The following is a 57,433-nucleotide window of genomic DNA, read 5'->3' as shown; positions in this document are numbered from 1 at the left end:
CATCGACACGACGACGAGCGACGACAAGGTCAAGGGCGTTGTTATTACGTCTGGCAAGGAAACGTTCTCCGGTGGTGCGGACCTGACCATGCTGGAAGGCATGTTCAAAGAGTTTCAGAAGCAGAAGGCCAAGGATCATCAGGCCGCTGTTCAGTCGCTGTTTGATAATGTTGGCCGTATGGGTGGGTTGTTCCGCAAGCTGGAAACCTCTGGCAAGCCATGGGTTTCCGCAATTAACGGTACCTGCATGGGCGGCGCGTTTGAAATGTCGCTCGCTTGCCATGCGCGTGTTGCATCCGATGCGCCGGGCGTGAAAATGGGTTTGCCGGAAGTAAAAGTCGGTTTGTTTCCGGGGGCCGGTGGTACGCAGCGCGTTCCGCGCCTTGCCAACCAGCAGGACGCTTTGCAGATGATGACGACTGGCTCAAGCCTGACGGCGCAGCGCGCCAAGGCGATGGGTCTTGTTACCGAAGTAGCACCTGCCAAGAAGCTCGTTGAAACCGCCAAGAAGCTCATCAAGGGTGGCCTCAAGCCAGTTCAGCCATGGGATGAAAAAGGCTTTAAGCTGCCGGGTGGTGCGATTTATTCGGCCGCTGGTGCAAATCTCTGGCCTGCGGCAACCGCCATTCTGCGCCGCGAAACCTCCGGCAATTATCCGGCAGCACTCGCTATCCTGAAATCGGTTTATGAAGGCCTTCTGGTGCCTTTCGACACCGGTCTGAAGATCGAGCAGCGCTATTTCACCGAAATTCTCCAGACGACCGAAGCGGGCATGATGATCCGCTCGCTTTTCGTGTCGTTGCAGGAGTTGAACAAAGGCGCACGTCGCCCCGTCGATGAAAAGCCAACCAGGTTCAAGAAGATCGGCGTGATCGGCGCTGGCTTTATGGGCGCTGGCATTGCCTATGTGACGGCAAAAGCTGGCATTCCGGTTGTGCTGATCGACCGCGATCAGGAATCTGCCGACAAGGGCAAAGCCCATGCCGCAGATCTAATTACCAAGGAAATGCAGAAGGGCCGCGCTACGGAAGCCGACAAGGAAAAGCTTCTATCGCTCATCACAGCAACGCCTGACTATGCTTTGCTCGAAGGCGCTGATCTGGTGATCGAAGCCGTGTTCGAGGACCGTGAAGTCAAGCGGGTGGCAACTGAGAAGGCCGAGGAAGTTCTCAAGACCTCTGTGGTTTTCGCTTCCAACACCTCGACCTTGCCTATCACTGGCCTTGCCAAAGTCTCCAAGCGTCCGAAGAACTTCATCGGCATTCATTTCTTCTCGCCAGTTGATAAGATGATGCTGGTGGAAGTGATCCTCGGCAAGAAGACGTCCGAGAAAGCTCTAGCTGTAGCGCTCGATTATGTCCGCGCAATCAAGAAGACGCCGATTGTCGTCAACGACACACGCGGTTTCTACGTCAATCGTTGCGTGTTGCGTTATATGTCGGAAGCCTACAACATGCTTGTTGAGGGTGTGCCTGCTGCAATGATCGAAAATGCCGCCCGTATGGCCGGTATGCCGGTTGGTCCGCTTGCGCTCAACGATGAAACGGCAATCGATCTTTCGCAGAAGATCCTCAAGGCAACATTGGCTGATCTTGGCGAGAAGGCTGTCGATCCGCGCCATGTGGAACTGGTGGACAAACTCGTTAACGAGTTTGACCGTAAGGGCCGCAAGAATGGCAAGGGCTTTTATGAATATCCGGCGAAGCCTGCCAAGAAGCACCTCTGGGCCGGTCTGAAAGACCTCTATCCACAGCAGAATCCGGATAAAATTGACGTGAAGGAGCTGAAAGAGCGCTTCCTCGTGACGATTGCTCTGGAAGCTGCACGCGTGATGGAAGAAAGCATTGTCACCGATCCGCGTGAAGCGGACGTCGGTTCTATTCTGGCCTTCGGCTTTGCGCCTTATACCGGCGGTACGCTTTCCTATATCGATGGCATGGGCGCGAAGAAATTCGTCAAACTTGCCAAGGAGTTGCAGCGCAAATACGGCCAACAGTTCAAGGCACCCAAGCTGCTTGTTGACATGGCCGATAATGGCGAAAGCTTCTATCAACGTTTCAACCCATATAAGGGCCAAGCGAAGAAAGCAGCCTGATCGGGCATTGAGCTAAAATATTACAAAACGCGCGGCATCGTTATGTCGCGCGTTTTTTTGTTTGCGAATAAGAAAATTTTCCCCGTAATATCGCAGATCTTGCGTAAAATAGGGATTTCGGGTAGGTTGGGTACAATATATGATAGGTGTTTAGGTTTAAAATCCTCTTTGGCGGGTCATAGCAATGTTTTCTCATGATAGCGTCTGGGCTGCGATAGATGCATTGGCAGAACGCAGTTCGTTAAGTGCGTCCGGCCTCGCACGTCGCGCTGGGCTGGATCCAACGACCTTCAACAAGTCGAAGCGTTATGCCTCTGATGGACGCGCGCGCTGGCCATCGACTGAATCGCTTGCCAAGGTCATGGAAGCAACCGGCGCAACGTTTGACGAGTTTACCCGGTTGATCCGCGGTGAAATCGGAACCCCCAACTATGGCGATTATTTGCAGGAGCCGAGTGCTATTCCGTTGCTTGGTATGGCAGAAGCAGGGACGGGGGGCTTTTTCGATGATGCCGGGTTCCCTGCCGGACAGGGGTGGGATGTTGTGCAGTTTCCTGCGGCGCCAACTGATAATGTCTATGCGCTGGAAGTTTCAGGTGACTCCATGTTGCCACTCTATCGCGACGGCGATACGTTGGTCGTGGCACCCAATGCACCGGTTCGCCGAGGTGATCGTGTGGTCGTTCGTACCAAAGACGGAGAGGTTATGGCTAAAATCCTGCATCGCCAGACACCGCGCACAATTGAATTGCATTCCTTTAATCCTGAATTTCCAAATCGTTCCTTTGAGACAAAAGATGTCGAGTGGATTGCCCGTATTTTGTGGGCGAGCCAGTAATGGCTAAACCGCAGAGTAAGAGCCATGCCCGTATTGTTTTCGGTGGTTTTGCTGGGCTAACCGGGGCGATTCTTGTGGCGGCTTTTGTCGCGCCGTTCTATGGCGCGCTTGATCGTCCGGTAACGGTTGTCGAAAGCGGAGAGGGCAAGAATCAGCCTGAAACTGCAGCCGGCAATGGAATTGTGGTTGAGCAGTTCGATTACAATGAGCCGGGGACAGGTGCTGGAACAGATCAATCGCCATCGGAGGATGTTACGCACACGCCAGAGACAACACCGGACGGTGAAGGTCAGAACACGAATAGCCAGACAGACCAGAATCCGCATGAGCGTGAACCTGCCCGTCCGCCTTTGAGCGATCTTGGGCTTGCATCAACGCCGAAGCCCCCAGAACCTCCGGCACCGAGCGCGCCGGTCGATGAGGGCGAGCCGATGCAGTTGCTGCAGCGACCGGTTGCTTTGGCTGCAGGAAAACTCGAAAGTCAGGGTCGTATCGTTGACCTGCAAGGCATCGAGACTGTGCCGCTTGAGCAGACCTGTCAATCAACATCGGGTGAAACCTGGCCTTGTGGGATGCAGGCACGAACTGCCTTCCGCCAATGGCTGCGTTCGCGCGCAATTATGTGCCGTCTGCCACAAAACGACAGCGGAGCGGCTGTTGCAACACAATGCAGTGTCGGCAATGATGATGCAGCACTCTGGCTTGCGGCGAACGGTTGGGCGAAAGCTACGCCCGGTGGCGCCTATGTAGAGGCCGGACTGAAGGCAGAAGAGGCAAAGCTTGGCGTGTATGGTGATAAGCCAGATACATCACTGCCCAACCTTGGTTCCGATATCGGAGGTCCGCTGCAAAATCCTTCGCCTCTGGCTTCGGAAATTGAACCGCAGCCATCTTCACCATCGCCCCAACAAGGGGAGTTTCCGCCGGCCCCGACACCTATGGTGCCAGCACCCGCAAATTAAAGCATATCTCCCAAAAGTGGGAACCGGTTTTCGGAACAAGATGTGCGTAAAAACAAATAGATAGAGCATCTCCGACGTTTCATCTTAAACAGGAAATGCTCTAAGTGTGCTCCGCAGGTTAACGAGCGGCTTTATTCAGCCGTTCGTTCCTGATTCTGGCGTGATAAGCCGTCGCGCGGCAGCGTTATGACCACGAGACAGGAGATAATTAGTGCCACGCCCAGCCAACCCATCGGGGCGAGGCGTTCTCCTACAATGACAACGGCCAGCAGTGCGGCGACTACGGGTTCTATCAGGGTGATCGTCGTTGCCATGCTTGCTGAAATTCGCGCAAGGCCCATACCAAAGCAAAGATAACCGATGAACATCGGCACTATGGCCATGTAGAGACCGACGGCTGCATTATTCCATGAAGCTACAAAGGGTGCACCGGTCATAAGCAAAACCGGCATCAGCAACAGTCCGCCAATTCCAAATGTTGCCCCCATTGCGACGGAGGATTGTATTCCGCGTAACATAAGGCCGCGTGCGGTCCAGGAATAAAGAGCGTAGGTCAGGCCTCCAAGAAGGCCGAGGCAGATACCGATCAGAACCGAGCTGCCTGTCTGGGTGCCGTTATGCATGGAGCCTTCCGCGATGCATAGCAGGATCATTCCAATCAGGCCGATAAGTGCACCCCACAGCCATTGCTTTGATAAGCGCGCACCATCAAACAGATATTCGATGAGAGCCGAGAGCAGCGGCGCGGAACCGATGGTCACAACCGTTCCGATGGTAACACCTGCCATCCGCATGGAGGCGTAAAATGCAAGTGGATAGATAGCGACCGCCAGCCCACCCAGAACCAGATTGCGCCAGTGTTTTGAGAGATGCGGCAGGGTGCGCAGTATTCCACGCCCGGCAAGCGAGGCTTGCAACAATCCGCCGATCCCCATTGCGGCAGCGCCGATAGCAACAGCACTGACTTCGGGTGCAAAAGTCGCGGCTGTGCCAGTAGTTCCCCAGACAATGGCTGAAACGAGAACGGCCGCAACACCGATTGTAGATTCACGGGATGAATTGCTCACAGAAGCTCCATCAAGTCATACGCCATTGCGCGCGCGACCTGAACATACTCGCTATTGCCTTCAAGCCCCGCTCGCGACATCGCTCCCTCCAGTAGAAAAGCCATGTGCCTGGCGAGTGCCGTGGCACGAGCAGGGTCATGTGGCCAAAGTTCTGTCAGATGGGTAGCAAGCACCGCTTCGACTTCGCGCTTGTGATGCTTTACAGCCTGTCGCCCAATATCATCGGCAGAGAGTTCAGCGGCCGCATTCAACAAGCCGCAACCGCGAAAACCACGCTCATATTCATGCTCAGCGTGATCTTGATAAGCATCAAAGACCGCAAGAACCCTATCTGCAGGCGTGGGCGCATGTTGCAGCCGCACCTGATAGAGGTCCAACCACTCGGCATGACGTGCTTCGAGATATTGATTTACCAGATCAGCCTTTGAAGCGAAGTTGTTATAGAGGCTCTTCTTGGCGACGCCCGCTTTTTCAACAATGGCATCAATGCCCGTGCCACCAATTCCATTATTGTAAAACAGAACGGCAGCGGCTTTGAGCAGCTTGTCGCGCGCACTTTCTGCTGGCGGAGGTTTCCCGGTATCCATAGCTTTGCCTCAATAGTAGGTAGGACGTACTACCTACTATTGAGGTGTGAGTCAATCTGAAGGGCTTCGCTACCGGCAAATGCGGTAAGTGCGGCTTGCATTTCATTCGTGGAGAAAGGACCTCCATGCCCTTCGGTTTCTATGATGCGCAATTGACTGGCAGGCCATGCTTTATGCAGTCGCCAGCCAGTTATCGCGGGTCCGCTAAAATCTCTGCGCCCACAGATCAGAACTGCTGGAATATGCGAAATCCTCTCCATGCTGTTGAGGATTTCGCGGCCATCGCGCATAAAGCCGTCATTGGCCCAGTAGTGGGTGACAAGCGTTGCGAAAGCGAGCCCAACCATCTCGTCGAAACGGCTATCGATTGGTGTCCAGTTGGGGTCGAGCGAAATATGTGTCGATTCCCATTGGTTCCAATCTCGTGCAGCCTGTAGACGATCCCTCAGACTACCGCTTGCCAGGCGTCTGGCATAGGCTTCCACAACACGTTCGCCGTCATGTTTGAGGGAGGACATGTCAAAGCGCCCCCATGCCTCCGGAAACAATGAACCAATACCTTCAGTGATCCAGTTCACTTCCTCTCGGCAGGTGGTTGTTACCGCAACGAGCACCATTTCTGAGACATGTTCTGGATGTGCCTGCGCATAGGCGAGTGCGAGTGTTGCGCCCCACGATGAGCCTGCAACCAGCCACCGATCAATACCCAGATGTTTACGAACTGCTTCGATATCTTCAATCAGGGTTTTCGTATTATTGAGATGAAGCTGATCGAGATCGTCTATCGCCAGAGGGCGGCTGCGCCCGCAACCTCTCTGATCAATACCGATAACGCGGTATTTTTCTGGGGCGAAGCGCTGCCGATAGTTGCCAGATCGCAAGCCGCTTCCCGGACCGCCGTGCAAGTAAAGCGCCGGTTTTCCATCGGAATTGCCAGATGCTTCCCAGTAAATCTCATTGCTGTGCGATACGGCAAGAAGGCCGCTGTCGAAGGGGTGGTATTGGGGATAGGACATCGGCGCTCCGGCTATAAAACCGGGCATAAAAAACCTCACCCGGTGGGATTCCGGGTGAGGCTTCTCATAAAAATATCAATTGCTTATGACAGCGTCCCGGCAAGTGCCTTCTGGATCAGAGCGCGGGTTTCGTCGATGCCATAAAGAGCGACGAAAGAACCAAAGCGAGGGCCGCGTTCCTGGCCGATCAGCACTTCATAGAGCATCTGGAAGAAGGAAACCGATACGCCGGGACCACCTTCAGGGCTCTTCTTGGTGTGATCCTGATATCGTTCGATTGCGCGAGCCACGTCCAGAATAGCATTCTGAATGTCATTGCCATCGGTGCCAGCGGGAAGAGTTGAGAGTTTCTCATCCAGCGCTGCAAGTGCTGCTCGTTCCACATCGTCCGGTGCGCGGAACTGCTTGGTCGGCTTGACGAAATCGTTGAAGTAACGGATCGCATAGCCAACGAGCGCGTCGAGTTCCGGATTGTTTTCAGGTGTAACACCCGGTACATGACGCGAGATGAAGCCCCAGAGAACAGCCGGATTTTCGGCATTCGATGCGCTCACCAAGTTGAGCATCAGCGCGAATGTAATCGGCAGGTTCACCTTCGGCGGGTTGCCATAATGAATATGCCAGACCGGATTGTTCAGACGGTCTTTCCACTCCTGACGCTCATAAGCAGCGAGATAGGTGAAATACTCGTCCACGGCCTTCGGGATCACGTCGAAATAGAGCTTCTTCGCGGTCTTAGGCTTCTGGAAATTGTAGAGCGCAAGGCTTTCGGTCGGCGCATAGGCCAGCCATTCGTCGATGGCAATACCGTTGCCCTTCGACTTGGAAATCTTCTGGCCAATTTGGTCGAGGAACAGCTCATAGACGAAATGTTCTGGCGCACGACCGCCCAGAATTTCGCAAATGCGGTCGTAAATGCCCGCATTGGTCTGGTGATCCTTGCCGAACATTTCGAAGTCCACACCAAGAGCTGCCCAGCGCATGCCGAAGTCTGGCTTCCATTGCAGTTTCACATTGCCGCCAGTGACAGACAGGGTGGTTTCAACGCCATCTTCATCGTCAAAAGTAACGGTGCCGGCCTTGGCGTCCACGCTTTTCATCGGCACGTAAAGCACGCGACCAGACTTTGGCGAAATCGGCAGGAATGGGCTGTAAGTCGCCTGTCGCTCTTCACCAAGCGTTGGCAGCATGACTTTCATGATGTCGTCGTAACGTTCGACGGCCTTCAGCAGTACCGCATCGAACTTGCCTGACTTGTAATATTCGGTAGCACTTGCAAACTCGTAATCGAAACCGAAGGTATCGAGGAAGCGGCAGAGCATGGCATTGTTATGTTCTGCAAAGCTATTGTATTCACCACCAAATGGGTTTGGCACAGCGGAAAGCGGTAATTGCAGATAAGGCTCAAGTGCGGACTTGTCTGGCACATTGTCCGGGATCTTACGCATGCCGTCGAGATCGTCGGAGAAGCAGATAAGGCGCGTCTTGACCTTGTCTTCCGTCAAAATGCGAAATGCATGACGCACCATCGAAGTGCGGGCCACTTCGCCAAAGGTGCCAATATGCGGCAGACCCGATGGGCCGTAACCGGTCTCAAAGATCACCGTTTCCGGCATGCCGGTCTTTGCATAACGCTTCAGGATTTTTTTAGCCTCTTCAAAAGGCCATGCTTTCGCTTCCGCGGCCGCCGCGGTCAGTTCCGGGGTCAGCGTAATGTCGGGAAGGCGATGCGAAGTCATGGTTTTATCCTGATATCCTGTGAAGGGCTTTATTCGTTGAAAACGGTGTATGTGTACACGCTTATGCTCTATGGCGCGCCCCGGCGCGCGCGTCAATCTTTGCTAACCTTATTGCTACCGAATTTCCTTGCGCAAGTGTGATAGGCTTCCTACGTTTCCCGTCGATTGACCTTAAGTTTTGATTCCGATCGCCTGGTGCAGGAGCATTTGATGAACAAGATTTCACCGCAGGACGCTCTCGTCTACATCATGGTGACGACATCCGCAGCCGATACGGCGATGACTGACGCAGAGCTTGCTTCCATCGGCAATACGGTTTCGCGCTTGCCAGTATTCCAGGGGTTTGACTCCAAACACCTGCCGAAACTTGCAAGTGATTGCTACGCGCTTTTGGCCGATGAAGACGGCTTGGAAAAAATTCTCGATCTTGCGCATGAGGTACTGCCTGAAAGGCTTTATGAGACGGCTTATGCATTAGCCGTTGAGGTGGCCGCCGCCGATCTTCATGTGGAGCAGGAAGAACTGGAGTTTCTTCAGATGCTGCGTGATCGCTGGGATCTTGACGAATTGACGGTTGCGGCAATTGAACGTTCTGCGCGTGTGCGTTTCCGCAAACTCGATCCGGCAGTCTAACTCAGGCTCTATGCGCCGCCGATTTGTGTGGCGAAGCGCTTGCGATATTCAGCGGGCGTGACGCCGACATGGCGGACAAAGGCGCGGCGAAATGTGTCCGCGTCTGAAAATCCGCAATGGGCCGCAACCCGTTTTGGGGCTTCATGTCCCAGTTCCAGAAGCCTTCTTGCTGTGTTCACGCGAGCCTCTTCAACCCATGTTGTGGGTGTAACACCAACTTCGCTGCGAAACAGTCGCGAGAAATGGCGGGGGCTTAGGTCCATTCGCCCTGCAAGGCTGGCGACACTATGATCAAGCGCCGGATTGGCGGCGACCCAGCGCTGAAGCTCTTGCAACGCGCCGCGACCCGCCGGAACCGCTTCGCCTTTCCGGCTGAATTGCATCTGACCGCCAGGGCGCTTGAAAAACATCACCAACTGGCCTGCAACACGCATGGCAATCTCTCGACCAAGATCCTCTTCGACGAGCGCCAGTGCCAGATCAAGGCCTGCTGTCACGCCTGCCGCCGTGCGTACGGGGCCGTCACTTATCTGTATGGAATCTTCATCGACATGGACTTGCGGATACTGGCTTGCAAGCGTTTGTGCAACGGCCCAGTGCGTGGTGACGCGCCGTCCGTCGAGAAGGTCGGCCGCTGCCAGAAAGAAAGCGCCGCTGCAAACTGAACCATAGCGCCGAGTTTTCGGTGCGTTGAGGCGCAACCAGTCTAAAATGGACTTGTTTACCGGACGCTCAGTCATATTGGGGCAGCCGGCGACAAGAAGTGTATCTATGGGTTCGTTTGGCGCGTCATCGATTACCCAATCCGGTAATAGTTTTACCCCTGATGAACTGCGCAGTGGGCCGGGCGTACTTGCTGCGACCGCAAGTTTATAAACCTCTCGTCCTGCCTGCGTATTGGCTTCCGCAAAGACGTCGAGCGGACCGGATACATCGAGCAATTGGACACCAGGCAGTGCAATCATAACGATGCTTTTTTGTCTTAGCTGGCGCTGGCGTCCGCATTTATCTCTATTTGTCCGAATTTAAAGTGTAACGACGATTGCGGACAAAATAGACCAATTCTATCCTCCTGACCAGTAACAACCCTCAAGACAACAGGAGAAACCAATGTCCTCTATCGGTAAAGGCGCAGCGATCCCGGATAGTACGCTGGCGAGGGCGATCACAGATTACATCCGTGACACTGAAACAGACCTTCTGTTTAATCATTCCAGCCGTGTCTATCATTTTGGTGCACTGGCTGGCCTCCAGCGCGGACTGAAGTTCGACCGTGAATTGCTCTATGCCGGGGCGATGTTCCACGATATCGGCCTCATGCCGAGCCACAGCAGTGACCATGAGCGTTTTGAGGTTGATGGCGCTCATGCTGCGCGTGATTTCCTGCGTAGTCACGGCATTTCAGATGAAGATGCCTATACCGTCTGGACGGCCATCGCGCTTCACACGACACCGGGCGTGCCGCAGCATATGCACCCAGTCGTGGCGCTTGTAACCGCTGGCGTTGAGATGGATGTGTTGGGACTGACCTATGACCAATACACGGATGCCGAACGTGAGGCCGTGGTCACAGCGTTTCCGCGCTCGCCGAAGTTCAAGGAAGATATCATTCAAGCCTTCTATGACGGCATAAAGCACAAGCCGGATACGACTTTCGGCAACGTCAAGGCTGATGTCATCGCCGATAAAGAACCGCATTTCCATCGCGGAAATTTCTGTAGCGTTATCCGCTGCTCACACTGGCACGGTTAGCCTATCAGCCAATAAGCAAGAGCGCCCCCATTGGGAGGCGCTCTGTTTGTTTTAGAGTGCTGTGCACCCTCTTGGGCGCATAAAGGTCGCTCTAACACTTTATATTTACAGCATAATTTTAACTTAAACTGATTCAAGTTTAAGGAATTATGCTGTAGCCGAATTTTCAGCAAAGGACGGGAAGCCGTCGAGCTTTGCGCCATTCGATTGCCGTCCGCATCAGGTGGGCAGCATCCGCGAATGTTGCGTTTTCCTTCCAACGCTCCGTGTGGATAAGATTGGACGGAATGATGTCCTTCAATGCTTCAAGCGTATGACGAGGCACTGTGTCGGTACAGCTCCACAAACGTCGGAAAACGACACTTATACGCGTGACCTTACCGTTGATTGCTACGACTGGTTCTGCTGTTTCCAGGTTCCAGTGCTCATAAGCATCGACTGCGTCCTGAAATGCGTGATGCAAATAGATCGGTGCGTGACCGTCATGAAGTGGGGGCAGCAAACTAGACATTTCTGTTTCCTCTCTTCCAATGGTGGTTCAGCTTCAGGCATTTACGGAAACTTCGATACAGGACTCCGCAAATGCGGTTCAAGAAGAGCTGATATTGGCTCTTCATGCATGTGCCGTATCAGTATTCTCCTCACGAAATACGACAACACATAATTAACTATGATCTATGGAAGAGTGGGTGTTTGGCAAGGAGAAAATTTCTTTAGATGCGCTGAACGGGAAAAAACAGTTCAGCTGCAAGCGAGGTATTTCAGCTGCTTATACGCACAAACTTTAGTGATTTTTTGCGGCTTCCAAATTAGGTTCATTCTGAAAAAGAGGAACAGTTTTCGATATTTATTGCCACGGTGACAGAATTTGCCCTGCAATTAATTCAAGGCCAGTGTAGACAAGAAAAACGGGAATTGAATTTCAGAGGCAGTGGCATGGCTCGGTTTATTGCATCGCGCAGAGCATTTCTGGTTGGCTCAACTTCGCTGGTGGCTCTGCCGCTTTTACCGCGATGGGCGGCGGCGGAAGACAAGGCGCAAAAGGGTGGGCGGCTGGTTGTTGCTGCGGATTCTGAACCGCGTAATCTCAACCCGGCTATCGTCGCTTCGAACGGTGTCTTTTTCGTTGCAAGCAAAGTGATAGAGCCACTCGCCGAAGCTTCTTTCGATGGTGAGAATGGTCTTGAGCCACGCCTCGCAACCAGCTGGAAAGGTTCTGACGATGGGCTGACCGCCACCTTCCATTTACGCGAAGGTGTAAAGTGGCATGATGATACGCCTTTCACATCCGCAGACGTCGCTTTTTCTGCGATGGAAGTCTGGAAGCCGTTACAAAACCTCGGACGTGTTGTGTTCAAGACGCTCGAAAAAGTTGAAACACCGGACGAGCATACGGCTGTTTTCCATTTCAGTGAGCCAACCCCCTTCCAGCTTATCCGCAATGCGCTGCCTGCGCTGACTGCCGTTCTACCGAAACATGTTTTTGAGGGCACTGACATTGCTGCAAACCCGGCCAATGAAAAACTCATCGGCACTGGACCTTTCAAATATGCCGAACACAAGACCGGTGAATATTATCGGCTTGCGAAGAATGAGAATTATTGGGCTGAGGGTGAGCCTTATCTTGATGAAATCATCTATCGTGTGCTGCCGGACCGTGCAGCAGCAGCTGGAGCGCTGGAAGCGGAAGAGATCGACCTGGCAGCATTTTCTGCTGTCCCTCTCGCTGACCACGACCGTATCTCAAAAGTACCGGGGCTGACGGTTGTTTCCAAAGGTTATGAGGCGCTTACCTATCAGCTGGTGGTGGAGATCAATCATCGACGCAAAGAACTGGCAGACTTCAAGGTACGGCAGGCAATAGCCCATGCCATTGATCGCGATTTTGTGGTGAAGACCATTTTCCTTGGCTATGCCAAGTCTTCGACCGGACCCGTTCCGCAATACGACAGCCAGTTTTATACTGACGATGTCGCTGCTTATCCCTTCGATGTGGAAAAGGCGAACAAGCTTCTGGACGAGGCTGGCTACAAGCGCGGTAATGATGGCATGCGCTTTGAGCTGAAACTGCTGCCAGCACCTTATTTCAATGAAACCAAGCAGTTTGGCGATTATCTGCGGCAAGCGCTTGCGGTTATCGGAATTGATGCGCGTATCGTCAACAATGATTCCGCTGCACATCAGAAGGCGGTTTATACGGATCATGATTTTGATCTCGCAATCGCGCCAACTGTTTATCGCGGTGATCCTGCTATTTCGACCACCATTCTGGTTGAAAGTGGAATTCCTGCGGGCGTTCCGTTCTCCAATCAGGGTGGCTACGCCAATGCAGAACTGGACGCGGTGATTGCCAAAGCCGCGCATGAAATCGATGAAAAGAAGCGCACTGCGCTTTATCATCAATTCCAGCAATTGGTTGAAGGCGATCTCCCGCTCATCAACGTGGCCGAATGGGGCTTTATAACGGTCGCTAACGAGCGCGTGAAAAACGTCTCCAACAATCCACGCTGGGCAGTCTCTAACTGGGCGAATATCTGGATTGCACAGTGACGAACTGTAAGGTTGATAGTATCGTCGGCTCGTGACGCAGATTCTTGCTCTTTTCAGGAAACGATTGATCGGCAGCATAATCGTGCTGCTGATTGTTATCATTGGTTGTTTTCTGTTGCTGGAAACAGCTCCCGGCGACGCTGTGGATGCCTATGCCGTCAGTTTTGGCGGCGATGCTGCAGCTATTGCCGAAATGCGCGCCCGCTGGGGGCTGGATCAGTCAATCTGGCACCGGCTTGGCGCTTATCTTGCCTCCCTTTTTCAAGGCAATCTTGGGTGGTCCGTCAGTTTTAATCGCCCCATTCTCGATGTGATCTTTGAGCGTCTGCCCAACACATTGTTGCTTATGGGTACTGCGACTGCGCTGTCTTTTGCCGTCGGGTCAGCTTTGGGTATTGTGGCCGGTGCAAAGCCCGGCAGCTTCCGCGACCGTTTTCTGTCTGTCGCCTCGCTTGTGCTTTATGCCATTCCCGGTTTCTGGTTGGCGCTGGTCCTGGTGATCCTTTTTTCGATCCGGTTGCGCTGGCTGCCGTCGAGCGGGATCGAAACCATTGCCTCCGGTAAAGAAGGATGGGCTCGCGCCATCGATATAGCGCGCCATTTGGTGCTGCCGGTTGTGTCGCTGGCGCTGATCTATCTGGCGCTTTATCTCCGTGTCATGCGTGCTTCAATGGCCGATATCTGGCGCATGGATTTTGTCCGTGCATTGAAAGCGCGCGGTATCTCGCGCCCGCGCATTGTGTTGCGGCACGTGGCGCGCAATGCATTGCTTCCGCTTGTGACTATGCTGGGGCTGCAAGCAGCTTCCATGCTTGGCGGGAGCGTCGTGATCGAAAGCGTCTTTGCCGTGCCGGGTCTCGGACGACTGGCGCAGGAAGCAGTCGCAAGCCGTGACACACCGTTGTTGCTTGGTGTCATTCTGACGAGCGCAATCATGGTGATCGGGGTCAATTTCCTCGTCGATCTTCTTTATCTCTGGCTCGATCCGCGCATTGCTGCAGGAAAGGCCGGGTCATGAGCGGGTTCAAACGCTATTTCGGAACCGGTGAGGGCATTGCGGGTGCGATTATTCTGCTTGTGTTGATCTCTGCAGCTCTCATCGCGCCCACGCTCTTTCCTGGCGATCCACTGCGCATTGTTGCATCACCTTTGCTTGCGCCTTTCGACAATGCGTCTTTTCCGCTTGGAACAGATCGGCTGGGTCGCGATGTGCTGGCCGAGCTCTTTCATGCAAGTCGCACATCGCTGATCGTGGGTCTTACTGCCGCCGCCGCTTCCATCTTGATAGGAAGCATCGTCGGAACGTTGGCGGGGTTCGCTGGCGGACTTGCCGATGAAGTGCTGATGCGAATAACGGAAGCTTTTCAGACCGTACCGGGCTTTCTCCTGGCGCTTGCTTTGGTCAGCATTGCCGGACCGTCGCTTCCAGTATTGGTTGCTGCAATCGCCCTGTCGAGCTGGACGCAGGCGGCACGCCTAACACGGGGGCAAGTGCTGTCTATCCGCGAGCGCGACTATGTGGCGTCTGCCCGCGTTATTGGAATGCATCCGCTGGAGATTGCTTTCCGGCAGATATTGCCCAATGCATTGCCGCCAGTTTTGGCGCTTGTGCCGGTGATTGTTGCGTCCGCTATTCTGATTGAAGCCGCATTGTCATTTCTCGGATTGGGTGATCCCAATCGCGTGACATGGGGCGGCATGATCGCTGAAGGGCGCACAGTCCTGCGTTCTGCGCCGTGGCTGTCGATCTTGCCGGGGTTGGCACTGGCGCTTACTGTTGTCGGTGTTTACCTCGCAGGCGAGGGGATTACCACAGCATCGGCCCAAAAATCGCAATCGATTATTGGAAAGCACGATGCATAGGTTCAATAGTTCAGAGCGTCCTTTGTGCGCCGAAGAGGGCGCACGGCGCTCTAGTACGGCTGCACGACGAGTGGTGCAATCATGACCCCCCTGGTGCGACTTGACAATCTTGGCATTCGTTATGGTCAGGATGCGGCTTTGCGAGGTGTTTCTGTCGATATCGAGGCTGGTGAAATCCTCGCTATTATTGGTGAAAGCGGCTCCGGCAAGAGCACTCTGGCGCTGGCAATAGCCGATCTTCTGCCTGTCAATGCTACGGTGTCAGGCTACATCAATTGGCGAGATGGGCAGCCGAAGCCGGGCCGCGATATCGGGTTTGTATTTCAAGACCCAGCTTCGAGCTTCGATCCGCTGATGCGTGTTGGCGCGCAACTGGTTGAGACAATCCGCGCTCACGAAAAGGTCGACGGCAAAGCGGCAAAACGCAAAGCGATCAGGCTTTTAGAACGGGTTCATATTCTCGAACCGGAAGACAGTTTCTTGCGATATCCGCACCAGTTTTCTGGTGGTCAGAAGCAGCGCATCGCCATAGCTCTTGCCATCGCTGCAAATCCGCGTGTGTTGATTGCCGATGAGCCGACAAGTGCGCTCGATACAATCGTGCAGAAGGAAATCGTGACGCTCCTGCGCGAACTGGTGCGCGCAGATGGCATGACGTTGATTTTCATCACGCATGACATTGCACTGGCCTCAAATTTGGCAGATTGCATTGCCGTATTTCATCGTGGTGAGCTTTTGGAAAGCAGCACCGCGCGCGAGATTATTGGCAATCCACAAAGCGACTATACGAAGGCGCTCATCAGTGCCGTTCCCCCGCTGGAGTCAACTCATGGATAAGGCTCTGCTGCAGGCAAGCGAACTCAGCGTGCGCTACGGCGATAAGCTCGCACTTGAACGGGTAAGCCTTGAAATCTTCCAAGGCGAAACGTTGGCGCTCGTTGGTCCTTCGGGCAGCGGAAAATCTACGCTTGCGTGCGCATTGTTGCGACTACATACGCTTGATACAGGATCAATCCATTTCGAGGGCGAAGATTGGCTCAGACCACAAGGTTCGGTTCTTCGCAGGCGTCGCGCACGCTTACAGATGGTATTTCAGGATCCGCTTTCCGCATTCAATCCGCGTGCGACTGTGCATGAAGTGCTTCGGGAGCCGCTGCGTATTCACGGGCTGAAACGCGATATTGCCGAGCTTATGCAGAAGGTCGGCCTTGATCCCAAACTGGCGACACGCGGTGTGCATGAGATTTCCGGCGGTCAGCGTCAGCGGGTGGCAATTGCACGTGCGCTTGCCACATCGCCATCGCTCATCGTTCTGGATGAAGCTGTCTCGGCACTTGATGTGACGGTGCGTGGTGCAATTCTGAAATTGTTGCAGGAGATACAGAAGGCCGAAGGCACGGCCTATCTGTTCATCACGCATGATCTGGCGGTTGCTGCACAAATGGCGGACCGCATTGCGGTGATGGAGCGCGGGCGGATTGTTGAATGTCGCCCGACGCAGGAGCTGATCGCAGCGCCGCAAGCGCCTGTTACAAAGGCGCTTATCGAAGCTGTTCCGAGGATTCTGGTTTAGACCTTCCCAAGCTCGATCGAACGCTTGCGCGCGGCGTCAACGGCCTCGGCAACCAGATTCTTGAGGCGATCTTCTCCCATCAAAATGTCCAGTGCAGCTGCAGTGGTACCCTTGGGGCTTGTCACCTGTTCGCGCAGTTTTGTCGGGCTGTCGTTGCTTGCTGCTGCAAGTGCACCGGCGCCCATAACAGTTTGCATGGCAAGAAGTGCCGCGGTTTCACGCGGAAGACCAGCGGTGACGCCGGCATCGGTCAATGCTTCGATGAAATGGAACACATAAGCAGGGCCGGAGCCGGAAACAGCGGTCACCGCATCCATCTGCGCTTCATCATCGATGCTTGTCACCTTGCCGGATGTCTTGAGAAGGCTTTTTACAAAAGCCGCATCATCCTCACTCACATTGGCGTTCTTGTAGGTCACAAGCATGCCCTTGCCGATTGCAGCCGGTGTATTGGGCATGCAGCGCATGATCCGGGCGTCACTGCCAAGATGCTGTTCAAAAAATGAAACAGGAATACCTGCTGCCACGCTGACAAAGGTCGCGTTCGGTGCAAAACGCTTATAAGCAGGCAAAACGTCGCCCATGACCTGTGGTTTGACCGCGATGAGGATCATGCGCGGGTTGAGATCATCGGACAGGGAGTCCGCACTCGAGCAGGCATTAACTCCAGCGCCAGCCGCGCGGCTCTGAAGTGCCTCTGATGGTTCGACGACATGCACATTCTCGGATTGCAAAATGCCGCTGTCGAGCCAGCCTTTCAGCATGGCGAAACCCATATTGCCGCAACCAACGAGAATAACTGTATCTTGCATGAGAATGTTCCGCCTTCATGAATCGAGTGTTGAAGCACTGTCGTTTATTGTGTCCGGTATAGCCTTCCGTAGACACAAATCGCAAGGCTGGATGGTAAAAAGTCCGAAGGGTGATACGGCTTTATCAGTCCAAACTTGGGAGAAATTCGTTGTTGAATAAAAGTGGTTTTATAGATAACTCTCGTTTCTGAGATTGAACATTGACTGATAATTCTATTGTAAAACATCGCTTTAAAAGGTGAAGCAAATGCTTGGAAGAGCTTTCCATATCGTGCGTGTCGCTGCGATTGCGGCAGGTGTCATGGTTGCCGGTATCATGGCTGCAGGTGCAGCGGCTGCTGAAAAACCTACCGGTCCCAAATGGGGTGTTGAAGAAATCAGCAAACTGTCTGATGCCGATCTTGTGGTTTCGTCACCTGCGGGAAAAGCCTTTATGGACAAGCTGGCTCCAGACCACGACAAGGCTTGCGGCGTACCGGACGAAAACCGCCCGGATTTCGATGAGTATTGCTCCTGGGCATTCAACAACGATGAGGCTGACTTTGATATCCTAGTCGGCATCAAAGACAATAAGATCGTCAGCTTCGTAGCCTCCTACACACCGGAAAAAAGCGACGTCTGGGTATGTGAAGCAACGAAGAAGGACATTCCTGAAAGCGATTTGCAGACCTGTAATGTTCGCTCTGCCGATGAAAAGAGCCGCACGCATTGGTCAGCAAGCTGGGAAAGCTTCCTGAATTCGATCAACTAAACCCTTGGGGCGTTGATGGTTATATTGAGCGACGCTGACGCAAGTTAGCGTCGCTCTCAATTTATAATTTTGCTGTGATTTATTGATTGCTTACTTTTTTTGTTCCAAGATGCTGAGCAAATAGCATTGAGGGGAACAATGGATCCGGCCTTAACGACTGGCGTGCCGCCTGCGGAAGCATTCACCCATGTCCGCATCATCATCGGCATCATTCTTGGTCTTTGCGTATCACGCCTTCTGACGGGCTTTGCGCGGTTTATCCAGCATCCGGGGAAGCAGAAAATCTATCCGGTTCATCTGGCGTGGGTGGCCTTCATTCTGCTTTCGGTCATCCATTTCTGGTGGTTCGAGTTCAGTCTGAGAACCATTCATCTTTGGACATTCGAGAAATATTTCTTCGTGATCTTCTATGCGGGGCTTTATTTCCTGCTGTGCACGCTGCTCTTCCCGGACAGTATGGAGGAATATACAGGCTATCGGGATTATTTTATTTCTCGGCGCAAATGGTTCTTCGGCATTCTCGCAATGGTTTATGTCGCCGACGTCGTCGACACCCTTCTTAAGGGAATGGAACATTATCAGCTTTACGGGATCGAGTATCCTATTCGCGTGGGTGCGCTGATTGCGGGAAGTCTTATCGCGATGTTCACCGATAATCGGCGCTATCATGCGATATTCGTGACCGTCGCACTCCTATATGAAATAGCCTTCACACTCAGGCATTTTGCGACTTTATCCTGAAACTTCAGCTTTCGAGATTGTCATATCCATTCATGACGCTTATTGGCATGTCTGCTGGATAAAGGCGATGTATCCCAAGGCATCGCCTGTTTAAAATGGAGCATTCGATATGGCCCAATTGATCGACGGCAAGAAGCTCGCCGAGGATGTTGTTTCCACGGTGAAGCGTGAGACCGAAAAGCTCGTTAGTGCGACCGGGGTTGTGCCCGGCATTGCAGTGGTGATTGTCGGCGAAGATCCGGCAAGCCAGGTGTATGTTGCCTCGAAGGGCAAAAAGGCCAAGGAATGTGGCTTTGTATCCGTTCAGCACGACTTGGCTGAAGATGCAACTGAAGCCGAACTTCTCGATCTGATCGACAGCCTCAACAACGATCCGGCCATCCACGGTATTCTGGTACAGCTTCCGCTGCCAAAGCATATCGATTCAGGTCGTGTGATCCAGACTATTTCGCCGGAAAAGGACGTCGATGGCTTCCATTTCATCAATGTAGGCAAGCTTGGCACAGGTGAGCTGGATACGGCATTTGTTCCATGCACTCCGGCTGGCGCAATGATCATGATCGAGCGTGTTCATGGCCGCGATTTGTCGGGCCTGAATGCCGTGGTGATTGGTCGTTCCAACATCGTCGGCAAGCCTATGTTCAATCTGCTTCTTGCAGCAAATGCGACCGTGACCGTTGCGCATAGCCGCACCAAGGACCTGCCTGCGATTGCACGCACTGCCGATATTCTGGTTGCCGCTGTCGGTCGCCCGCAAATGGTAAAAGGCGATTGGGTCAAGCCCGGTGCAACCGTAATTGATGTGGGTATCAACCGCATTCCTGCGCCTGAAAAGGGTGAAGGAAAAACACGTCTGGTTGGCGATGTTGATTTTGCAGATGCGGAAAAAGTGGCCAGTGCCATCACGCCGGTTCCCGGCGGCGTCGGTCCGATGACCATTGCCATGCTTATGGCAAATACGCTGACAGCTGCCTGCCGCAGTGTTGACTTCGAAAAGCCAGTATTTTGACGCAATTTAAAGGTGTTTTTCACGCCTTTTCTTAAATGATTGTCCAGTTTGAAAGGCGAAGCGGCTTAAAAACCGCTTTGCCTTATTTCATTGGCGTCGTCTTTCAGAAGACGGAAGCACCTTCATCGGCACGGCCAGCAATCTGACGGAAGGCGCGAAAAAGTTCACGCCCCATTCCGTGCTCATTGCCCGAAAGGTCGGGGCGCGGTTCGCTGCGCTCAGCAAGAAGAGCATCATTGATAAGCACTTCCAGCGTTCCATTCATCGCATCAAGCCGCACAATATCCCCATTGCGGATTTTACCGATTGCACCGCCGTCGAGTGCTTCAGGGGTCACGTGGATTGCGGAAGGCACTTTGCCGGATGCGCCGGAAAGACGCCCATCAGTAACGAGCGCTACCCGCTGGCCACGATCCTGCAAAATGCCAAGCACAGTCATCAACTTGTGCAGTTCTGGCATTCCATTGGCTTTCGGTCCCTGATAGCGGACAACTGCGATGAAATCACCAGTGAGATCGCCCGCCTTGAATGCGGCCTGCAATTCCGACTGATCATTGAAGACTTTTGCAGGTGCTTCAATAACATGGCGTTCAGGCTTCACGGCTGAAACCTTGATGATCGCGTTGCCGATATTGCCAGTCAAAACCTTGATGCCGCCTGAAGGTTGGAACGGCGAATGGACCTTCGCCAGAACCTTGTCGTCTCCGCTTTTTTCAGGCACCGGCTCGCGCACGACATTGCCATCGACACCGAGCTTGGGTTCGATTGCGTATGGTCGCAACCCTTCGCCCCAGACTGTGCGGACATCTTCATGCAGAATGCCGCCGTCAAGCAGTTCACGGATCAGGAAGCCCATGCCGCCTGCAGCATGGAAATGGTTCACATCGGCAAGTCCATTTGGATAGACGCGTGCCAAAAGTGGAACGACATCCGAAATTTCTGAAATATCCTGCCATGTGAGCTTAATGCCTGCCGCAGCCGCCATGGCGATCAGGTGAATCGTATGATTGGTCGAGCCGCCTGTGGCGTTCAACCCAATGATACCGTTCACAAAAGAGCGCTCATCGAGCATCTCACCGACAGGTGTATATTCGTTGCCGCATGCGGTAATCGCCAGGGCGCGTTTGGCCGCTTCGCGGGTGAGGGCGTCACGCAAAGGTGTGCCCGGATTGATGAAGGATGAACCGGGCAAATGCAGCCCCATGATTTCCATCAGCATCTGGTTGGAGTTTGCCGTGCCATAGAATGTGCAGGTGCCCGGACCGTGGTAGGATTTCGATTCAGAGATCAGCAATTCCGTACGCCCAACCTTGCCTTCGGCATAAAGCTGACGGGTCTTGGCTTTCTCATCGTTCGGCAAGCCGCTCGTCATGGGACCAGCCGGAATGAACACCGCAGGCAGATGCCCGAACGTCAGGGCGCCGATGATTAGTCCCGGCACTATCTTGTCGCAGACGCCGAGGTAGACGGCAGCATCGAACATATCGTGCGAGAGGCCAACGGCTGCGGCCATGGCGATCACTTCGCGTGAGAACAGCGAAAGTTCCATGCCAGCGAAACCTTGTGTGACGCCGTCGCACATTGCTGGCACACCACCTGCGACCTGTGCCACACCGCCAGCTTCACGGGCAGCCTTGCGGATCAGCTCAGGGTAGGTCTCAAACGGCTGATGCGCCGAGAGCATGTCATTATAAGCGGTGATAATGCCCAAATTGGGCACCACATCGGCGGTGAGTGCCGCCTTGTCATTCGGGCCGCAGGCTGCAAAACCATGAGCGAGATTGGCACATCCAAGCACAGCGCGATGCGGTTTCTTGGACGCAGCCTCGTGGACGCGTCCAAGATATGCCTCGCGGCTTGGTTTCGAGCGCTCAACGATGCGCTCGGTAATTTCCTTGATGCGGATATGTGCGGTCTGCGTCGTCATGGGTATCACCTGCTAAAATAGTGCGAGGTTTGCCTGTAGTTTATTCCAATAGAGCGCTGTGCGCCTTCTTGGGCGCACAAAGGTCACTCTAACACTCTATATTTACAGCATAATTTTACCTTAAACTGATTCAGGTTTAAGGAATTATGCTGTAGCCCGAACGCAAACTGCTGCGTTCTTAATTGGAACTGCTCTAACTGGTCCAGTAAAGCTGGATCGGTTTGCGGGCATGGCGGAAGACCGCACGCACTGGCATTTCAGTCTCGTCATCGCCAGCCAATGCTTGCTCAAGTGTCGCCTGCTTGGCCGCACCTTCGATGTGCAGAACCAGCATATCAGCTTCAGCGAGCAATGGCAGCGTAAGGGTCAGGCGCTTCTCGCCAGCACCTTCGGCATGGATTGGCAGAACAACGGCCTTTGTTGTCGGATCAATCGCCTGATCGAGCCTGTCGGCATTAGGGAAGAACGATGCCGTGTGGCCATCATTGCCCATGCCGAGCACAACGACGTCAAAAGGACGGCGCAGTGCATCGATACGATTGGCGGCAGCAAGAGCTGCAGTTTCAGCTGTTGCGGCCGGATTATAAAGACCGACGAACTTCGCAACACCTGCATGATCGCGCAATAGATGATCGCGCACCAGCTTTTCGTTTGAACGTTCGTTTGTTGGGGGTACGAAACGCTCATCGACAAGCGTGATTGTGACGAGCGTCCAGTCGATCATCTTGCGCGATAGGATGTCAAACAGCTTGAGCGGCGTCGTGCCGCCGGAAACAGCGAGTGTCGCTTGCCCCCGCTCAGCGATAGCGGCAGCCAGCTTGTTCGCAATCGCTTCAGAAAGCGACTGTGCCAGTTCCGTTCCGCTGGTGAAATCGTGCCGTTCGATGCTCATGCCATACCTTTCAAAGTCAGGACAGTCCAGAGCGAGCACCCCTTGTCGGGTATTCGCGCTCGCTCTTTCTTTTTTGGCACAAAGACTGATCCGGAATTTTCTGTCAACGTTTCTTCCGGGTCTGGGGGTCTCGTGCGTAGAACGGTTCCAGTTAAGATTGAATCGTTGGAACCGCTCTAACTATTGGCTTTGACGCATTATCCAGCGCTAGAGACTTTCGTGCCAGGTCCGTCCGTCGCGCTCGATAAGAGCGATGGAAGACGATGGGCCCCATGTACCTGACGTGTAACCGTGAACCTGCTGGTTGTTCAATTCCCATCCCTGAAGGATCGGATCAACCCAGCGCCATGCAGCTTCCACTTCATCGCGGCGCATGAACAGTGTCTGATTGCCTCGGACAACGTCCATGATCAGGCGTTCATAAGCATCCGGGTTGCGTTCGCTGAACGATTCCGCAAAGCTCATGTCCAATGGAACGTGACGCAGGCGCATTCCGCCCGGACCTGGATCCTTAATCATCAGCCACTGCTTCACGCCTTCATCAGGCTGCAAACGAATGACGAGCTGGTTGGCCACAACCTTACCAGCATTTTCACCGAAGATCGAATGCGGGATCGGCTTAAAAGTGACGACGATTTCCGACACGCGGGTGGCAAGACGCTTGCCGGTGCGCAGGTAGAAAGGAACACCTGCCCAACGCCAGTTGTCGATTTCTGCCTTGAGCGCCACGAAGGTTTCCGTGTTGCTGGTGTCGCTGCCGAGATCTTCCAGATAACCCTTGACCGGGCCGCCTGCCGACGCGCCTGCGCGATACTGACCACGAACGGTAACATCTTCAACATTGGCGGTCGTGATTGGCTTCAGCGAGCGAAGCACCTTGACCTTTTCGTCATGCACTGCATCGGCTTCGAGTGACGAAGGCGGTTCCATAGCGACGAGGCAAAGCAACTGGAGAATATGGTTCTGCACCATATCGCGCAGCGCGCCAGCGGTATTGTAATAACCGGCACGACCTTCAAGGCCGACAGCTTCAGCAACTGTGATCTGCACGTGGTCGATATGCGCTGAATTCCAGAGCGGCTCATAGAGTGCATTGGCAAAGCGCAGAGCCATAAGGTTCTGAACGGTTTCCTTGCCGAGATAATGATCGATACGGAAAATCTGATCTTCGCGGAAAACGCTGCCGATCGTGTCGTTAAGCGCATTGGCGGATTCAAGATCGCGACCAATTGGCTTTTCAACGATAATGCGCGTGTCACGAGTGATCAGGCCGTGCGTCTTGAGGCGGCTGGCAATGTCACCGAACAGAGTCGGGCTTACGGCAAGATAGAAAGCGCGGATCTTCTCTGGCTTTTTGCCAATGGCTTCCTTGAGAGCGGCCCAACCATCTTCAGACTTCGCATCGACTGCAACATAGGTAAGACGCGCAATAAATGCTTCGACTTCCTTGGCGTCGATTTCCGAAGCCTTCACGTGCTCGTTGATCGCATCCCGTGCAAACTTGCGATATTCCTCATCTGTCATAGCGCTACGCGAAGCGCCGATGATGCGTGTCGGCTCACTGAGCTGACCTGCACGCTGACGCTGATACAGCGCAGGAATCAGTTTGCGTTCGGCAAGATCGCCGGAACCGCCGAAAACGATGCAATCGAAGGGCTCTACCGGTATTATCTGGCTGGTCATATATTGCTCTCTTCCACTTCTAACGCAAATCAGTCTGCTACAGCATCGGCCCAAAAATCGGAATCGATTTTTGGAAAGTACGATGCGTAGATTTAATAGTTCAGAGCGTCCTTTATGCGCCCAAGAGGGCGCACGGCGCACTAATAGCAGAATGCGATTTTCGTACAGCCTCTGTCTATAATCTAATCGATTTAAATTCAACCATCCAATGTAACATTCTCGCGAATGTTGCCAATTACAGCTGTCTTTGCATCTCGGTTAACCGCATATGCATAGATGACATGTTCAACATAGAGCCATATTCAGGCATGAACACAGCAGTGCTGAACAAAGTTTTTACTGATTTGACGGGCGGATCATATCCTACATCCGCAAAAGGAGAATGACATGAAGAGGCTGCAGGACAAGGTTGCGATTATCACAGGTGCTGGATCTGGTTTCGGTTCTGCCATAGCGCGCCGCTTTGCAGCTGAGGGCGCCAAGGTTGTGCTGGCCGATGTGAATGTGAAACGCCTGGAAGACGAACTTGCCGATATCGGCAAAGATGCGTTGTCCGTGCAGGCTGATGTGTCACGCAAGGATGATATGGAACGGCTGGCACGTGCGGCTTTTGATAAGTTCGGTCGCATCGATATCATGGTCAACAATGCGGGTTTCACGCATCGCAATATGCCTTTGACGGAAGTGGATGAGCACGCGTTTGATCTCATCAATGCGGTCAACATGAAGGCGATCTACCATTCGACGCTGCTGGTCGTGCCAATCATGGAGCATCAGGGCAGCGGCGTGATCATCAACACTGCATCTGCAATGGCCAATCGTCCGCGCAAAGGTCTTACGTGGTTTGCGGCGTCCAAAGGCTGGGTTGTAAGCGCGACCAAGGCGATGGCGCTGGAACTCGCCGAAAAAAATATTCGCGTCAACTGTATTTGCCCCGCTGAAAGCGACGGCGAAGCTTTAGGGATGTTTCTCGCAGAAGACACCCCCGCGGCACGCGAGAGCCTGAAAGGCACGATCCCGTTTGGCCGTTTCTCCAAACCTGGAGACATTGCGGAAGCAGCGCTTTTCCTGGCGTCGGATGCATCATCGATGATTACGGGAACAGCACTCAGCGTTGATGGCGGTTATTCGATTTAGAGCGCATAGCTAAAGCGTGAAACGGTTTTCGGACAAATATGCGTGTTAAAACAAACTGTTAGAGCGCCGATCTGATCCAACCAGATCGGCGCTCTAACTGCCTGCTTCACACAGGAAATCGTTGAATATAGCCTCCAGCTTTTCATGGCGCTCCGTAGCCATGCGGCTTGCCGTTTCTGTTTTGAATCCGGAAGCAAGCTTGAACAATTTGGCTCGGAAGTGATCAAGCGCATAACGTTTGTCATCAAGTGGGCGGCTTTTCGCCTTCGGGTCTTGCCAATCATAAAGCGCGCTGCCCATACGGCCTGCGATGTAAAAGCAGCGTGCTGCTCCAATGACACCGATAGCATCGAGCCGGTCCGCATCTTGTAAGATCTTAGCCTCAACAGTGCGTGGCTCGATATTGGCTGAGAAGCTATGTGCCTCAATTGCATGCGCTGTTGCTGCGATCCGTTCTTCACTCCAACTAAGTTCACGCAGCAGGCTGGTTGCTTTTTCGGCAGCTAAGCGCGAGGCAAGGTGACGCTCAGGTGAATTTTTCTCTACGCTCACGCAATCATGCATAAGGGCGGCTGCGCATAATATTTCTGCGTCTCCGCCCTCTGTCTGCTGAATGAGGGCCGCATTTTTCCATACGCGAGTAAGGTGAGACAGATCATGTGATCCATCCTCATGGCTGTCGAGTGCGTGTGGCAAAAGCTTGGCTGCAAGAACATCATGGGGCGCAAAAAGATGTGTCGTCATGGCTTGTCTCAAAGAATCGCGGAATGAGGGTAACTATCGCCCTCATGCATCAATTCTGTGAAGCTTTTCTCAGAACACCCCAGTTATAAATTGCTCCTGCCCCCATGAGCGCGCATGTGCAGAGGAATACTGCGGGCATTCCAAAGCGACCGCCGATAAACCCGCCAGCAACGGGACCTGCGACCTGACCCACATACTGCGCCGAAACTGAAAGCCCGAGCACACTGCCTGCGACCCGGTCGGGAACATTGTGTCGGATGACGCTGCTGATACAGGGCAGAAGACCACCCAATGCCAAGCCCATCAGAAAGCGCAGGCCAATCAGCTGCCAGGCTTGCGTGACGAAGGCTTGCGGGATCAGCAGGAGGGCTGCGATCGTCAGTGCACCGATGATGACGCGTGTGTGGCCGATACGGTCTGCCAGACGGCCAAGCCTGGAGGCAGACAGGATGCTGCCGAGTGCCGCGACAGCCATTACCACGCCGGAAATCAGCGTCACTTTGGTCTGGTCGTCCATCAATTGCATGACATAGACTGTGATGATCGGTTCGATCGACATATTTGCGAACATCAACAGCATGCCTGTCGCGAGCATGGCGATGATCGGTTTGCGATCTGGAATGGCGGACCAGACAGATTCTTGTTTCTGTTCCTTGCTGCGCTTGGGTGGTTTCCGTTCCTCACGGATCAGAAATGTAGTGGCCAGGAAGGTGAGAAAAATCACGCTGCCCGCCAACCAGAAAGTCGCACGAATACCGATCAATGGCGGTAGCGCACCGCCGAGCAAAGGGCCAGCCAGATTGCCGCCCATAATGCCCGCAGAAAGGGCGCCCAGCGCCCAACCAGTTTTGTCTTTTGGCGTTTGCGTGGCGACAAGGATCATCGAACCCGACGAGTAGCCGCCCGCAATGCCGACGAACAACCGCAGGGCCACAAGTTGCCAGATATCTGTAACCATTCCCATCAAAGACATGGCAATCGCCATGCCGAGGCTTGCGCGGATCAGCATCAGTTTTCGGCCATAACGGTCGCCAAGTCTGCCCCAGAATGGGGCGACAATTGCTGCAGCCAGAAACGTCGCACCATAGGCGATGCCCGACCATTGCACGATTGCGGCATGATCAACGACGCCCAGTTGCTCCACATAAAGCGGAAGAAACGGCAGAAGCAGCGACATGGCTACGAGTGTCGTGAAGGAACCGACGAGGCAGATAACAAGGTTCTGCTTCCAATAGCGTTCCTGGTTCTCGTCATTTGCAATCGCGGCTGGCGATTGTGTTGTGGCCTTGCTGCCGTATTCGGCCGGCTGGGTACGCATGCTCTGTTCCGTTGAAATTAGATATGATTGCTTTGTATTCCATTTTGGGATACCAAATTGGAATACACACATGCGCCTGTCGCAGTGGCTTGTCAATCAGCCGTTCGCCAGAATTATCGAGGGTCCAATGTCACAGATGCGGCAAGTCGAAGAACAGCTTCGCGATTTGATCCTCGGGCTTGAGCTGGGGCCGGGCGAACGGCTGACCGAACGCTGGATCGAAGCGCAGTTCAATGCATCGCGCACGCCTATCCGTGCTGCACTCTTACGTCTTGAAGCCGAAGGGCTCGTCGGAAGGGAAGGGCGCGGCTGGACTGTTTCACCGATCAATCTTGCGGAGATTGAGCAGATCGGCGTCTATCGCGAGGCGCTCGAAATTGCGGCTCTGAAAGTTACTTGCGCATTGGAAGATCGCAGTGGTGTTGAGGCAATTGCTGAAATGCTCAATAGTTGCGATGCCGCGAGCGCACGCGAGAAATGGCATCGTGTGGGCATGGATTTCCATATCGAACTTGCGCGACTTTCAGGCAATGAATTTCTAAACCGTGGTGTTCGCGATGCCATGCAACGGCTTTCACGGGCACGCTGGCTAGAAGTGCGAGATGCGGACGCGCTAGCTTGCGCATGGCAGCAGCATCGTGCAATTCTTGATGCGGTGCGAGAAGGAAACGCGTCTCAAGCCATGGCTTTGATGACATTGCATCTTGGCGGAAGCCGGTCGCGCCTGATCGGTAATCTGCGCGAAGACCGGCGGGGCCTGAAAGCGCGTGGCTTTGCGGTGGTTAGTGGCTAAAAGCATTTCCAGCAAAAGTGCGAAGCGGTTTTGCGTAGGATAATGCGTAAAAACAGGTAACTTTCACCATTCAGGCAGTTTGTGTCCGGCACGGTCAAAGCGGGGTGGTCGTCCCTCTTTGATGCCTACATCGCGCAGCAGATATTCCGGCGAATTTTCGCTGATGACGTAATGGCTCGGCTTCCGCTTGAACAAACCTGCAATCCACGCACGCAGGCCGGACGACGCTATTTTTTCAGGGCAAACAACGGCAATCGCTGATGAGTTGATCTCAACATCACGCATGGTCAATCTCGATTTTTCTGAGCTTAGAGCCTAGTGGGAGGCTGGGCTGTCGGTTAAACTGTGCCTATAGTTATGACGGAAAAACGCGTTGTTTTCCAATTGAACGTCGATTATGATGCATAAGGAGAACTTATGTATTATGACGTCGCCCCTGCCGCCGCTCTCAGCTATTCGCGTTTTTGAATCCGCTTCCCGCCATGCAAGCTTTACGCGTGCTGCGGAAGAGCTTGGAATGACTCAGGCTGCCGTCAGCTATCAGATAAAATTGCTGGAAGAGCGTGTCGGCGCGCCGCTGTTTCTGCGCAAGCCGCGCCAGGTGGAACTGACCGAATTGGGCGTGCGTCTTGCTCCTGCCATCAATGAAGCCTTCGAAGCCATGCGGACGGCATTCGCATCGGCGCGTGAAGACACGCAGGGCGTTCTGACGATCAGCGCTGTCGTCACCTTCGCGTCAAACTGGCTTGTGCAGCGGTTGGGGTCGTTTCAGATGAAGCATCCTTCGCTCGCGGTGCGGTTGGATACGTCCAATGATATGGTCGACTTCTCGACGTCGAATATCGATATGGCTATTCGCAGCGGAAGAGGTGATTGGCCGGGTATGATCTCGCATGAACTCATTAAGGCGCAATTCTCGCCGATGCTCAGCCCGAAGCTTATGGAGTCGGTGGGAGGAATTAACGAACCTGCCGATCTGTTGCGTCTGCGCGCGGTAGATCCAACGGATCCATGGTGGAAAATCTGGTACGAGGCTGCCGGAATTGAAAACCCGGAAATAAAGGGCAATGCATTCAGCCGTTATGGCGCTCAGCACCTCGAAGGGCGTGCAGCCGCTGCCGGGCAGGGCGTGGGCATCCTAACACCTGCATTCCATACTGCTGAATTGGCATCAGGGCAATTGATTCAACCCTTTGACCTTCTCTGCGATGACGGAAGGGCCTATTGGCTGGTTTACCCAAAGGCGCGAAAGAATATGCCTAAAGTCCGCGCCTTCCGTGAATGGATTTTGGGCGAGTTAAGTTAAAGCTTGAAGACGAATGCCAAGGTCTTCATTCTCTGAATCGGCGAATACTTCTAATCCGTGGCTGCGAAGAAGTGTGGCAGTGACACCGGCTGCGAAATGTTTTTGGCCGATGAATTTGCCGTCATAGATCGAGCGACTGCCACAGGATGGGCTGCCATCAATCAATAGAGCAAAACGGCAATCGTTTGCTCGTGCCACGGCAAGCGCTGCTTGAGCGCCAGCGACGAATTGTGCGGTGACATCGCCCCCATTTTCTTCAATAACACGACCGTGGCTTGAAAGTACTGCCTCGCCATCGTCTCCTGCTGCAATTTCTGCGGGGAGGCGAGGCACGCCGAAACCTGCCATTACTTCTGGGCAAACCGTCACTAACCGTCCTTCAGCACGCCACTGATCGACAAGCGGATGTGCGAGCGGTTTTGCCGATCCGTTGTAACGGACCGGATGCCCGGCGAGGCAGGCACTGATCAGTATTTTGCCGCTCATGGCTTGAACCTTTAGTTACGGATGTGGATTTGGAAAACCATGCCGCTCAGAAAGCACTGCGAGAATTGCATCCTTGTCAGAAACAAAAGCATTGCCCCCATATTCACCCGTCTGATGGACCGAGCGATTACCTTTCGTCAATATGAACAAAGGTAACGACTGGTTTTCTTCCCCCACAAGCGCGATGACTTCTTGCCGCGGACGTGGCCAGGCTATGTGCCTGATGTCGAGATTTTTTCCGAGTTCAGGAAATGAAGCCAGAACACCTTCCATCAGGGCGCAATGCTCGCAATAGAATTTTTGACCGGGATAGGCCGGGTCATCAAAACCCGGCTGCAAAAGGTAAAGCGTATCGCGATTCATGATTTCAACTTCCATTATTGGTTCTGAACACGACACCAGAGTCATGATTGAGGGACTCGGCTCAATTCTTCATTCACATTAGCAGCCAGTTCGAAAAAACGCTGACGAATTTGCGGCGCAAAATCATTTGCACGTTCGATGGCATGGAAAACCTCCGGCGCATCGTGGCGCACCATGCCCACCGCCTGCATGATCAGGTCAAAGCTTCTGGTCGTCATGCGTGTGGGCAGAGGCTCCATCTGCACCAGCACTTTTGCGATCAGATGCGTCAGCCCCTGAACCATGGCCGCATCGCGATCATGATCTTCTGGAGTGGTCATGATGACATCAAGCGCCAGATGCTTGCGTAAGAATGCACCAATGCGAGGCCCTTGTTTGCCGCGAACCGGACAAATGGCAATCTTCAATCCGGCAATACCATTGCTGGCGCTTTGCGGGCCAAAAAGTGGATGCGTGGCGACAATATCCACATTATCCGGCAGACCTCTGAGCATCACGTTGGCTGGGCCGACTTTCACTGATCCCACATCCATCACGAGCGCGCCGGGCCGCAAATGTGGCGCAATTGCTTCAACGACGGGCTCAAGATTTGAGACGGGCGTTGCCAGAATAACGACGTCGCAGCGGGCTGCATCTTCTATGCAGGTCAATGTTACGGAGAGAGCACCAGCAACGTTAGCCAGCCCTGCGGCAGGGTCATAAGCATACAGCCGGAAATATGGGCTGAGGTAGCGGGCAATAAGCTGCCCGAATGCACCAAGGCCGATAATACCGATTGTTTTATGCTGATGATTTTTGTCGCGAGACATGGACTGACCTCTGAATGGCAGCATCGCCAGAGGCACTGTCTTCATACGAAACCGCTGGCAATGCAGCGGTTGAACTATGACAAAGCAAACCCGCCGCTATATGAGCGGGGCGTAATAAGAACGGGTGTTGATGAGCGCTTTAATCATGATGCTTTGCTATTCCTGCGAGGCCGCATTGTCAACAGCTTCAATGCGGCCTTGCGGTTAATTGAGCAATCAAAGATTGGTCACGCCGCCATCAACCCGGATCTCTGATCCCACGACGAAAGTGGATTCGTCAGACGCCAAAAAAACCGCAGCTTTCGCGAGTTCGACAGGCTTACCCATCCGTCCGATTGGCACGAGTTTGCGTATATCTGAGCGTAAGATTTCTTCCTGCGCAGGCGCGAGCCCAAGTTTGCCGAATGCTGGTGTTTCTGTGGGGCCGGGGCTGAGGCCGTTCACACGGATTCCGCGATCTACTAATTCGCCGGAAAGGGTGCGTGCCAATGACAGAAGCCCGGCTTTGCTCGCACCATAGGCGCTGCTTTGCGGAAGACCGATATGCGCGCTGGCTGATCCGCACAGAATGACTGATGACGGATTGGCCAGAAGTGGTAGCAGTGCTTTGATCAGAAAGAACGGACCTTTCAGATTGGTCGCCATCAGCCGGTCGTAGGCGTCTTCATTAAAGTCCTGAAGCGGGCTGTGAGTGACGTCGCCCGCATTTATGTAAAGGACATCAAGTTGCGGCCACTGTTCCCGGAGTTTCTGTGCAAGCTGCTCCTGTGCTACAATATCGCCGGAATCGCTTTGGATTTTCAGGACATTTTCAGGCAGTACGCGGGAAGCAGTCTCCAAACCTTCTGCCTTTCGTCCGGTGATGGCTACCGTTGCACCTTCAAGGGTAAATTGTCTAGCAGTTTCAAGCCCGATACCGCTCGTTCCGCCCGTGATGAGCGCGTATTTTCCTTCGAGACGACCCATAATTCACCTTTCTTCATTCGAAGCATTTTCGCTTCTGGGAGAAAGGACATTGTGTCCATTAGTATCTAATGTATAGTAGGCACCAATTTGGTACTAAAGGAATAATTTTCCAATATCGCGAGGCGGGCTGATGGGCGACTTATCAGTAGACGTATCTACCAACAGCCGGTGTCCCATGGTGGATTTCGTCAACCTGATCGCTGGAAAATGGGCGATACCGATCCTTTATCGGTTGATCGTTACGGATGGCCCCATTCGCTTTGGAGAGCTTCAACGTGCCGTTGCACCGATTACTCAGAAGGAACTTACGCGGCAGCTCCGACTGTTTGAAACGCGCGGGTTGATTACCCGTGTCGTTTATCCAGAAATGCCACCGCGTGTGGAATATGAGGTTACCGCTCTGGGCAAGACCCTGCGTAATACGCTTGATTCACTTGCCTGCTGGATGCAGGCAAATGGATCAAAGCTAAAGGTCTGAGAATGGTGGTTTAAAGCATTTCCAGTAAAAGTGGGAACTGGTTTTACGTTCGGAAATGCGTAAAAACAAACAGTTACAGCGGTTCCAACGATTCAGCTTTAACTGGAACTGCTGTAAGCAGTCTGGTTAGCAGCACGCATATAGCGAACTGTGGCAAACCAGAGCACGACACCGATACCGAGTAGTACCGCTGCAATCGCATATTGCTCCGTATCGCGGCCGGTCCATGGCCCCGCGAGGAAGGTGCAGCTGATTGCGCCCAACACCGGCAGGACAGTTGGTGTGCGGAAGTGCCTATGATCGACATGATCGCTGCGCAGGACCAAGACCGCAACATTGACCACCGCAAAGACGCACAGCAATAGCAGCGCTGTTGTGCCGCCGAGTGCCGGGACGCCGCCTGCGAAAAGAATGAGGCCAACAGCCAGCAGCGATGTGAAGATGATCGCGATATGGGGAGTACGGCGTCCTTTGTGTACTTTGCCCAGGGCCTCAGGGACAACGCCTTCGCGTGCCATACCGTAGATAAGGCGGCTTGCCATCATCATGTTGATGAGCGCCGAATTGGCGACGGCGAACATGGTAATCACTGCAAATATACTGATAGGAAAGCCCGGTGCGCCTGCCTGAATTACCTTCAAAAGCGGTGTGTCCCCTTCGCCAAGTTCAGCAGCAGAGACCAGCGTAATGGCCGAAATGGAAACCAGCACATAGACGACGCCGGTGATAGCGAGACCGGTGAGCAGCACTTTCGGGAAAAGACGCGAGGGTTCTTTGCATTCCTCAGCCATGTTGACCGAGTCTTCAAAGCCAACCATGGCAAAGAAAGCAAGAGTGGTAGCGGCGATGACGGGCCAGAAATAGCCGCTGCCTTCGGGTGTTTCGAAAGTCCATGCACGAGAGACATCACCTTGACCGCCAGCGATTGCCCAGAGGCCAATGCCAATAATGATCAATAGGCCGGTGACTTCAACAACTGTGAGAACGACATTCATTTTCACGCTTTCGCCGACACCGCGAAAATTTACAGCGGCAATGAGTGCGATAAAGCCCACAGCAATGAGCGGTGTGCCCCAATCACCGAAACCTAAGCCCAGCGATGCTTCGAAGTTTGCTGCAAAGGCGCGTGAGGCGGTGGATGCAGACGTTATGCCCGAAGACATGACGGCGAAAGCGACAAGAAATGTGATGAAGTGAATGCCGAATGCCTTGTGCGTGTAGAGCGCTGCACCGGCTGCACGCGGGTACTTGGTGACGAGTTCCAGATAGCTGCAAGCGGTTAGCAGGGCAACCACGAACGCAATAAGAAAGGGTAGCCAAACGACACCGCCAACTTCGGCAGCAACTTCGCCGGTGAGGGCATAAATACCTGTCCCCAAAACGTCACCGATGATGAATAGTAAAAGTAATCCGGGTCCCATCACCCGCTTCAGTTCTGTTTTTTCTTCGCCCGCATTACCGATCGGATTTTCCATCGAGTCCTCCTCATTCCGGGCACAAGCAGCTGCGAAACTGCAGGAAAGCAGCGGGTTGCAGCTGTTTTCGAAACCATTGACAGCAAATCAACTCAGTCATCTTTAATGACGAGAATGCGAAGTGGTTCCGAACGAATGAGGAATTACGGGGCGGGCAAATCAGGTGGTTGCTTAATCTCGATCAACATATTCGGGTTTTCAAAACCCTCAAACCTCACCGAAACAACCACCTTTCGAGGTAAAGCCTACGCCTATTCGTGGAGGCTTTAGCCCGGATTGCTGGAATATTTTAGGCCGGGTCATCAGGTATGATCAGATTCGTGATCTTGGGGCGAAGCAACAGAAGCGGCGATCCGCGCAACACGGATTGAAGCTTTAAATTTTTGATTTGGCGCATCGTGCTTTGCAAAAAATCCAAGCTGATTTTAGCCCGATGCCCAGCACTCGAAGAGCGGAGGGATACATGTCACCTGATAATAACCCACACTCGCCTCGCAATCGTGCGCGCCGACACTTTCTAGGAGCAGCCGCCGGGCTGGCTGCCAAAGCGGCAGCTATTGGCGCTTTGTCTGCTTCTCTATCGTCGCTGCCAGCGCGCGCTATGGGCACGAAATGGTGGGAAAGCGGAGGCGGAGGTTCCGGCTCCAACTGTCTTTTGAAAGGGACGCTCGTTGAGACGACGGAAGGTCCCATTGCTGTGGAAAAGCTCAGCGTCGGTGATCTTGTGAAAACCATCGATGCAGTGATGCCTGTGAAATGGATCGGTTGGCAAAGTCACAGGAAAAGCGGAGCAGAGTGGAACGAAAGCATCATGCCGATCCGTGTCGCGCGCCATGCGTTGGACGGAAAAACCCCTTACCGTGATCTCTATCTGTCGCCGAACCATGCGCTTTACATCGATGGTGTTCTGATCCGTGCAAAGGATCTCGTGAATGGTCGGACCATCACGCGTGTTTTTGCACAAGACGCTGTCGATTATTACAACATCGTACTGGATAGTCATGAGGTGGTTCTGGCTGAAGGGACAGCAGTTGAAACTTTTCTGATGCGCGGCGAAAGCTACAAGAGCTTCACAAACTTTGCGGAGTATGAGGAGCTTTATTCAGAAGAGCCGAACGTTGTCATGCAGCCTTTCGCGCCAATCATGGGCTATGAAGGTGCACGTGAACACATGCATGCTCTGCTTTGCCTTAGTGGTGTGCTTCCATTCCGCGATGTCGTGGAAGAAACCTACCAGCGACTGGCTAGAGCATAATTCCTTAAACTTGGATCAGTTTAAGGGTAAAACTATGCTCTGATTTTAAAGTGTTAAAGCGACCTAATGTGCCTAATTGGGTGCACGCCGCTCTAATAGTGTCTGAGTAACAGTCTTATAGAGTAACAGGGCATGAAAACTCACGGGTGGTATATCAGAGGATATACCACCCTCTTTTTTAAATCCGATCCATCAGCGCGTACCATGACAGAGCCACAAATAGCAGAGGTGCGCGGAAAGTGCGGCCGCCGGGGAAAGCGGGAATACGTAACTCTTCAAAGAGTTTGAGATTCTCGCGCTTGCCGCTGACTGCCTCTGCGTAAAGCCTGCCCATATAATTGGCCAGCATCACCCCATGGCCGGAATAGCCGCCTGCAGAAATGACACCGGGCATTACTTCGCGCACAAATGGCTGGCGTGGCATGGTTATGCCTACCGATCCGCCCCAGGCTTGCGTGATTTCAACCTTGTCCAGGGCGGGGTAAATCTCCGCGATCTGTCGGCGGATATGTTCGCTTATGTCGCGGGGATTGTCGGCTGTATAGGCCTCACGACCGCCAAACAGCAGGCGACCATCCTTGGATTTGCGGAAATAGCGTACAACGAAGCGCGAGTCATCGACCGACTCTCCGCCGGGGATGACTGGACTGTCATCGCCCAAAGGTGCTGTTGCGCCAATGAAAGACCGGATCGGCATGACGTGGGCGGCACTTGTCGGTTCCAGATCGCCGCCATGAGCATTGACCGCGATGAAGGCGTTCTTCGCTGAAATCGTGCCGCGCGGTGTTTCCACTTCGATGCGACCGCTTACCGTGCTGATCTTTGTAGCTTTGGTGTTTTCGTAAAGATGAGCACCAGCTGCTTCGGTAACTTTGGCCAAGCCGATCAACAGTTTCAGCGGATGAATATGGCCTGTGCCCGCATCATAAACGCCGCCATGATAGCGGTTAGAGCCGAGCAACGTTGCCATTTCCTCGCGTTCGACATAGCGAATATGCGGATAGCTGAAGCGTGTCGCCATCAATTCCGCATGTTCCTGATAGTTCTTGAGGTAGCGCGGCTTATGCACGGCAGAGATTTGGCCGGGCATATATTCCATGTCGATATTGTGCTCGCGCGCAAAACCGAGGAGATGCGCCTTGGCCTCCTCCGCTATGTTGAAGAGAGCTTTCGCACGCTCCAAACCATACTGCTTTTCAAGATCTTCCGCCCATGTGCGTTGACCTGTGCCAAACTGTCCGCCATTGCGCCCGGAAGCTCCATCGCCGAAACGAGCAGCCTCGATCAGGACGACGTCAGCGCCTTGTTTCGCCAGATGATGAGCTGCCGACAGCCCAGTATAGCCCCCGCCGATGACGACGACATCGGCCTGCCGAGCACCATCAAGTTCGGCATATTGCGGACGCTCAGAAACACTCGCCTCGTACCATGAAAATCCGGGCGAGATGGGGCTTTGATAAGGCCGTTGATTGAGCATGTGGAACCGGTCAGACGTTGAGCAGCAGGAACTCACGCTCCCACGGGCTGATGACTTCCATGAAGGTTTCAAATTCAGCACGCTTGATCGCTGCATAAGTGGTTACGAACGAGCTGCCGAACAGGTTGCGCAACTCCTGATCGTTTTCAAACAGTTGCACCGCTTCAATCAAACCACGTGGAAGGTCGATCTCCTTAGTGTTCACGCTTGTCGATGCAGGTTGATCCGCTTCGATCTTGTTCACCATGCCGATCAGACCGCAGGCAAGCGAGGCAGCCAGCGCTAGATATGGATTGGCATCGGAAGAAGGAATGCGGTTTTCGACGCGCCTGCCGCCCGGCTCCGACCGCGGAACGCGGAAGGCCGTGGTGCGGTTGTCATACCCCCATTTGACGTTGACCGGAGCCGAAGCATCTGGCGTCAAACGGCGATAGGAATTTACATAGGGTGCAAACATGACGAGCGCGTTAGGCACATGTCGCTGCATACCGCCGATAAAATGGCGGAAGGCTTCGCTTTCAGTGCCATCTTCATTGGAGAAGATGTTTCTTCCAGTTTTCTTGTCGACGATCGACTGGTGGATATGCATGGCCGAACCCGGCTGACCCTGAATAGGCTTGGCCATGAAAGTCGCATACATATCGTGCTTAAGGGCTGCTTCGCGGATCGTACGTTTGAACATGAAGACCTGATCGGCCAGTTCAACCGGGTCGCCATGACGCAGATTGATTTCAAGCTGGCCAGCGCCTTCCTCGTGGATCAGCGTATCGATTTCAAGGCCCTGACCTTCAGAGAAGTGATAGATGTCATCGATCAGTTCATCGAATTCATTGACGCCCGCAATCGAATAGCCCTGACCGCCACCAATCGCGCGGCCTGAACGGCCTACCGGAGGGGTCAGCGGATAGTCGGGGTCTGGGTTTTTGCGCACGAGATAAAATTCGATTTCCGGCGCGACCACGGGCTTGAGGCCACGCTTGTGGTAAGCGGCGACAACCGAGCGCAGCACATTGCGCGGAGTAAATTCGACAGCGCGTCCGTCCTGATAAACGAGGTCACAAATCACCTGCGCCGTGGCATCAGACTCCCAAGGCACGGTGCAAAGGGTTGAAAGGTCCGGCAGAAGCTTCAGATCGCCGTCGTCTTCCGGATATTGGAAGCCATGGCCGTCTTCCGGGTAATCACCGGAAATAGTTGTCATGAACACTGCCGATGGCAGGGCAAGCGATGTGTTGGACGTAAACTTCTTGGACGGCATCATCTTGCCGCGGGCAACGCCAGCCTGATCGGGTGTGATGCATTCGATGTCTTCAATGTCACGCCATGCAAGCCACTCAGTGGCCTGCTTCCAGTTTTTCACGCCGCGAAGCGATTTGACATAAGTAGGCGTACGGCGACGCGGCGTGCGCGTTACCTTCTTTTCCGTCGTATCAGCAGACATCCAACACCAAAAAATGATTTCGTATGTTGGCATGATAGCGGGGACGCTCGACAATGACAAATGGCCTTTGAGCAACAACAACATTAAATATCAGGAGTGATAAATGGGTGAAATCGAGTTCATAAGATGCTTGGCATAAACGTGTGGATTGCCATTTTTGTGCAATGTTGGCGCCATGTTTGAGAAGAGAATTCCCAGATGCATTCTTTTGGAGATTTTGTTGATGCAAAGACCAATCAAAGCGGCTTTGGGAATAGCAGGCGGCACCATGCTTGCGGCATTCGTTTTGCAAGGGCAGGCTTTCGCTGCAGGCGAAAAGCTCACCTGCATGATCATGCTCAACGCAAAGAGCGGTGAGGTGATCGCCAAGGAGGGCGAGATTTGTGACAAGCGCAATAGCCCTGCATCGACCTTCAAAGTACCGCTGGCGCTGATGGGGTTTGAGAGCGGCATATTGCAAGACAGTCATAATCCATCCTGGCCATTTAAGGAAGGATATCCAGCTTGGCGTGAGTCTTGGAAGCAATCGGTTGATCCGACATACTGGGAAGATCAGTCGGTGGTCTGGTTCTCGCAGGAGCTGACGCGGAAGCTCGGGAAAGACAACTTCCAGAAATACACAGATCAGCTCAACTACGGCAATCGCGACCTGAGCGGTGACCCCGGCAAGAGCAATGGCATGTTGCGTTCGTGGATATCGTCGTCATTGACCATATCGCCAACAGAACAGGCCGATTTTCTTTTGAAAATGGTCAATAACAAGCTGCCATTCTCGGAGGCAGCGATGACCAAAACCATGGCTATTCTTCCAACCCATTCACTTTCTAATGGCTGGACCGCCCATGGCAAAACCGGCTCCGCATTTGAAACAGGCCCGAAGGGGAAGCCTGATCGGCGTCGCCAGTTCGGTTGGTATGTCGGGTGGGCTGAGAAAGGCGATGAGAAAGTGGTTTTCGTTCGCCTTAATCGGAATATGCCCGCACATAACAATGGCATGGGGACCGTAACGCGTGATGAACAATGGGCGATACTTGAAAAGACCCTGAAATAATTAAGAACGCGCCATCTTAATATTTTTGATGGCGCGTCAGAGCGCATCCCGAAAAGTGTGAAGACCACTAGCAAACTTATGAATCTATTGGATTTTTCGAATTTGACGTTTGAAACAGCTTGTGTGTCAGTCGGGATTCAAACGTCAAATTCAATCCACTAGAGACCAAAATGCTCTTTGATAGATGGTGCTGCGATGAACAGTTGATCTACCAGATCTGGATCGCGCTCGCGGATATATAAGAACACCTGATTTCCCGCATCGGTGATCTGTTCGCTGGAGAGGCCGCTCGAACGTAAGCTGGCTGCGGCTTTCAGCAGGGCACTCATTTTTTCTCCAGCAAATGTATCCATCAATCCTGAGAATGTTCCCATAAAACCGTCACTCCCTGCTGCGAGTACATCATGGTTTGCAGCCAGTGGCTTTGCGTCAGGCAACAGCACAAACACTTTTTCTCCGATTTCAGGTGTGCTGTGCTGCAATACGGAAAAGACCGATCCTGTCAGTTTTTCTGCCAATGGTTGTTCGATGTTGACCCTATTGGCGACAGTATCGATGAGTGATTGAATAGACATGAAGGCTCCTGATTGCGTCTACAACGACGATGGTTGCCATTTTTATTGCCGGTCATTGTCAAGAACGCATCAAGAGTTGATCAAGGTGGTAACTTGCGATGCTTGGTGAAGAGGCGCAAAGACTATAAAGACAGTCAGTAACATTCTGGGAAATCCATTGACATGATCGTTCGTCCGCGCCCGCCTTTGTGGAAACTGTTCTTCATCCTCAAAGGCTCGATTGTCACGCGGATATTGCCGCAGATATTTGCAGTTTTCGTGCTCTCGCTCGTTGTGGTCTGGGCACATCGCGCTTTCCCGGGTTGGGTGCCTGCTTTCAATAATGGCACGGCCTTTGCGTTGTTGGGTATTGCGCTTTCGATCTTCCTCGGCTTTCGCAACAATGCTTGCTACGACCGCTGGTGGGAAGCGCGAAAAGTCTGGGGTAAGCTCGTATATGTGACGCGCAGTTTCGCCCGCCAGACAATGATTCTGCATCGGTTGCCGGGAGCAGAAAGCGCCCGTGAAAAGTTGCTTCACTATGTGATTGCATTCACACAAGCGATGGTTCCGCACCTTCGACCGGGTGATGGGCAAGCGAAGTTCCAAAAGTGGCTTTCCGCCGATGAGCAGAAGGCGTTTGATGCAAGCCGCAATGGGCCTGACTTCATCCTTCGCAAGATGGGTGAGACGCTCGCTGAATTGCGTGGGACGGGTCGTATTGAGGCAATTGATTTTCAGACACTCGATGAAACGGTGAACAGCCTTGCTGAAGTGCAAGCTGCAAGCGAGCGCTTACGTTTTACGCCGGTGCCGTTCGGCTACACTTTGCTTTTGCACCGCACCGCTTATCTTTTCTGCTTTTTCATCCCGTTTGGCTTTGCCGATATGCTCGGCTGGGGGACGCCTTTTGCAACCACACTGGTTGCTTATACCTTCTTCGGCCTTGATGCTCTGGGCGATGAGTTGGAAGAGCCATTTGGTACGCTGCCCAACGATCTGCCAATTGGCGCTATCGCTGATACGATTGAGATCAATGTGCGGGAAGCTTTGGGGGAAACGGATTTACCGGACATGCCGCAGCCGAAAGATTATCTGCTGATGTAAAAAAAAACCGACTGGCAGAGCCAGCCGGGGAGGTCAGTGGGGCCAGTCCAACATGAATGAACTGGTATATCAAGTTCTAATATATGTTCTTTGGATGAAACGACCGAAGTGCGACTTTTACGCTTGATTGTTTCCGCCGCCACAGCGTTTTCGAAGTGAAAAGCACGGTGGCGACGGTGATTGCGATGACGACCATCATGGGTTTTTGGTGACGATAACCGGGATCAGAAGGTCGCCCCAGTTGCCTTCTCCGCCATGATGGCGGGCTGAACGAACCAGCTCAACGGAAACACCGGCCTCGACTGCATTCATGACCGACTGGTTGAGGCGGTGCAGATCATTGGCAAGCATACGGATCGCGCTTTGCTGATCGGTGCTCATCGAGGTTGACTGCTCTTCTGCTCTTTCCTTAACACGTGCAATCGAAGCCATGGTTGTTCTCCTCTTAAGAGCGCATCCCGAAAAGTGTGAAACGGTTTTCGGACAAGATGCGCGTTAAATAAATATTGGGTGTCACTCCGCAGCTGGGCGGAACTGTGCTGTTTCTGTCGATTCCTTCATGGCGGTGGTCGAAGACTGACCGCCGGTGATTGCGAGCGACACGGCATCGAAATAACCGGTGCCAACTTCGCGTTGATGCTTGGTCGCGGTGTAGCCATTGGCTTCTGCCGCAAATTCCGCCTCTTGCAGCTCTGAATAAGCTGCCATCTGACGATCCTTGTAGCCGCGTGCCAGTTCGAACATGCCAAAATTGAGCTGGTGGAAACCGGCCAGCGTGATGAACTGGAACTTGTAACCCATCGCGCCCAGCTCACGCTGGAACTTGGCAATCGTCGCGTCGTCGAGGTTCTTTTTCCAATTGAATGACGGCGAACAATTGTAAGCGAGTTTCTTGCCCGGGTATGCCTTGTGCACGGCTTCGGCAAAGCGGCGAGCCTGTTCGAGATCTGGCTTGGATGTTTCCATCCAGATCAGATCGCAATAGGGCGCATAAGCAATCGCACGGGCGATGCATGGCTCGATGCCATTTTTCACCTGATAGAAGCCTTCGGCGGTGCGGCCTGCATCATAATCAACGAAAGGTTGATCGCGTTCGTCGATGTCCGAAGTCAGAAGCTTGGCGGCCTCCGCATCCGTTCGGGCGATAACCAGCGTTGCAGTACCCATGACGTCGGCCGCAAGGCGCGCCGCATTCAGGTTGCGGATATGTGCCGCCGTCGGGATCAGGACCTTGCCGCCGAGATGACCGCACTTCTTCTCAGAAGCCAGCTGGTCTTCATAATGAACGCCTGCCGCACCTGCCTCGATGAAGGCCTTCATGATTTCAAAAGCATTCAGTGGTCCGCCGAAGCCAGCTTCTGCATCGGCAACGATTGGTGCAAACCAAGTATCGACCGACAGACCTTTGCCTTCTGATGTTTCGATCTGGTCGGCACGCTGCAATGTCTTGTTGATGCGCTTTGCCAGTTCCGGAGCAGCATTTGCCGGATAGAGCGATTGGTCAGGATACATGCTTGATGCCGTATTGGCATCCGCAGCAACCTGCCAGCCGGACAGGTATATCGCCTTCAGACCGGCACGAACCATCTGCATGGCCTGATTGCCGGAGAGAGCGCCGAGCGCGTTGACGAAATCTTCTTCGTGGATCAATTTCCAGAGGCGGTTTGCACCCATCTCGGCCAGTGAGTATTTGATCTCCACCGAACCGCGCAGCCTCTTCACGTCTTCGGCTGTATGCGCACGCTGGATGCCGTCAAAACGACCCTTGGGTGCCGAAGGGATAAGGCTGTAAAAATCTGTCATTTCGGTGTCTCCTCACACTTGGACCAGGTTTTTGAAGAGCAGATTATCGCCGCTCCATCTGTGACTAGATTTACAGTTGTGAGGATCGAACAGCCAGAAAAACCCGTAAAAACGGCTGATAATTGAAGTAACGCTGTCTGAAAATTGACTGATGTGATCTGTAAATTTGTAAATGTTGTCAAAGCTATCAATTGCAGCTATTTTGTCATGAGTTGTAAAACTCATCGTTCTTGGTTTGGGAGGACCTGATGAGCGAACGCAAGATATTTGCTGGTCCCCGTATCAGGCGCATCCGCAACGAGCACGGTTTGACGCAGACATCCATGGCCGAGGCGCTTGGTATTTCGCCGTCCTATCTCAATCTCATTGAGCGCAATCAGCGTCCGCTGACGGTGCAGCTGCTGTTAAAGCTAGCCAGTGTTTACAAGCTTGATCTCGATAGCCTTCAGGCAGAAAGCGGCGCGACGGTTGCGGGCCTAAAGGAAGTGTTTTCCGATCCGCTGCTGACGGGAGAATTGCCGGGCGATCAGGAGCTCGTGGAAATCGGCGAGGCAGCACCCAATGCTGCCAGCGGGATCGTCAAGCTTTATCGCGCTTATCGCGAACAGCAGCAGCGTCTTTCTGATCTGTCTCAACTGCTTTCTCATGAGGGAAGCGATGCGCAGCTTTCCGCAACGCGTTTGCCCCTTGATGAAGTACGCGATGTGATGGCTCGACGACCTAATCATTATCCGCGTATCGAAGAGGAGGCGGAAAGCTTTTACGCATTGCTTAAGCCCGAAGGGGATTTGTCAGGCGCGTTGAAAGAATGGCTGCGACGTGAACACAGCATTACCGTGCGAAGTTTGCCTGTTACGACTATGCCGAACTGGCGCAGACGTTATGACAGGCATTCGCAGCGGTTGTTTATTTCGGAACGATTGTCGCCCTTTGACCAGTTGCAGGAAATTGCGATGGAAGCAGCGCTCATCCGTATGCAGGTGATGATTGGTGCCGAAACCGAAGGGCTGAAACTGTCGTCCGGGGAGGCAAAGCGCATCGCAAGATTTGAATTGGCGCGCTATGCAGCACAAGCGTTGATGATGCCCTACAGGCAATTTCGCGATGCGGCAGTGCGCGCGCGTTACGATGTCGATGTTTTGCGCTCGCGTTTTGGCGTGTCGTTTCAACAGGCTGCGAACCGTTTGACGTCCTTGCAACGCCAGGGCAATACCGCTCTGCCGTTTTTCCTGATGGAAATCGACCACGCAGGCAATCGTCTTCGCATGGTTGGCGCTGAAGGTTTTCCGATCCGCTTTGGCGGGCAATGCCCGAAATTGCCGGTCTATGCAGCATTTGCTCAGGCCGGGCAGGTGTTGGTTGAACCTGCAGAACTGCCCGATGGTTCCGCTTTCCTCACAATAGCGCGAACGCTTGAAGGTCCGCAGGGCGCATTCAATGAGCGCCCCCGACGCACGGCCATGCTTTTGGGCTGCTCTCGCGAACTGGGTGATGAAACTATTTACGGTGCGCGAAATGCTCTCAGCACGGAAATCGGGCCAGCCTGCCGACTTTGTGAGCGTCAGGGTTGCATTACACGCGCCGAACCGCCACTGACCCGACCGCTCGGTCTCGACGAAATGGTGGCAGGATTATCGGCTTTTGACTTCCAGTAGGACCGCGATATTTCGGATCGGGACGTGTGCACCACAACTTTTTATGTTCGTGGTGTCATCACCCGGTTGACGAATGGTTCACAATCTAAAAAGGTATGAAGTTGAAACAGTTTACCCACCCTTGAGCTGTACCGGGAATGATGGTGCAGAATGGAGCACGCGATGAGGATGAAATCCTTTCTTCTGGCGACAACAATGGCGTCTTGCCTTGTGAGCGCCGCCGTATTTCCTGCAAGCGCGCAGGAGCGGGTGGTCAATATCTACAACTGGTCAGATTACATCGACGACTCGATCCTAAAGGATTTCACCAAGGAAACCGGCATCAAGGTCGTTTACGACGTTTATGATTCCAACGAAATTCTCGAAACCAAGCTCCTTGCTGGCGGTAGCGGCTACGATCTTGTGGTGCCATCGGGTGAATTTCTTGGCCGCCAGATCCCTGCAGGCGTGTTCCTGAAACTCGATAAGGACAAGCTCCCGAACCTCAAGAATATGTGGGACGAAATTTCGACCCGCGCCGCCACGTATGATCCGGGCAACGAATATTCCATCAACTACATGTGGGGCACGACCGGCATTGGCTATAACAAGGCCAAGATTAAGGAAGCGCTCGGCACAGACACGATTGACTCGTGGGATGTGCTCTTCGATCCGGAAATGTCGGCAAAGCTGAAAGGCTGCGGTATCTATCTTCTGGATTCGGCCAGCGAAATGCTGCGTCCAGCTTTGAACTATCTCGGCCTTGATCCGAATTCGCCATCACCAGATGATCTGGAAAAGGCACAGGAACTTTATCTGAAAATCCGTCCAAATATTCGCAAGTTCCATTCATCGGAATACATCAATGCGCTGGCGAATGGCGATATCTGTATGGCAGTCGGCTATTCCGGGGATATTTTCCAGGCCCGTGACCGTGCCGAGAAGGCCAAACAGGGCGTAGAGATAGGTTATTCTATCCCGAAGGAAGGCGCACTGATGTGGTTCGACCAGATGGCGATCCCGGCAGATGCGAAGAATGTGCCTGAAGCGCTTGAATTCATGAACTATATCATGCGTCCGGAAGTTGCAGCCAAGGCGTCGAACTTTGTGTTCTATGCAAACGGCAACAAGGCATCGCAGGAATTCATCGACAAGGAAATTCTCGATGATCCGGCAATCTATCCAAGCGATGAAGTTCTGAAGAAGCTGTTTGTGCCGACGCCTTACGACACCAAGGTACAGCGTGTTGTTACGCGCGCCTGGACCAAGATCGTCACAGGCCAGTAACAGTCGAATAATATGACGGCTATTATTAGCCGATGCGGGCTTGCCCGTTTAAAATCTGAGAGCGGCTCACTGTTCATGCAGGAGGGCCGCTCTACGTCTTGTGACATACATCAATGGCAGGCTGCGGTCTGTGGATCGGGTTCCTGATAAGTCGATAGGGGAACGGAATGGAATCTTTTGGCAGCTTTCGCCGCAAATTCGCACCGTGGAATGATCCGGCAGCGAAACCTTATATTTCTTTTGAGAATGTGACGAAGGTGTTTGGCGATTTTACTGCCGTCGATAATCTGTCACTCAATGTCTTCAATCGTGAGTTCTTTGCGCTGCTGGGGGCGTCGGGCTGCGGCAAGACTACGCTCATGCGTATGCTGGCGGGCTTTGAAGAGCCGACGTCCGGCCGCATTACACTTGACGGTCAGGATATGCGCGGTATTCCGCCGTATAAGCGTCCCGTGAACATGATGTTTCAGTCCTATGCCCTGTTTCCGCATATGACAGTTGAAAGCAATATCGCGTTCGGCCTCAAGCAGGACGGAATGGCGAAATCGGAAATCGATGCGCGCGTCGCTGAAATGCTCAAGCTTGTGAAGCTGGAGCAATACGGCAAGCGCAAACCGCATCAACTTTCCGGTGGCCAGCGCCAGCGCGTGGCGCTTGCGCGCTCCGTTGCCAAACGTCCCAAAGTTCTGCTGCTTGATGAGCCGCTTGGCGCGCTTGACAAGAAGCTGCGTGAGGAAACTCAGTTCGAACTGATGGATTTGCAGGTCAAGCTCGGTATGACCTTCATGGTCGTTACCCACGATCAGGAAGAAGCGATGACCATGTCCGACCGTATCGCGGTTATGGACAAGGGCCGTATCATGCAGGTTGCAACGCCTGCGGAAGTTTACGAAGCGCCACGCTCAAAGTTTGTGGCTGACTTCATCGGCAATGTGAACATCATCGAAGGTGAGGTGGTAAAAGCTGCGAATGGCGAGACGGAAATCGCCACTGAAAAATTCGGCTTCCATATTCACACCGAAACACGTGAACAGCTTAATCCGGGCCAGAAGGTCTGGTATGCGGTGCGGCCCGAAAAGACCCGCATTACCCGCGACAAACCGGAAGACGCATCGGTCAATGCGGTCGAAGGTGAGCTGTGGGATATCGCATATTTTGGCGATATGACGGTGTTCCACGTTCGTCTTGAGAATGGTCGCACCATCAAGGCTGCAAGCCTTAATGCCGTGCGCAAGACCGATAACCCGCTTGGTTATGATGATCGGGTATGGGTCTCATTTGATACTGACGCCGGCTTGGTGCTGACGGCTTAAGGAGGGGACGCGCATGCAAAAGCTGATCGCCTCCATAACCAGTCGCCTCGTGATCGCGGTGCCATATTTTTGGCTGCTGCTGTTCTTTCTGGTTCCGTTTTTCATCGTCTTCAAAATTTCTCAGTCTGAAGTCACGATGGCGATCCCGCCCTATATGCCAGCTTTTGATTGGGCTGACAGTTTTGCGCAAAGCTGGGAAAAAATTAAGCAGCTGTCATTCGATAATTATTTATGGCTGCTTGACGACCCGCTTTATTACAAGGCTTATCTATCGAGCGTTCGGATTGCTGCCATTTCCACCGTTTTGGCGCTGCTTGTTGGCTATCCTATGGCTTACGGCATTGCGCGCGCACCATCAACGATCCGTCCGACACTCCTGATGATGGTGATCCTGCCATTCTGGACGTCGTTCCTGATCCGCGTTTATGCGTGGATTGGCATTCTGAAACCAGAAGGCCTACTCAACCAGTTTTTAATGTGGCTGAACATCATCGATACGCCACTGACCATCCTCAATACGGATACGGCAGTTTATATCGGTATTGTTTATTCCTATTTGCCATTCATGATTTTGCCGATCTATTCATCATTGGAAAAGATGGATTATTCGCTGATCGAAGCGGCACAGGATCTTGGCTGTACTGCAATCGCTGCTTTCTGGAAAATCACATTTCCTCTGTCGCTTGCGGGCGTTCTGGCTGGCTGCTTCCTTGTCTTCATTCCCGCTGTGGGCGAGTTTGTTATCCCTGACCTTCTCGGTGGATCTCAGACATTGATGATAGGTAAGACGATCTGGAGCGAGTTCTTCTCCAACCGCGACTGGCCGGTCGCATCGGCTGTAGCTGTCGTGCTTCTGTTGATACTGATCATACCGATTGTGATCTTCCAGCAAGTACAGGCGCGTCAGCAGGAAAAGGGGAAATAGGCCATGAACAATAATTGGTCCCGTTTCAATATCGCCTCAGTCGCACTTGGCTTTGCCTTCCTTTATCTGCCGATTGTTCTGCTGGTCATCTATTCGTTCAATGAATCCCGTCTGGTCACTGTGTGGGCGGGTTTCTCGACCAAATGGTATGTTGAGCTTTTCAGAAATCAGGCATTGATGGATGCGGCGTGGGTGACAATCCGCGTTGGTCTTCTGTCAGCAACGGTTGCCACTGTGCTTGGCACGCTGGCAGCACTTGCGCTGACCCGTTACACGCGCTTTCGAGGACGTATCCTGTTTTCAGGCATGGTCTATGCACCGCTTGTAATGCCTGATGTCATCACGGGTCTGTCGCTGCTGCTTCTGTTTGTGGCTATGAATTTTGACCGCGGTTTCTGGACAGTCACACTTGCGCATATCACCTTCTCAATGTGCTTTGTGGCCGTTGTTGTGCAGTCCCGACTGGTAAGCTTTGATCGCTCTTTGGAAGAGGCGGCCATGGATCTCGGCGCGCCACCGGTGACGACGTTTATGAAAATCACCCTGCCGGTGATCCTGCCTGCGGTGGTTTCTGGCTGGATGCTTGCTTTCACGCTTTCGCTCGACGATCTGGTGATTGCAAGTTTCACATCTGGACCGGGTGCAACCACGCTGCCGATGAAAATCTACAGCCAGGTTCGCCTTGGAGTGACGCCGGAAATCAATGCGGTGTGTACGATCCTGATCGCGTTGGTGACAACGGGCGTTATCATCGCCTCGGTTGTTAACAAGCGTCGGGAAGTTCAGCGCCGCCGCGATGAGCAGGCTGCATTCAGGCTGGGGTAGTTCTTAAAGCGGTTCCAGTTGACAGCATGTCGCGCTTAATCGCACTCATGGCGCTCGCTCTAGATTTTTTTAACTGTCGCATGTTCGCGAACGCTAAATGAATCCATTTGAGCGCGACATGCTTTAATTGTTGGAACCGCTGTAACCATTTGTTTCTACCCATTATTCTGCGCAAAACCGCTTCGCACTTTTGCTGGAAATGCTATAAGCGAAACAGAGTGGGTTCACTGCCCCGTGGCTGTTCCTGTCGATGATGGCGAGATGAACGGACGATCCCATGAGCCGCCGACAAAGAAATGCAGCGGTGGCTTGGTAAGGGTTGTTTCGGCTTGTTGTCCGTCTATGTTTTCTTGTTGTTGCTGTTGGCTTTCAGGGAAGATCACTTCACCACTGAGCGCCAGACTGCGATCAACAAACGGGACAATGCCAGCAAGATTGAGGGTGCCGTCGGTCGTGCCAAGGCGTGCGTTTTCGAGTGTTGCTACGCCGTCCGAAAGATTGGCCTTAAGATCGAGACGGTTGAATGCAAGTGAAACATTTTCCTGCCGTTCGAGTGCGAAAAAGCCCTGGCTCTGAGCCTTGGTCAGAAAATCCTGTACCGCGAAACCTTGCATCTGGCCGTTGTTGAGCTGCACTGAAACATTGCCCTGTGCACCGGTCAAGAGTGCCGACCAACGGTTCGCCGGTCCTTTCATGAATAGCGAGACGTTTCCTTTGCCGTTGACGAATGGCTTATCAAAACCGAGTGCTGCGAAGAGCTGAGAACTATCAATATCAGATGCGTTGAAACGGAGTTCTCCAGTGGCAGTTTTAAGGTCGCGAACGATCTGCAAATTGGCTTGAAGGACGCCATTGAAAGCTTTGGCGTCACCAATATCAAACATCGCCCGACCGCCTCTGATCTGCACAGCCGCAGCCACACCCGCCATAGAGACGGGACCGGCGGTAGCCGTTTGTGCTGAGAGGCGAAGGTCTAGTTCAGCGCGATCGATAAAGCTTGTATCGATATTGTCTTGCCCGCTTTGATCGCGCTCATTCGGGGGACGAGGCCGGTTGTCGGGCAATGGTACGAAGATGGAAAATAGTCGGCGCAGATCGAGTTTATCGAATGCAAGCGTCCCGGTCACAGCCGGTGTATCTTGCTCAAATCCGATTTCGATAACGCCCTTGGCCGGGCTTTCATCTGTGGTCATCTCGACATTATCGAACTTCAATCGACGCGGCGTCGAGGTGATCGTTGAATCGAGCGAGAAGACGCCAATTTCAGTGCTGCCTGCAACGGGAGGCAGACCAAGCCAGCGAACAGCATTGCTGAGCGAAGGGGTTTTGGCGCTCAACGCACCTTCGAAGAAGCGGTCGTTGGAGATGTTGGCCTTGCCTTCAAATGTAATGTTGACCGGATTGGAAGTGAAACTCGCAGTAACATCAGATGTACCACCGGCAAGGAGTGGCAAAGCCTGCGATGCAGTCAGGTTGAACTGGGTATTTTCCCCGCGCCAAAGCGCGCTGCCACGCAGTGTTGCCGCGCTCGAAGTGCGTGGCCATTCAAGCGTGGCATTCAACTTGGTAATCTGTTGATCTTCCTTCGGTTCCTCTTCGGCGTCTGCTCGATTGAATGAGACGGTACCGTCCCGGATAACGACGCGACCAAAAGGTTGAGAGGCTTGCTGTGCAGCAAGCGTTTTGTCGTTTTCTCCATTTTGCTGCAATGCGCGTTGAGCGCGGATCGCGGTGCCAAGACGTCCGTTGGAACTTGCGATGGCATCAAGCAGGCCGGAGAAGTTATCGACTGGGCCGCCGATGTTGAAATGCGGTCTGACAATCTGTGTTTCTGAGAAAGACAAGCGCCCCATCAACGCATCAAGAGGCGACAGTTCGACCTCAATCCGACTGGCGCTCATGAATGGCTTGGCGCCTTGCTCGGAAAGCTTGCTGAGTGTCACACCTTCAAGCGAGGCTCGTAAAACCGGGAATACGCGCAGACGCGGTGCTTCTCGCAGTTCGACACTATAGCCGGTCCAGGCGCTGATTTCCTGGGCCACTCGAACACGAATTGAATCTGTGGAGACGATAAAAGGTATGAGGGCAAGCAGTGTTGCCACGGCTGCCGCGCTAAGAATGATGATCGCAACAATAAGGCGCGTAAATCTGGGCCAGCGCATCAACCATCCTATCAGTGAGACATATTCTGTAATCTAAACCAGCACTGTGGCAAAGCAAAGCCGTCCATGCTGATTCTGACATATGGTTAAACAATTGTTTCTAGGAAATTAACCCTGATTTTACAGGAGTTTCCAATGTCTAAACTCTGAACCTTAATTTTAACGACCGATTAACCGGCTATGCGTCATAAAAAGTGCAACACTGAGTAACTATCGAGCCGCCGTCAGGCCCTCATTTGCGATTGCTTTTGTGTCTCTTTGTCTCTGAGATTCTCCAACGCTGATTTTTATCGGCGTTTTTTTTGGTTTGTATATAAAAAAGCCCTCCATGTGGAGGGCTTAAAATTGTCAATCTGCGAGAACGCGGGTCGGCGGAAAGATTATTTCCACCACGGTGCCGCGTCCGGGCGTCGAGTCTATCGCAAACTGCGCGCGGTTTGCTTCGACCATCGCTTTTGTAAGGGGCAGGCCTAAGCCCGTACCCTCATTGCGCCAGTCTTTTGCGCTTTCTGTCTGTCTGCGCTGCATCGTGTTGACTTGGCGGAAAGGCTTCAGAGCCTGCTCGACTTCGGCCTTCGTCATGCCTACGCCCGTATCACGAACGCGCATGACCACATCACCATTCAATTCATAATTGGTGGAGACGATCACCTGTCCGCCAGTTGCTGTGAAGCGAACCGCATTAGACAACAGATTGAGCGCTACCTGCTTGATCGAACGTGCGTCAGCGACAATGTCAGGCAGATTCGACTGGAAACTCGAGCGTATAATGACGCGCTCACGGTTTGCTTGCGGTTGCATCAGAGCAATGGCTTCACCAATCGCATCATTGAGCGAAACCGCCTCAAACTGCATATCGAGTGCACCGGCCTCTATCTTGGAGATATCGAGCAAGTCATTGACCAATGCCAGAACATGGTTGCCTGAACGGTTGATGTCGCGCAGATAATCGCGATAGCGATCATTTCCTATCGAGCCGAATTTCTCATCAGCCATCAACTCGGAAAAGCCGATGATCGCGTTAAGTGGTGTGCGAATCTCGTGGCTGATACGGGCCAGAAAGTCAGTTTTCTGGTTGGATGCACGTTCAGCTTCCTTGCGCGCATTCGTCAGCTCTTCTTCGGTACGCTTCCATTGCGTGATGTCGCGCAACACGGCGCAGAAACCGCTGGTGTGTGGAAGCTTACCCATTGTCATGAAGAGGGGGATAAACCCTCCCTGAGCTTCTCGACCAATCACTTCCCTGCCGTCGTTCAAGACGCTGAGAACACCATTTTCGGACAGCCCGTGCAGATAATCCATCGCTGCACGCTGGCTCTCGATCGCAAACAGCATCGAGAAGAATTTGCCTTCGGCGTCAGTCCGGTCATAGCCGAAAAGGGCGGCGGCAGAATGATTCATCGAGCGAATGCGACCTTCGGGATCAATCAGCACAACGCCATCTGTTGCCGTGTCGAGAATAATCTTAAGTTCTTCGACCTGAGCTTTAAGTGCCTGCTTTTCAGTATGGTTTTCACTGGATATTTCGGCTTTTGCTGGAACCTCAACTTCGTTGGATGCAGGTGCAACGGGCATAAGGCTCAGCATGAGCGCACGACCGTTGCGCCAGCCAATGGCGTTGAGATGTGCATCTACTGGCTCTTCGCTGCCGTCTGCACGGCGCAGCACCATACCTTGAGGGTTGCCACCTTCATCACTGTCACTGTTAAATAATGCCTGGACGCCACCCGCATCACGGATGTCTTCGAGCGTTTCATAACCTGTTAGGCCGAGAAGTGCCTCATTGACATAATGAATCTGGTCACCCGAATGGATGATGACGGGGATAGGCAGATTAGCGAGCAGTGCTGTCTCATCGGCAGGCTGTTTTTGGTCTGGCTTTGCAGCTTCTGGTTTGTCGTCCGCCGCAGGCAAATTTTCAGACCTGACCGCAACCGGCGCGTTACGCTCTGCTGCGGGCTGCTGCTGTTCAATCTTTTCTACTGGTTTTGCGACTGGTGCATCGCCGTCCTGACGAGAATTAGCCAGTCCTTGCTTGCGCAGACGATCAGCAATTTCTCGAAATGCGTTGCGCTCGGTTGCGGTCAATCCGCCTTCAGGACGTTGTTCTTTGCCCTTGAACTGCTTTGCCTGATCCGCTTCCACTTTTTCGCGTGCGGCTGCATTGAGTAACTCAATGACCTTGTCGGACTCACGACGACCGGGGTTTTGCGTCAGCTCAAAAGGCAACGTCTCTGCAGCTGTGATCTGATGCCCGGTGTCTGGATGGTCGTCATTGGCTACTTCTTCGGAAAGCGCCAACACATCGTCATCACCATCAGCGCTCAGCATTTCCTGTATTGTGGGAGCTGCTTCACGCTTCTGCGGAATACCGCCAGCAAGCACAAGGCCGATTGTCTCCGGGTCTTCTTCCGCATCTTCGGGGCGCACAAGGCCAAATCCCCGGAAGCCGATGAATTCACGATCACGCGAATAAACGGGCAGGGCGGCAAGCTCGACCGGCACGCGGAGGTTTGTGCCTTCCACAGGCCAAAGCAGTTTTTTGCCAGACCAGGTGTCGCGTTTTTCCAGAAGCGAGCCGATGCTGCCATCCGTATCGAAGGCGAAAACATTGGCGACTTCCGCGAAGCGCCTGCCTATGACATCAGCCGCATTTGGACCGATGATGACACCCAATTCCGGTGAAACCTCTGTAAACGATCCCGCCGCGTCAGTCTTCCAGATGAAACGGGCAGGTGGGCCATTGCGATCAAAGACAAAGCTTTTCGGCTTGGTTTCTTTTACCGCAATCTCTTCGTCATGCGCGATGCTGTCTGCGACTGCATTTGTTTTCGTATCATTGGTCGTTGCAGGCTTTATGGCTGCTTCTACGGCGATGCAGATAAGATGTAAGGCTGGATTGTCAATAAGCCGTGCGATTGCACCTGGCACTGAGCTTCTGCCTGCGCGAATACGGCGCTTTACGATCCGATCGCTGGCATCGCTTGCTTCAACAATAAGATCTTCAAGCGTTGACGCAGAAATATCGAGGGCTGGAAAGCTAGGGCTTGAGGCAATCACCTTCGCTCTAGCATCGATCAGCGCGACATGTGTCGCATTATCTTCAAGGCCGGAAATAATTATGTCAGGGGTGGCATTCTGCTTCTCGACAGCAAGCAAGAGCGCTTCGATGCCGTCAGGCATTGTCAGGTGGGAAACTTGAAGGCGTGTGAGTTCTGAACGCATGCCAGCACCCAGACGCACGGCCACAACGCGTGGCGCAGTGTCAACTTCACCACTCGATCCCATAATCTGGCGGCGGGTTGCAACTGGCAGATCCAGTTCGTCACCGATGACATCTTCGATCCGTTCAAAACCGAACAGCTTGGCTCCTGGGCCATTGATCCATAGAACGGTCGAAAGGTCGTGCGTCAGCACGAGCTGCGCATCGCCCTTGGCAAAGCCTTCGCGGATATGATCCAGCGCGGCAATGTCGATGAAGGGGTATGATCCTGACATACCGGTCCTTTACCTGTTCTTCCGACCACCCAAAGTGCCCTTTAACGACCTGTTAATAAGCTGCTTGCGGGTTCGGGTCCATATTGCCATTCGATATGGACCTCATTTTCTGTTCCATTAGTTAATGCGGGTGCGGCAATTTTATGTGTCGAGCGATTATCCAGCTTTGTGCACAGGCATGCATAAAACATGGTAATCAAAACCCGTCCAATTTTAACGATTGGGCCGCTTTGGCTAACAAACGTGGATTTCTTCAAAAAAGATCGTTGTAATCACTTGCAATGTGGATCGATTCTCCGTATGTGACCCCCTGTCAGCGGACACCACAAGCGAGTTCGTTGAGATTTAGGTACGCGGTCGTAGCTCAGTTGGTTAGAGCGCAGGATTGTGGCTCCTGAGGTCGGTGGTTCGAATCCACCCGTCCGTACCATCTAATTTCCCCTAAGTGGATGATATTTATATATAGCTTTGATTTACCAACGTCGCACATTGCGTATCCCCTTGTTTTTGATGCCTCATAAAGCGCCACATTATGCACCACGCGCGCATTCACGAAATGTTCGGCGCGAGCTCCTTATTGAGTTCCAGTTAATATTGAATCGTTGGACCTGTTGTAACTAATTGTTTTTACACGGTATTATACGAAAAACCGTTTCGTACTTTGCTGGAATGCTTTAGTTATCCCAGAATGCCACCTAGCACATGCTCAAACCGCCGGCAGTGACACATTTCCGGTCAAGCGCGTACTTCCAAAGGTTCGCTCATCTTCTGCCCGCGTTCGTTGAGTTGCGAGAAACTACTCACCGATTGCCGAGATGCGTTGTGGTAGCAAAAAAACACCGCTCCAGTGGTCCCAGCCAGGCAAATACTGCACCATTTTCAATAATTCCCGCTCCTCGCAAGTGTCCGTGTAGCCTGCCGTTCACAGCTTTCATCTCAAAATGGCACCATGAAAAAATCATCTGATTTTTTAGCGCTTTATCCGCGAGATGCTAACGAATCTGATACTTTAATCAGGCAGGATTGCGAGCAATCCCAAGGACTTATGAGGAGTGATCTTGGGGTGCGTTTAGGAGGAATTTATGAAGATTACTGCGCTGGAAACCGTGCGCGTGGCTGAACGCGCTAACCTGCTCTGGGTTCTTGTCCATACCGACGAAGGTATTACCGGGCTTGGTGAAACATTTTTCGGCGCAGAAACGGTCGAGGCTTATATTCACGAATATGTTGCACCAAGGGTAATAGGTCGCGATCCTTTGGAAATCGACCTGCTCGCAGCGGATCTCGTTGGTTATGTGGGCTTTCGCTCGTCCGGCGCAGAAGTCCGCGGAAACTCGGCTTTCGATATTGCGTTGTGGGATATATTCGGCAAAGCCACCAACCAACCGATAGCGCAGCTTCTGGGTGGTTTTTCGCGACGGGAAATTCGAACCTACAATACCTGTGCGGGTACTGAGTATATCAAGAAAGCAACTGGTCAGACTACGGGCAATTATGGTCTTTCAACCGGTCGCGATTACGATGATCTCAACGGCTTTTTGCACAGGGCTGATGAATTGGCCCACTCTCTTCTTGAAGAGGGCATCACGGCCATGAAAATCTGGCCATTCGATGCTGCTGCGGAAAAAACACGGGGGCAATATATCTCTTCAACGGATATGAAAGCCGCGCTTCAACCTTTTGAAAAGATCCGCAAAGCTGTTGGTGATCGCATCGACATTATGGTGGAGTTTCACTCCATGTGGCAGCTTTTGCCGGCCATGCAGATCGCGAAAGCACTAACGCCATATGGCACTTTCTGGCATGAAGATCCGATCAAGATGGACAGCCTTTCCAGCCTTAAGCGCTATGCAGAAGTCTCTCCTGCGCCCATTTCCGCATCCGAAACACTCGCATCCCGCTGGGGTTTTCGCGATTATCTTGAAACCGGCGTTGCTGGAATTGTCATGCTGGATATCTCCTGGTGTGGTGGGTTGTCCGAGGCCCGGAAAATTGCGTCGATGGCCGAAGCATGGCATTTGCCGGTTGCTCCGCATGATTGCACAGGTCCAGTGGTTTTGTGTGCTTCGACCCATCTTTCACTAAATGCGCCGAACGCGTTGGTGCAGGAGAGTGTCCGCGCCTTTTATCGGACCTGGTATCGCGATCTGGTCACAGCTCTCCCAGAGGTGAAGAACGGTATGATCACGGTTCCTCCCGGTCCCGGCCTCGGTATGGAGTTAAATCCGGAGCTCGATAAGGCATTCACGGTAAGTCGCCGTATTTCAGATGCGACCTCGATGTGATGTCGGGCGATAACCCACAGTTCTGATTGGAGGCTCCATGTCTGCCACAACGCAACAGCAGGGCGGCAGCGCACTTCCGGCAATTGCCGGACCTGCACTCATGCTTTTGGGCATGCTGATGTTTTCATTAAACGACGCAATGGGAAAATGGCTTGTCGCCAGTTACAGCGTGGGTCAGGTCATTCTGATCCGCAGTGTTGCAGCACTTGTCATTCTGGCTCCTTTTCTTTGGCGGGCCGGGCTGCAACCCATTGTAAAAGCGGAGAAGCGGCTTCTTCAGGCCGCGCGTGTTTTCTTTTCGACCTTTGAGGTCTTTGCGTTCTACTATGCTGTCATGTATCTGCCGTTGGCTGATGTCATGACTTATTGGCTGGCTGCACCGATCTATGTGGCAGCGGCATCGCCTTTTCTGCTTGGCGAAAAGGTTGGCTGGCGGCGCTGGACAGCTATC

At 53.1% G+C, this 57,433-nt stretch carries 52 protein-coding genes and 1 tRNA gene (2 of these 53 only partly in view); 28 read left to right on the top strand and 25 right to left on the bottom strand.

Annotated features, from left to right (window positions below):
• The 3 genes from CES85_RS03075 to CES85_RS03065 form a co-directional block, all read left to right on the top strand.
• On the top strand, positions 1-2,095 hold the 3' portion of the coding sequence (locus CES85_RS03075) for an FAD-dependent oxidoreductase (protein WP_095444589.1). Its footprint begins 122 nt before the window's first position; 2,095 of the gene's 2,217 nt are visible here — the last part of the coding sequence; the start codon falls outside the window, past its left edge; it ends in the stop codon at positions 2,093-2,095.
• Positions 2,096-2,279: 184 nt separating this feature from the next.
• Complete coding sequence (locus CES85_RS03070; RefSeq protein WP_095444588.1) at positions 2,280-2,933, top strand: S24 family peptidase; 654 nt, start codon at positions 2,280-2,282, stop codon at positions 2,931-2,933.
• Entirely contained in the window at positions 2,933-3,895 is a 963-nt protein-coding gene (locus CES85_RS03065; RefSeq protein WP_095444587.1) for a thermonuclease family protein, read from the top strand. The genes CES85_RS03070 and CES85_RS03065 overlap by 1 nt, the downstream gene beginning before the upstream one ends.
• Positions 3,896-4,026: 131 nt before the next feature.
• Here CES85_RS03065 and CES85_RS03060 read toward each other — a convergent pair whose 3' ends face one another.
• From CES85_RS03060 to CES85_RS03045, 4 genes are all read right to left on the bottom strand, one after another.
• Positions 4,027-4,962, bottom strand: coding sequence for a DMT family transporter (locus tag CES85_RS03060; RefSeq protein ID WP_095444586.1), 936 nt, complete (start codon positions 4,960-4,962; stop codon positions 4,027-4,029).
• Complete coding sequence (locus tag CES85_RS03055) at positions 4,959-5,549, bottom strand: TetR/AcrR family transcriptional regulator (RefSeq protein ID WP_095444585.1); 591 nt, start codon at positions 5,547-5,549, stop codon at positions 4,959-4,961. Before CES85_RS03055 ends, CES85_RS03060 begins: the two co-directional genes overlap by 4 nt.
• Before the next feature lie 29 nt (positions 5,550-5,578).
• Positions 5,579-6,565, bottom strand: coding sequence for a prolyl aminopeptidase (pip, locus tag CES85_RS03050; protein ID WP_095444584.1), 987 nt, complete (start codon positions 6,563-6,565; stop codon positions 5,579-5,581).
• Between the two features lie 83 nt (positions 6,566-6,648).
• The gene (locus CES85_RS03045; RefSeq protein ID WP_095444583.1) at positions 6,649-8,304 is read right to left on the bottom strand and encodes a lysine--tRNA ligase; all 1,656 of its coding nucleotides are present in this window, start codon (positions 8,302-8,304) and stop codon (positions 6,649-6,651) included.
• A gap of 210 nt (positions 8,305-8,514) precedes the next feature.
• Between CES85_RS03045 and CES85_RS03040 the strand changes: the two genes are divergently transcribed.
• Positions 8,515-8,937, top strand: a complete 423-nt coding sequence (locus CES85_RS03040) for a tellurite resistance TerB family protein (RefSeq protein ID WP_095444582.1) — start codon at positions 8,515-8,517, stop codon at positions 8,935-8,937.
• Positions 8,938-8,945: 8 nt separating this feature from the next.
• Here the strand turns inward: CES85_RS03040 and CES85_RS03035 are convergent, their stop codons facing one another.
• Positions 8,946-9,902: a GlxA family transcriptional regulator gene (locus tag CES85_RS03035; RefSeq protein ID WP_095444581.1), complete on the bottom strand. Its 957-nt coding sequence runs from the start codon at positions 9,900-9,902 to the stop codon at positions 8,946-8,948.
• 145 nt (positions 9,903-10,047) lie between these two features.
• On the opposite strand from CES85_RS03035, the gene CES85_RS03030 reads away from it, so the two are divergent.
• A complete protein-coding gene (locus tag CES85_RS03030) occupies positions 10,048-10,689 on the top strand; it encodes an HD domain-containing protein (protein WP_095444580.1) in 642 nt (213 codons plus the stop codon).
• A 166-nt stretch (positions 10,690-10,855) separates the two neighbouring features.
• Here the strand turns inward: CES85_RS03030 and CES85_RS03025 are convergent, their stop codons facing one another.
• Positions 10,856-11,200 (bottom strand): BRA0787 family protein, encoded by a 345-nt coding sequence (locus CES85_RS03025; protein WP_095444579.1) that lies wholly within the window; start codon positions 11,198-11,200, stop codon positions 10,856-10,858.
• Between the two features lie 425 nt (positions 11,201-11,625).
• On the opposite strand from CES85_RS03025, the gene CES85_RS03020 reads away from it, so the two are divergent.
• The 5 genes from CES85_RS03020 (at position 11,626) to CES85_RS03000 (ending at position 16,675) form a co-directional block, all read left to right on the top strand.
• Positions 11,626-13,239: an ABC transporter substrate-binding protein gene (locus tag CES85_RS03020; RefSeq protein WP_095444578.1), complete on the top strand. Its 1,614-nt coding sequence runs from the start codon at positions 11,626-11,628 to the stop codon at positions 13,237-13,239.
• 31 nt (positions 13,240-13,270) lie between these two features.
• Positions 13,271-14,257: an ABC transporter permease gene (locus tag CES85_RS03015; RefSeq protein ID WP_095444577.1), complete on the top strand. Its 987-nt coding sequence runs from the start codon at positions 13,271-13,273 to the stop codon at positions 14,255-14,257.
• A complete protein-coding gene (locus CES85_RS03010; protein WP_095444576.1) occupies positions 14,254-15,102 on the top strand; it encodes an ABC transporter permease in 849 nt (282 codons plus the stop codon). Before CES85_RS03015 ends, CES85_RS03010 begins: the two co-directional genes overlap by 4 nt.
• Positions 15,103-15,183: 81 nt before the next feature.
• Entirely contained in the window at positions 15,184-15,939 is a 756-nt protein-coding gene (locus tag CES85_RS03005) for an ABC transporter ATP-binding protein (RefSeq protein ID WP_095444575.1), read from the top strand.
• Positions 15,932-16,675 carry an ABC transporter ATP-binding protein gene (locus tag CES85_RS03000; protein ID WP_095444574.1) on the top strand — a complete coding sequence of 248 codons (744 nt, stop codon included), beginning with the start codon at positions 15,932-15,934 and terminating at the stop codon, positions 16,673-16,675. Before CES85_RS03005 ends, CES85_RS03000 begins: the two co-directional genes overlap by 8 nt.
• Here CES85_RS03000 and proC read toward each other — a convergent pair.
• Positions 16,672-17,487 (bottom strand): pyrroline-5-carboxylate reductase, encoded by an 816-nt coding sequence (gene proC / locus CES85_RS02995; RefSeq protein ID WP_095444573.1) that lies wholly within the window; start codon positions 17,485-17,487, stop codon positions 16,672-16,674. The two genes, CES85_RS03000 and proC, sit on opposite strands and share 4 nt — an antisense overlap.
• A gap of 247 nt (positions 17,488-17,734) precedes the next feature.
• Here proC and CES85_RS02990 point away from each other — a divergent pair, with 247 nt between their 5' ends.
• The 3 genes from CES85_RS02990 to folD all read left to right on the top strand — a co-directional run bounded on the left by CES85_RS02990 (position 17,735) and on the right by folD (position 19,988).
• A complete protein-coding gene (locus CES85_RS02990; protein ID WP_095444572.1) occupies positions 17,735-18,238 on the top strand; it encodes a hypothetical protein in 504 nt (167 codons plus the stop codon).
• Between the two features lie 138 nt (positions 18,239-18,376).
• Positions 18,377-18,979, top strand: a complete 603-nt coding sequence (locus CES85_RS02985) for a hypothetical protein (protein ID WP_095444571.1) — start codon at positions 18,377-18,379, stop codon at positions 18,977-18,979.
• Positions 18,980-19,088: 109 nt separating this feature from the next.
• A complete protein-coding gene (gene folD, locus CES85_RS02980; RefSeq protein WP_095444570.1) occupies positions 19,089-19,988 on the top strand; it encodes a bifunctional methylenetetrahydrofolate dehydrogenase/methenyltetrahydrofolate cyclohydrolase FolD in 900 nt (299 codons plus the stop codon).
• Between the two features lie 103 nt (positions 19,989-20,091).
• On the opposite strand, the gene edd is transcribed toward folD, so the two are convergent.
• The 3 genes from edd to zwf all read right to left on the bottom strand — a co-directional run bounded on the left by edd (position 20,092) and on the right by zwf (position 24,490).
• Entirely contained in the window at positions 20,092-21,915 is a 1,824-nt protein-coding gene (gene edd, locus CES85_RS02975) for a phosphogluconate dehydratase (RefSeq protein WP_095444569.1), read from the bottom strand.
• Positions 21,916-22,108: 193 nt separating this feature from the next.
• Positions 22,109-22,807, bottom strand: a complete 699-nt coding sequence (pgl, locus tag CES85_RS02970; RefSeq protein WP_095444568.1) for a 6-phosphogluconolactonase — start codon at positions 22,805-22,807, stop codon at positions 22,109-22,111.
• A gap of 207 nt (positions 22,808-23,014) precedes the next feature.
• A complete protein-coding gene (zwf, locus tag CES85_RS02965) occupies positions 23,015-24,490 on the bottom strand; it encodes a glucose-6-phosphate dehydrogenase (RefSeq protein ID WP_095444567.1) in 1,476 nt (491 codons plus the stop codon).
• Between the two features lie 387 nt (positions 24,491-24,877).
• Here zwf and CES85_RS02960 point away from each other — a divergent pair, with 387 nt between their 5' ends.
• Positions 24,878-25,627, top strand: a complete 750-nt coding sequence (locus CES85_RS02960) for a glucose 1-dehydrogenase (RefSeq protein WP_095444566.1) — start codon at positions 24,878-24,880, stop codon at positions 25,625-25,627.
• 93 nt (positions 25,628-25,720) lie between these two features.
• Here the strand turns inward: CES85_RS02960 and CES85_RS02955 are convergent, their stop codons facing one another.
• Together CES85_RS02955 and CES85_RS02950 are read right to left on the bottom strand one after the other, a co-directional pair.
• Positions 25,721-26,371 (bottom strand): HD domain-containing protein, encoded by a 651-nt coding sequence (locus tag CES85_RS02955; protein ID WP_095444565.1) that lies wholly within the window; start codon positions 26,369-26,371, stop codon positions 25,721-25,723.
• A 49-nt stretch (positions 26,372-26,420) separates the two neighbouring features.
• Entirely contained in the window at positions 26,421-27,689 is a 1,269-nt protein-coding gene (locus tag CES85_RS02950; protein ID WP_095444564.1) for a multidrug efflux MFS transporter, read from the bottom strand.
• Positions 27,690-27,816: 127 nt separating this feature from the next.
• On the opposite strand from CES85_RS02950, the gene CES85_RS02945 reads away from it, so the two are divergent.
• Positions 27,817-28,482, top strand: a complete 666-nt coding sequence (locus CES85_RS02945; RefSeq protein ID WP_095445676.1) for a GntR family transcriptional regulator — start codon at positions 27,817-27,819, stop codon at positions 28,480-28,482.
• A 63-nt stretch (positions 28,483-28,545) separates the two neighbouring features.
• On the opposite strand, the gene CES85_RS02940 is transcribed toward CES85_RS02945, so the two are convergent.
• On the bottom strand, positions 28,546-28,767 hold the full coding sequence (locus tag CES85_RS02940; RefSeq protein ID WP_095444563.1) for a hypothetical protein: 222 nt from the start codon (positions 28,765-28,767) through the stop codon (positions 28,546-28,548).
• Between the two features lie 139 nt (positions 28,768-28,906).
• Here CES85_RS02940 and CES85_RS02935 point away from each other — a divergent pair, with 139 nt between their 5' ends.
• Positions 28,907-29,788: a LysR substrate-binding domain-containing protein gene (locus CES85_RS02935; RefSeq protein ID WP_095444562.1), complete on the top strand. Its 882-nt coding sequence runs from the start codon at positions 28,907-28,909 to the stop codon at positions 29,786-29,788.
• On the opposite strand, the gene CES85_RS02930 is transcribed toward CES85_RS02935, so the two are convergent.
• The 4 genes from CES85_RS02930 to CES85_RS02915 all read right to left on the bottom strand — a co-directional run bounded on the left by CES85_RS02930 (position 29,780) and on the right by CES85_RS02915 (position 32,412).
• Complete coding sequence (locus CES85_RS02930; RefSeq protein ID WP_095444561.1) at positions 29,780-30,274, bottom strand: 2-thiouracil desulfurase family protein; 495 nt, start codon at positions 30,272-30,274, stop codon at positions 29,780-29,782. The two genes, CES85_RS02935 and CES85_RS02930, sit on opposite strands and share 9 nt — an antisense overlap.
• Before the next feature lie 15 nt (positions 30,275-30,289).
• Positions 30,290-30,637 (bottom strand): DUF3088 domain-containing protein, encoded by a 348-nt coding sequence (locus tag CES85_RS02925; RefSeq protein ID WP_095445675.1) that lies wholly within the window; start codon positions 30,635-30,637, stop codon positions 30,290-30,292.
• Positions 30,638-30,678: 41 nt separating this feature from the next.
• Positions 30,679-31,446 carry a prephenate dehydrogenase gene (locus CES85_RS02920; RefSeq protein ID WP_095445674.1) on the bottom strand — a complete coding sequence of 256 codons (768 nt, stop codon included), beginning with the start codon at positions 31,444-31,446 and terminating at the stop codon, positions 30,679-30,681.
• A 216-nt stretch (positions 31,447-31,662) separates the two neighbouring features.
• On the bottom strand, positions 31,663-32,412 hold the full coding sequence (locus tag CES85_RS02915) for an SDR family oxidoreductase (protein ID WP_095444560.1): 750 nt from the start codon (positions 32,410-32,412) through the stop codon (positions 31,663-31,665).
• A 175-nt stretch (positions 32,413-32,587) separates the two neighbouring features.
• Here CES85_RS02915 and CES85_RS02910 point away from each other — a divergent pair, with 175 nt between their 5' ends.
• A complete protein-coding gene (locus CES85_RS02910; RefSeq protein ID WP_235901730.1) occupies positions 32,588-32,890 on the top strand; it encodes a winged helix-turn-helix transcriptional regulator in 303 nt (100 codons plus the stop codon).
• A 98-nt stretch (positions 32,891-32,988) separates the two neighbouring features.
• On the opposite strand, the gene CES85_RS02905 is transcribed toward CES85_RS02910, so the two are convergent.
• Positions 32,989-34,365: an APC family permease gene (locus CES85_RS02905; RefSeq protein WP_095444558.1), complete on the bottom strand. Its 1,377-nt coding sequence runs from the start codon at positions 34,363-34,365 to the stop codon at positions 32,989-32,991.
• Between the two features lie 463 nt (positions 34,366-34,828).
• On the opposite strand from CES85_RS02905, the gene CES85_RS02900 reads away from it, so the two are divergent.
• Entirely contained in the window at positions 34,829-35,620 is a 792-nt protein-coding gene (locus CES85_RS02900) for a Hint domain-containing protein (RefSeq protein ID WP_095444557.1), read from the top strand.
• Positions 35,621-35,798: 178 nt separating this feature from the next.
• Here CES85_RS02900 and CES85_RS02895 read toward each other — a convergent pair whose 3' ends face one another.
• Positions 35,799-37,097, bottom strand: coding sequence for an NAD(P)/FAD-dependent oxidoreductase (locus tag CES85_RS02895; RefSeq protein ID WP_095444556.1), 1,299 nt, complete (start codon positions 37,095-37,097; stop codon positions 35,799-35,801).
• Between the two features lie 10 nt (positions 37,098-37,107).
• The gene (locus CES85_RS02890; protein WP_095445673.1) at positions 37,108-38,538 is read right to left on the bottom strand and encodes a glutamine synthetase family protein; all 1,431 of its coding nucleotides are present in this window, start codon (positions 38,536-38,538) and stop codon (positions 37,108-37,110) included.
• Between the two features lie 223 nt (positions 38,539-38,761).
• Between CES85_RS02890 and blaOXA the strand changes: the two genes are divergently transcribed.
• The gene (blaOXA, locus tag CES85_RS02885) at positions 38,762-39,589 is read left to right on the top strand and encodes an OXA-919 family class D beta-lactamase (RefSeq protein ID WP_095444555.1); all 828 of its coding nucleotides are present in this window, start codon (positions 38,762-38,764) and stop codon (positions 39,587-39,589) included.
• A 158-nt stretch (positions 39,590-39,747) separates the two neighbouring features.
• Here blaOXA and CES85_RS02880 read toward each other — a convergent pair whose 3' ends face one another.
• Positions 39,748-40,164 (bottom strand): hypothetical protein, encoded by a 417-nt coding sequence (locus tag CES85_RS02880; protein WP_095444554.1) that lies wholly within the window; start codon positions 40,162-40,164, stop codon positions 39,748-39,750.
• 162 nt (positions 40,165-40,326) lie between these two features.
• On the opposite strand from CES85_RS02880, the gene CES85_RS02875 reads away from it, so the two are divergent.
• Positions 40,327-41,250 carry a bestrophin family protein gene (locus CES85_RS02875; RefSeq protein WP_095444553.1) on the top strand — a complete coding sequence of 308 codons (924 nt, stop codon included), beginning with the start codon at positions 40,327-40,329 and terminating at the stop codon, positions 41,248-41,250.
• A 195-nt stretch (positions 41,251-41,445) separates the two neighbouring features.
• On the opposite strand, the gene CES85_RS02870 is transcribed toward CES85_RS02875, so the two are convergent.
• The gene (locus CES85_RS02870; RefSeq protein ID WP_095444552.1) at positions 41,446-41,682 is read right to left on the bottom strand and encodes an SMc00767 family acetate metabolism repressor; all 237 of its coding nucleotides are present in this window, start codon (positions 41,680-41,682) and stop codon (positions 41,446-41,448) included.
• Positions 41,683-41,763: 81 nt separating this feature from the next.
• Positions 41,764-43,053, bottom strand: coding sequence for an isocitrate lyase (aceA, locus tag CES85_RS02865; RefSeq protein ID WP_095444551.1), 1,290 nt, complete (start codon positions 43,051-43,053; stop codon positions 41,764-41,766).
• A 248-nt stretch (positions 43,054-43,301) separates the two neighbouring features.
• Here aceA and CES85_RS02860 point away from each other — a divergent pair, with 248 nt between their 5' ends.
• From CES85_RS02860 to CES85_RS02840, 5 genes are all read left to right on the top strand, one after another.
• Complete coding sequence (locus CES85_RS02860; protein ID WP_095444550.1) at positions 43,302-44,708, top strand: helix-turn-helix domain-containing protein; 1,407 nt, start codon at positions 43,302-43,304, stop codon at positions 44,706-44,708.
• A 162-nt stretch (positions 44,709-44,870) separates the two neighbouring features.
• Positions 44,871-45,974 (top strand): polyamine ABC transporter substrate-binding protein, encoded by a 1,104-nt coding sequence (locus tag CES85_RS02855; RefSeq protein ID WP_095444549.1) that lies wholly within the window; start codon positions 44,871-44,873, stop codon positions 45,972-45,974.
• 167 nt (positions 45,975-46,141) lie between these two features.
• The gene (locus tag CES85_RS02850; protein ID WP_095444548.1) at positions 46,142-47,287 is read left to right on the top strand and encodes an ABC transporter ATP-binding protein; all 1,146 of its coding nucleotides are present in this window, start codon (positions 46,142-46,144) and stop codon (positions 47,285-47,287) included.
• Positions 47,288-47,300: 13 nt separating this feature from the next.
• A complete protein-coding gene (locus CES85_RS02845) occupies positions 47,301-48,212 on the top strand; it encodes an ABC transporter permease subunit (RefSeq protein ID WP_095444547.1) in 912 nt (303 codons plus the stop codon).
• A 3-nt stretch (positions 48,213-48,215) separates the two neighbouring features.
• Positions 48,216-49,037, top strand: coding sequence for an ABC transporter permease (locus CES85_RS02840; protein WP_095444546.1), 822 nt, complete (start codon positions 48,216-48,218; stop codon positions 49,035-49,037).
• A 224-nt stretch (positions 49,038-49,261) separates the two neighbouring features.
• Here CES85_RS02840 and CES85_RS02835 read toward each other — a convergent pair whose 3' ends face one another.
• Together CES85_RS02835 and pdhS are read right to left on the bottom strand one after the other, a co-directional pair.
• Positions 49,262-51,199 (bottom strand): AsmA family protein, encoded by a 1,938-nt coding sequence (locus CES85_RS02835; protein WP_095444545.1) that lies wholly within the window; start codon positions 51,197-51,199, stop codon positions 49,262-49,264.
• Positions 51,200-51,547: 348 nt separating this feature from the next.
• On the bottom strand, positions 51,548-54,697 hold the full coding sequence (gene pdhS / locus CES85_RS02830; RefSeq protein ID WP_095444544.1) for a cell-division control histidine kinase PdhS: 3,150 nt from the start codon (positions 54,695-54,697) through the stop codon (positions 51,548-51,550).
• A 353-nt stretch (positions 54,698-55,050) separates the two neighbouring features.
• Here pdhS and CES85_RS02825 point away from each other — a divergent pair.
• The 3 genes from CES85_RS02825 to CES85_RS02815 form a co-directional block, all read left to right on the top strand.
• Positions 55,051-55,127 (top strand) — tRNA-His (locus tag CES85_RS02825).
• Between the two features lie 652 nt (positions 55,128-55,779).
• On the top strand, positions 55,780-56,982 hold the full coding sequence (locus CES85_RS02820; RefSeq protein WP_095444543.1) for a mandelate racemase/muconate lactonizing enzyme family protein: 1,203 nt from the start codon (positions 55,780-55,782) through the stop codon (positions 56,980-56,982).
• Positions 56,983-57,019: 37 nt separating this feature from the next.
• Positions 57,020-57,433, top strand: the beginning of a protein-coding gene (locus CES85_RS02815; protein ID WP_244923205.1) for a DMT family transporter. The gene runs 483 nt beyond the window's last position; 414 of the gene's 897 nt are visible here — the first part of the coding sequence; it begins with the start codon at positions 57,020-57,022; the stop codon falls past the right edge of the window.

Origin of the sequence: Ochrobactrum quorumnocens (assembly GCF_002278035.1) — a bacterium.
GTDB classification, from domain to species: Bacteria; Pseudomonadota; Alphaproteobacteria; order Rhizobiales; family Rhizobiaceae; genus Brucella; species Brucella quorumnocens.
The sequence above is the reverse complement of the archived record's forward strand: the minus strand, read 5'-3'. Positions and strand labels throughout refer to the sequence as shown.

Excerpts from the sequence above, each read along its gene's own strand:
- CES85_RS02915 (WP_095444560.1), bottom strand. The coding sequence starts at position 32,412 with ATGGGTCGTCTCGAAGGAAAATACGCGCTCATCACGGGCGGAACGAGC.
- CES85_RS02920 (WP_095445674.1), bottom strand. The coding sequence starts at position 31,446 with ATGTCTCGCGACAAAAATCATCAGCATAAAACAATCGGTATTATCGGC.
- CES85_RS03005 (WP_095444575.1), top strand. The coding sequence starts at position 15,184 with ATGACCCCCCTGGTGCGACTTGACAATCTTGGCATTCGTTATGGTCAG.
- CES85_RS03040 (WP_095444582.1), top strand. The coding sequence starts at position 8,515 with ATGAACAAGATTTCACCGCAGGACGCTCTCGTCTACATCATGGTGACG.
- CES85_RS03065 (WP_095444587.1), top strand. The coding sequence starts at position 2,933 with ATGGCTAAACCGCAGAGTAAGAGCCATGCCCGTATTGTTTTCGGTGGT.
- CES85_RS02900 (WP_095444557.1), top strand. The coding sequence starts at position 34,829 with ATGTCACCTGATAATAACCCACACTCGCCTCGCAATCGTGCGCGCCGA.
- zwf (WP_095444567.1), bottom strand. The coding sequence starts at position 24,490 with ATGACCAGCCAGATAATACCGGTAGAGCCCTTCGATTGCATCGTTTTC.
- edd (WP_095444569.1), bottom strand. The coding sequence starts at position 21,915 with ATGACGACGCAGACCGCACATATCCGCATCAAGGAAATTACCGAGCGC.
- CES85_RS02905 (WP_095444558.1), bottom strand. The coding sequence starts at position 34,365 with ATGGAAAATCCGATCGGTAATGCGGGCGAAGAAAAAACAGAACTGAAG.
- CES85_RS03025 (WP_095444579.1), bottom strand. The coding sequence starts at position 11,200 with ATGTCTAGTTTGCTGCCCCCACTTCATGACGGTCACGCACCGATCTAT.
- CES85_RS02860 (WP_095444550.1), top strand. The coding sequence starts at position 43,302 with ATGAGCGAACGCAAGATATTTGCTGGTCCCCGTATCAGGCGCATCCGC.
- proC (WP_095444573.1), bottom strand. The coding sequence starts at position 17,487 with ATGCAAGATACAGTTATTCTCGTTGGTTGCGGCAATATGGGTTTCGCC.
- CES85_RS02930 (WP_095444561.1), bottom strand. The coding sequence starts at position 30,274 with ATGAGCGGCAAAATACTGATCAGTGCCTGCCTCGCCGGGCATCCGGTC.
- CES85_RS02855 (WP_095444549.1), top strand. The coding sequence starts at position 44,871 with ATGAGGATGAAATCCTTTCTTCTGGCGACAACAATGGCGTCTTGCCTT.
- CES85_RS02955 (WP_095444565.1), bottom strand. The coding sequence starts at position 26,371 with ATGACGACACATCTTTTTGCGCCCCATGATGTTCTTGCAGCCAAGCTT.
- CES85_RS02950 (WP_095444564.1), bottom strand. The coding sequence starts at position 27,689 with ATGCGTACCCAGCCGGCCGAATACGGCAGCAAGGCCACAACACAATCG.
- CES85_RS02850 (WP_095444548.1), top strand. The coding sequence starts at position 46,142 with ATGGAATCTTTTGGCAGCTTTCGCCGCAAATTCGCACCGTGGAATGAT.
- CES85_RS03070 (WP_095444588.1), top strand. The coding sequence starts at position 2,280 with ATGTTTTCTCATGATAGCGTCTGGGCTGCGATAGATGCATTGGCAGAA.
- CES85_RS02870 (WP_095444552.1), bottom strand. The coding sequence starts at position 41,682 with ATGGCTTCGATTGCACGTGTTAAGGAAAGAGCAGAAGAGCAGTCAACC.
- pdhS (WP_095444544.1), bottom strand. The coding sequence starts at position 54,697 with ATGTCAGGATCATACCCCTTCATCGACATTGCCGCGCTGGATCATATC.
- pgl (WP_095444568.1), bottom strand. The coding sequence starts at position 22,807 with ATGAGCATCGAACGGCACGATTTCACCAGCGGAACGGAACTGGCACAG.
- aceA (WP_095444551.1), bottom strand. The coding sequence starts at position 43,053 with ATGACAGATTTTTACAGCCTTATCCCTTCGGCACCCAAGGGTCGTTTT.
- folD (WP_095444570.1), top strand. The coding sequence starts at position 19,089 with ATGGCCCAATTGATCGACGGCAAGAAGCTCGCCGAGGATGTTGTTTCC.
- CES85_RS02945 (WP_095445676.1), top strand. The coding sequence starts at position 27,817 with ATGTCACAGATGCGGCAAGTCGAAGAACAGCTTCGCGATTTGATCCTC.
- CES85_RS02820 (WP_095444543.1), top strand. The coding sequence starts at position 55,780 with ATGAAGATTACTGCGCTGGAAACCGTGCGCGTGGCTGAACGCGCTAAC.
- CES85_RS03020 (WP_095444578.1), top strand. The coding sequence starts at position 11,626 with ATGGCTCGGTTTATTGCATCGCGCAGAGCATTTCTGGTTGGCTCAACT.
- CES85_RS03000 (WP_095444574.1), top strand. The coding sequence starts at position 15,932 with ATGGATAAGGCTCTGCTGCAGGCAAGCGAACTCAGCGTGCGCTACGGC.
- CES85_RS03010 (WP_095444576.1), top strand. The coding sequence starts at position 14,254 with ATGAGCGGGTTCAAACGCTATTTCGGAACCGGTGAGGGCATTGCGGGT.
- CES85_RS02835 (WP_095444545.1), bottom strand. The coding sequence starts at position 51,199 with ATGCGCTGGCCCAGATTTACGCGCCTTATTGTTGCGATCATCATTCTT.
- CES85_RS02880 (WP_095444554.1), bottom strand. The coding sequence starts at position 40,164 with ATGTCTATTCAATCACTCATCGATACTGTCGCCAATAGGGTCAACATC.
- CES85_RS02935 (WP_095444562.1), top strand. The coding sequence starts at position 28,907 with ATGACGTCGCCCCTGCCGCCGCTCTCAGCTATTCGCGTTTTTGAATCC.
- CES85_RS03030 (WP_095444580.1), top strand. The coding sequence starts at position 10,048 with ATGTCCTCTATCGGTAAAGGCGCAGCGATCCCGGATAGTACGCTGGCG.
- blaOXA (WP_095444555.1), top strand. The coding sequence starts at position 38,762 with ATGCAAAGACCAATCAAAGCGGCTTTGGGAATAGCAGGCGGCACCATG.
- CES85_RS02960 (WP_095444566.1), top strand. The coding sequence starts at position 24,878 with ATGAAGAGGCTGCAGGACAAGGTTGCGATTATCACAGGTGCTGGATCT.
- CES85_RS03045 (WP_095444583.1), bottom strand. The coding sequence starts at position 8,304 with ATGACTTCGCATCGCCTTCCCGACATTACGCTGACCCCGGAACTGACC.
- CES85_RS02940 (WP_095444563.1), bottom strand. The coding sequence starts at position 28,767 with ATGCGTGATGTTGAGATCAACTCATCAGCGATTGCCGTTGTTTGCCCT.
- CES85_RS03035 (WP_095444581.1), bottom strand. The coding sequence starts at position 9,902 with ATGATTGCACTGCCTGGTGTCCAATTGCTCGATGTATCCGGTCCGCTC.
- CES85_RS02985 (WP_095444571.1), top strand. The coding sequence starts at position 18,377 with ATGGATCCGGCCTTAACGACTGGCGTGCCGCCTGCGGAAGCATTCACC.
- CES85_RS02875 (WP_095444553.1), top strand. The coding sequence starts at position 40,327 with ATGATCGTTCGTCCGCGCCCGCCTTTGTGGAAACTGTTCTTCATCCTC.
- CES85_RS02910 (WP_235901730.1), top strand. The coding sequence starts at position 32,588 with ATGGTGGATTTCGTCAACCTGATCGCTGGAAAATGGGCGATACCGATC.
- CES85_RS03055 (WP_095444585.1), bottom strand. The coding sequence starts at position 5,549 with ATGGATACCGGGAAACCTCCGCCAGCAGAAAGTGCGCGCGACAAGCTG.
- CES85_RS02990 (WP_095444572.1), top strand. The coding sequence starts at position 17,735 with ATGCTTGGAAGAGCTTTCCATATCGTGCGTGTCGCTGCGATTGCGGCA.
- CES85_RS02840 (WP_095444546.1), top strand. The coding sequence starts at position 48,216 with ATGAACAATAATTGGTCCCGTTTCAATATCGCCTCAGTCGCACTTGGC.
- pip (WP_095444584.1), bottom strand. The coding sequence starts at position 6,565 with ATGTCCTATCCCCAATACCACCCCTTCGACAGCGGCCTTCTTGCCGTA.
- CES85_RS02845 (WP_095444547.1), top strand. The coding sequence starts at position 47,301 with ATGCAAAAGCTGATCGCCTCCATAACCAGTCGCCTCGTGATCGCGGTG.
- CES85_RS02890 (WP_095445673.1), bottom strand. The coding sequence starts at position 38,538 with ATGTCTGCTGATACGACGGAAAAGAAGGTAACGCGCACGCCGCGTCGC.
- CES85_RS02925 (WP_095445675.1), bottom strand. The coding sequence starts at position 30,637 with ATGAATCGCGATACGCTTTACCTTTTGCAGCCGGGTTTTGATGACCCG.
- CES85_RS02895 (WP_095444556.1), bottom strand. The coding sequence starts at position 37,097 with ATGCTCAATCAACGGCCTTATCAAAGCCCCATCTCGCCCGGATTTTCA.